We start from the raw sequence: 42,599 nt of genomic DNA on the forward strand, positions 1-42,599 counted from the left end.
ACGGAGACGTGGCCGAGTGGTCGAAGGCGCTCCCCTGCTAAGGGAGTAGGCCCGGAAGGGTCTCGAGGGTTCGAATCCCTTCGTCTCCGCCATACACCTCGACATTTTCCACATACTTGATCAGGTGTTGCGCGGCCCGAGATGGGGCGCGACGTTGCGCTTGGCTTTCCCCTCCGACAGTTTCGCCGCCACCCGCCTTTTTGCAAACCGTGCGCCCNTGCTTTCGCGAGGAAACGAGGTGGGNTAGAGGGGGTGTAATACTCAGGAGCGGATCATGGAATTAAAGAACAAGCGTATCATCGTCACTGGTGGCAGTGATGGTATCGGGCGGCATATTTGCCTTAAACTCGCGGCATTAGGGACGCGTCTGGCCATTCTGGGGCGCGATGCTGACCGGCTGGCTGCGGTAGAGGCTGAATGTATCGCCGCTGGAGCCAGCGAAGCGATCGGCATTGCGTGTGATATCCAGAACCCGGATGCGATCAGCGGGGCGGTGGAGCAGGTGACAGCTGCATTTGGCGGGCTGGATATTCTGATNAACAATGCGGGCATCTGGCACAAAACCGGTCCGCTGGATGAGATCCCGCCGCAGCTTTTGCAGGCGACCGTGCAGACCAACCTGACGGGTTTGATGCAGATCACGCAAGCCGCCATTCCGGCGCTGCGGGCGAATGACGAGGNGATCATTCTGAATGTCGTCTCCAAGTCCGGCGTCGTCGCGCAGGCCGGGCAATCTGTNTATACCGCCACGAAATACGGNGTGCGGGGCTTTACCGAGGTGNTGAAAGCGGACGAGGAAAACACGGGCGTGCGCGTGGGCGGAGTTTACCAGTCGGGGACAAACACGGGGATGTTCTCGAAGGCGGGGGAGGATGTGCCCAACCATATCTTTACCGAGCCCGACGATCTGGCGGATGTGGTGGTCTTTGTGCTCTCGCGGCCGCCAAAACTGTGGATCCACGATATCCGCATCGAATTGTGAGTTTGGGGCGCACCTGNCGCGCCGGCTGACAAGACGGGTGCCAGTCCAAACATCGCGTCACGTGAAACATGGGGGGCGGGGGTAAAGCCCCGCCCCGCCCTCAAGGCATCAGGTGGTTTTCTTGTCGTTGACGATGTTCATCGACGCCACGCCGCTTTCGCCGAGGTCGACCGCGGCAAAGGGNCCACCGTGGTGCATNTGGCCGGGGTCTTTCAGATCGACCGGNGGTGCTTCGGCAAGGATCTTCTCGGCGAACTGCTCTGCGTTNTCNTTCGGGCGATAGCCGAGNAAGGACGCTTTGGCATTGTCCACCGGCGCGCGGTCGTTGTTGGANACGCCGTAGACCACGCTGAAGCCGACCGATGGCGTATCGATGGCGCGGGTGACCANNTGGATCAGATCGTCATAGGACAGCCACGATCCCAAGGCGCGGGTGTTGTTGACCTGCGCGCAGCTGAGGATGCGCAGGCACACGGCCTCTAGCCCGCGTTTGTCCCAATACATGGACGCAAGGTCTTCGCTAAAGCATTTGGCGAGGCCATAGAATGTATCGGGCTTGTGGGGCGCGTCGATGCCGATGAAGTCGNATTTCTTGTGCATGCCCACGGCGTGGATGGAGGACGCATAGACGACCCGTTGAAGCCCGTGCTGATAGGCGGCTTCCCACACGTTGTAGGATCCGACGAAATTCGGCCCCAGCAGTTCCTCGAAGGGTTTTTCGTCGACGATGGCGCCGAAGTGGACAACCATATCGGCACNNTCCAGCANNGGCGCGATCTGGTCATAGACGGCGACATCGGCCTTGGCGTAGCTTTCGCCTTCGTAGAGCTTGCCGATGTCATCGACGATGTCGGTGCTGACCAGTTCTTGGCACATNTTGGACAGGGGTTCACGCAGGTAGGACCCAAGCCGCCCTGCGGCCCCCGTCAGNACCAGTTTCTTCATCATGTCGTTTTCCTTCCACTATCGTTTTGCGAGGCCAAGCAANGCTGCGCGCCCGCACAAAGGGNTGTTGCCTGGCATGGGTATGTCATCGGGGCAGGGGGATCAAATCACCGCCTTTTCAATCAGCGATTGGTTTTCCTCGATCCGGCGGTAGGCGTAGGGGCTTAGGTCCAACGTGCGGTATGCGCCATAGGCGATCCATTCAGCGATGCCACGGCCAAGGGCGGGTGCCTGTTGCAGCCCGTGACCGGAAAACCCGTTCAGGCACAGNAAATTCTCGACCACACTGTGCGGCCCGACAATCGCGTTCTGGTCCAGCGTGTTGTAATCGTAGTGCCCGACCCATTCGTTGATCACCTTGACCTGATCGAACTGCGGGACGCGGGTGGCGATGGCGGGCCACACCTTGTCCTCCCAAAGGCTGTGNTCAAAGGCAAAATCGTCATAGGCGACCGCAGGATCTTCGCGCGGGGGGCAGCCCGCCATGTAGTATTTCCCTTCGGTCCTGAAATGCACCCCNGACGGGTCGATTGTCAGCGGCAGGTCGCGGTCCAGCGGTTTGGCGGCATCGAACACAAAGGTATAGCGTTTGCGCGGCTCGACCGGNAGGGTGATGCCGNCCATGCCCGCNGTCGCGGCCGCCCGCGGGCCAGAGGCGTTNACNACCGTCCCGCAGGCCACCGTNGCGCCGGATTTCAGCGTGACATGGGTGACGGATGTGCCATCGGCGGCTTTGGTCATCGCGGTCACTTCGTCGTGCAGGTATTCCACNCCGTTGCGGCGNGCCATGCGCTTGAACCAGTCAAACATGGTNCCGCCGTCGAAATAGCCTTCATCCACNCGGTTGTGGTTGGCGGCAATGATGTCATCAAGCTGATAGAACGGGTAAGCGGCNGCGACNTCGGCGGCGGTCATGTGNTGCGTGCCCGCCCCCAGTGCCACCTGTATCTGCTGGTTCTGTTGCAGCGTCTGCGCAAACTCGGGCGTGTCCGCGAGGTAGAGATAGCCAAAATTTTGCAACGCCAGATGCGGCACCTCTGGATCATCGCCCATAAACCGGCGGAAGTTCTTGATAAACTCGGCCCCGAACTGCGACACCTTCACGTTGATGGCCGAGCTGAACTGCTGGCGGATGCAACTGTTGGTATGGCTTGTGGCGGCGTATTCATAGGTGGGGTCGCGTTCGACCACCAGAACCTTGCCGTCAAAACCGGCCATCTGGGTCAGCCACCATGCGACCGACGATCCAAAGATCGCGCCACCGATAATGACAACGTCATAGGTGCTGTGATTGGGCTGCGGCATCGCGATACTCCTTCCACATTTGGGCCACATAGGGCCAGACAGAGGGGATGCCGTGCAGCGGTGTACAGCAAGGCAGCCCTGCCACGACTAAACGCGCAACACCGNCCCCCGTCCATAGCTTGTGAACGCGGGGGGCNATTTCCGCGCCCGCTTGCCGNNCGATAGATTACCCATTGGCCAACGCGATGCGCCTGGGTTACACAAANNNGTCCANTGACAACGCTTTGCTGGACAAATGTAGTGAGTGCCGTAGGTTTCGGTGTAACGCTGGAAACCCGTTCAGGTGGAGAAAAGGCCCGTGCAAATGGACCGACAAGAAATCGAAAACTTGATTGCCCGTGTCGCGTTGAAAGACCGCGCGGCGTTTGACCAGCTCTATGATCGTGTTTCTGCGAAACTTTTCGGGGTTTGTCTGCGTGTGTTGAACAAACGCGCCGCAGCAGAGGACGCCATGCAAGACAGTTTCGTCAAAATCTGGAACAATGCCGATAAGTATAATGCCAATGGCCTGAGCCCGATGACGTGGCTGATCACCATTGCGCGGAATACCTCTATCGACCGTCTGCGGGCCCGGAAAAAAGGCCATCAGGACGTGAATACGCCCGGTTTTGAACTTGTCTCCCCCGGTCCCACGCCCGAACAATACGCCGTTGCCTCGTCAGAGGCGTCGCGCCTGTCGGGCTGTCTTGATACGCTGGAAGAAGACCGTGGCAAAGCCATTCGGGGTGCCTATCTGGATGGCGAGACCTATTCCGATCTGGCTGAACGCTTCGGCGTGCCGCTGAATACGATGCGAACCTGGCTGCGCCGNGGCCTGATCGCCCTGCGGGAGTGTATGAGCCAATGACCCAAACGCCTGAAACACCCCATGATGATGATCTTCTGGCCGCCGAAATGGNGCTGGGCCTGTCGTCTGACGACGATATGATCGCCGCGCGTCATCGCATTGCGACTGAACGTGATTTCGCGGACCGCGTTGTGTTCTGGCAGGAACGCCTGACCGCAATGACCGACGGCATCGACCCGGTCTCGCCGCCCGCGCGCGTGAAGAAAAAGCTGATGGCGCAGGTCTTCCCNAAGCAGCGGGTTTCGATCCTGCAACGTTTGTGGCTCTGGCAGGGGGTGGCGATGGCATCGCTGCTGTTTGCGGGCTACCTNGGCGTGCAACTGCTTGAGATCAACACACGTCCGGGCGATCAACCGACCGTTCTGGCCGCACAGCTGGTCAGCGACACCAGCCCGTTGCAAGTGNTGGCCGTGGTCGAACCGATCAAGCACGAGATCGCGCTGCGCCGCGTTTCGGGCNCNGCGAACGAGGGGCGTGTGCTAGAACTTTGGGCGATCCTGCCCGATCAGGCTCCGGTTTCCTTGGGCGTTCTTCCCGACAGCGAGACGACGCGGATTCTTGTTCCGGCAGAGCTGCGCAGCCAGGCGGCACAGATCACGCTGGCGATTTCGGATGAGCCCGTCGGCGGCTCGCCCACGGGGGCACCTACGGGCGATGTNCTGGCCGCAGGGGCNATGTCTGAACTGTAATCCGGGTTTTATCGGGNTCGCTGACTNTTNANNCAAANNCTTCGNCCGCTTTCATGTGGGCGNAGTCTTTGTTTCTTAANGGTATTTGAGAAAGTTNAATAAAAACTNNGGTTTTTTGCGTTTTCGGTGAAACTTCTCGTTTTCTACTTCCGTGTATTTCCACAACTCAGGCCGACACTGGTTGCAAGCCCATGTCGCTGAGGGACCGTGCCGTGTTTTTGGCGCGGTTTGGTAACGAGTTTGTTGGCGTGGAACCATGCATTCCGCCAACGGGTTTATCCAGTATCGGCACCTCGCGTGCCTTGTAACGAGTACCGCCGGATGTCAGCGCCACGCGCGACGTCCGGCGGCCCTTTCAACAGACATCCAATCTATCCGCAGTACCGCAACCTTAAGGGGGCATTATGAAACGCCGGAATTTCCTGAAATGCACAACGATGACGATGGCGGCNTTGCCGTTTGGCGTNGGCGCGGCNGCGCAGGCCGGNACCGTGGCACAGGGCGACTTTGANGTCAGNCGCACCCCTGCCGAATGGCGCGCGCAACTGGGCGATGACGCATATGCCGTCCTGCGCGAGGGGGATACCGAACGCGCATTTACCAGCCCGCTGAACGATGAGGTCCGCAAAGGCNTNTTNCANTGCAAGGGTTGTGATCAGGCGCTGTATAGCTCCGAGACCAAGTTCAAAAGCGGCACCGGCTGGCCAAGCTTCTTCGCCCCGCTGGACGATGCTGTCGAAACGATGCCGGACAAGGGGTTCTTTACCACGCGGACCGAGGTGCATTGCGACCGCTGCGGCGGCCATCTGGGCCATGTGTTTGATGATGGACCTGCACCCACGGGCAAACGCCACTGCATCAATGGTTTGGCGATGACCTTTACGCCCGCCGCCGCCTGATGCAGCGGGTTGAAAGAGTTGCGATTTACACGGGCCGCCTGCTTTTGGCGGCCCTTTTCGTCGCGGGATTTGTACAAAAGCTGGTCGACCCTGCAGCGGCNCAGGGNTTGCTNTCNGATCGCGGNTTGCCCGTGTTNCTCGTNTGGCCCGCGATGCTGTTCAACGGGGTGGCGGCGATCAGCCTGATCTTCGGTCTCTGGCTCGCCCCNATGAGCGCAGCACTCGCGCTTTATTGCATGGCAACGAGCATTTTCCACTTCATNCCTGANGACCCGTGGCAGATGTCGATCTTTGTCAAGAACTGGGCGATTGCGGGCGGATTACTGGTACTCGCAGGGCACGCCGCGCGACATCGCGGGGCCTCAGGTGCCGCGGGGTTTGGCCCGTAGCGTCGGATCGGCCTGCGTCGGGTCTTNGGGCCACGGGTGGCGCGGATAGCGGGCGCGCATGTCCTTGCGCACATCGGCATAGGAGCCAGCCCAAAACCCCGGCAGATCGGTGGTCACCTGCACGGGGCGCTGCGCGGGGGACAGCAGCGTGATCTGCAAGGGCTGCCCTGCGATCATGGGGTGACGGGTGGTGCCAAAGACCTCTTGCAGACGCAGNGCGATCTGGGGCTGCGTTTCGCTATANTCAATCGCGATCTTGCGCCCCAGCGGCGTGGTGAAATGCGCAGGCGCGGCACGATCAAGCGTTTGCTGGTCGTCCCAGCTCAGCCGCGCGGTCAGGGCAGGCAGCAGGTCAAACGCCTTCCAGTCGGCGGTGTTGCGGACACCTGCCAGATGACCNGGCAACCAATCCTCCAANGTCTCAAGCAGGTGATCCTCGCTGAAATCGGGGAAANCATCGCCCATCAGCCGNGCCCGNGCNAGAAACAGCGCNGCCGCTTTGCCGGGCATCAGTCCCAGCTGCCGCACCCCGTCGAGCATGGCCNGCGCTATGTCTTCGGCGGGGGCGTCGGACCACGCCCTGTCGTCCAGCACNAATGNNCCAAAACGTTCNTGCTGCCGCGCCAGCACGCGGCCCTCGCGGCGGGACCAGACGCAGAGTTTATGCCATCCGATTTGATCCGCGAAGCTGCCCCGCAGATCGCTGTCGGACAGGCGCGTGGCTTGGCGAATGCGTGCTTCTCGCGGGTCGCCGTCAAGATCGGTCGCCACCAGCAAGCGTTCCCCCGCCAGCGGATCGCTCTCGGACAGGATCGCGCCTTTGCCGCCCGACATAACGTATCGCGGCGCGTCGCCCTTGCGCCGCAGCGCCACCCTATCGGGGTAGGCAAGGGCCGCCAGCACCCCCAGCGTATCGGGGCCGTCACCGGTTTGCCCTCTGGCCAGCCGTTTGGCGTCTTGCTTGATGCGTGAAAGGGCCGCGTGGTTGACCTCGGCCGGGACGCGCTTGCCCGCGACCGCATCCAGACGCAGCGCCAGATCGACAGAGCCGCCGCGCAAGGGGTCACGCTCCGACAGGATCGCGGCCAGCGTCGGGGCGCTGCGCCCGCCTTTGGCAACCATATGCGCCAGACGGGGATGCAGCGGCATCTTCGCCAAGGTGCGGCCATGCTCTGTGATCCGACCCGTCGCATCCAGCGCCCCCAGCATGTGCAGTACGGCCTGTGCTTCGGCCAGACGGCCTGCATGAGGCGGAGTCACGAACTTCAGGTCATCGGCCTGCGCCCCCCAGACTGCCAGCTCTAACGCGAAGGCGCATAGATCGCCGGCCTCGATCTCGGCGGGGGGGTAGGCGGCCAGCGCGCCTTCCTCGCCACGGGTCCANAGTTTGAACGCGGCCCCTTCCGACACACGCCCCGCACGGCCCGCGCGCTGCGTCGCTTCNGCGCGNGTTACGCGGTCGGTGATCAGCCGCGACATGCCNGAGGANGGATCGAACTGCGCCCGTCGCGCGCGGCCCCCGTCCACCACGATCTGCACCCCTTCGATGGTCAGCGAGGTTTCCGCGATAGANGTCGCGAGCACGACCTTGCGGCCNGTTTTGGCCGGGGCAATCGCAGCGCGCTGCGCTTTGAAGTCCATCGCGCCGAACAGCGGGGCGAGCGTGCAATCGGCGGGCAGCCGTCCCGCCAGCGCGCTTTCAACCCGTCGGATTTCTCCTTCGCCGGGCAGGAACACCAGCGCCGATCCGGGGGCGGTATCCAGCGCGTGTAACACCAGATCAGCGACTGCCTGCTCGAACCGTTGCTTGCCTACGGGCCGGTCCAGCCAATGGGGCGTCACCGGAAAGCTGCGCCCTTCGGAGGTGACCACCGGAGCCTGCATCAGGGCAGCGACGGGGCCGGCGTCCAGCGTGGCGGACATGGCGACGATCAACAGGTCATCGCGCAGCGCTTCGGCCACCTCTAGGCAAAGCGCGAGGCCCAGATCCGCGTTCAGGGATCTTTCGTGGAATTCGTCAAAGATCACCGCGCCGACACCGGGCAGGTCGGGGTCGTCTTGCAGCATGCGGGTCAGAATGCCCTCGGTCACGACCTCGATACGGGTGGATTTACTGACGGCGCTGGCACCGCGGACGCGAAAGCCCACGGTTTGCCCCGGTTCTTCGCCCAAGGTCGCAGCCATGCGTTCGGCAGCTGCACGCGCGGCAAGGCGGCGCGGTTCCAGCATCAGGATGCGGCCGTTGGTCAGCCCCGCGTCCAGCATCGCCAGCGGCACGCGCGTGGTCTTGCCTGCACCGGGGGGCGCTTGCAGCACAACACGGCCCTGACCGCGCAGCGCGTCGATCACCTGCGGCATCACGTCGTCAATGGGAAGGGTAAAAGCCATACGCGTGGTTATGGGCGAAACCCGGCGCGGGGCCAAGACCCGGCCTGCGGTCTGGACATTTGCGACGCCGGGATCGAAACATGGGCCAAAGGGCGTGAGGGGCAGAACCTATGAACATCGACGATCTGGCAAAGGGTATCGCAGCAGGGGAGCGCCGCGCGCTGGCGCGGGGGATCACCTTGATCGAATCCGGTCGCGAGGATCACCGTGCGCAGGCGACAGAGCTGCTTGCCGCGCTGCCCAAGGGGCGCGAGGCGCTGCGGATCGGGTTGTCGGGGACGCCGGGGGTGGGGAAATCCACCTTTATCGAAAGCTTTGGCATGATGCTGATCGGGCGCGGGCTCAAGGTCGCGGTGCTGGCGATTGATCCGTCCTCTTCGCGTTCGGGCGGGTCGATCTTGGGGGATAAGACGCGGATGGACCTCTTGTCGCGCGAACGCGATGCTTTCATCCGCCCGTCGCCTAGCCAGACACATCTGGGTGGCGTGGCCCGCCGCACCCGCGAGGCGGTGACCCTGTGCGAGGCCGCAGGTTTTGACGTGGTGCTGATCGAAACGGTCGGCGTCGGTCAGTCAGAAACGGTGGTGGCAGAGATGTCCGATGTTTTCATGCTGTTGCTGGCGCCTGCGGGCGGGGACGAGCTGCAAGGCGTCAAGCGCGGCATTATGGAAATGGCGGATATCATCGTGATCAACAAAGCCGATGGGGATCTGAAGCCCGCCGCGTCGCGGACCTGTGCCGATTACGCCGGTGCCCTGCGGTTGCTGCGCAAACGGCCGCAAGACCCCAAGGGGTTTCCCAAGGCGATGATGGTCTCAGCGCTGGAGGAAAACGGGCTGGACGAGGCATGGGCCGAGGTAGAGGCGCTGACCGAATGGCGCCGCGCCGAAGGGTTCTGGCAACATGCCCGTGCCGCACAAGCCCGCTATTGGTTTGAACAGGCGGTGAAGCAGGCGTTGCTTGCGCAGTTGGAAAAGCCCAAGGCCAAGGCCGCGTTGACCGAGCTTAGCGATCGTGTGGCACAGGGGCTGGCGGACCCCACCAAAGCCGCGCAGGATTTCGTCACCCAGCTGGACCGTTAACTGCCGCCGTTAGTTGCCGCCGCCCGCCTTGGGGTGGGCGCGGTTATAGACATCCATCAGACGCGCGGTATCGACAGCCGTATAGGCCTGCGTGGTCGAGAGCGAGGCATGGCCCAAAAGCTCTTGGATCGCACGCAGATCGCCCCCCGCATCCAGTAGATGCGTGGCAAAGCTGTGGCGCAGCGCGTGGGGTGTGGCGCTGGCAGGCAGGCCAAGCTGCATGCGTGCATCCGCCATCACCTGCGATATTGCCCGCGCCGCCAAAGGCCCGCCGCGCACTGCGCGAAACAGCGGCGCATCCCGTTCCTTCCCAAAGGGGCAGACGCGCAGATAGGCATCCACGGCATCGCGCGCCGCAGGGAGCACGGGCACCACCCGTTCCTTACCGCCCTTACCGATGATACGCAGCACCTCGGGCAGGGGCGCGTCGGCCCCCTTGAGGCCAAGCGCTTCGGATATCCGCAGCCCGCACCCCCACAGCAGGGTCAGGACCGCCACATCCCGCGCGGCTACCCAAGCGTGACGCGACTGCATTTCCACGCTGTCGATCATCGCCTGAGCGGCATCAATCGCCAAGGGGCGGGGCAGCTTTTTGGGAAACTTCGGCGATCTGGTCGACAGCACGGCGGTAGGCTCGAACCCCTCGCGCTCTGCCAGCCAGCGATAGAACGCCTTGACCGCCGACAGCTTGCGCGCCATCGACCGTGGCCCGACATCCCCGCTGCGGGTCTGCGCCATCCAGGCGCGCATGTCCGAGATGGTGATCTGTGACAGCGCGCCCAAGCCTTGGCTGTCGCCCTTATGCAGCGTCATGAACGCAAGGAAATCGACCAGATCCCCCTGATAGGCGGTNANCGTGTTCTCGGCAGCCCCTTTCAGGGCGCGTTGATGNTCCAGCCAGCTTTGCAGGGCGTCCCGCGCGGCGGGGCTGATCAAAAGCGCGTTTGCCCCGCTCAAGACAGCCAGCGGCGCATCGTCCGCTCGAACACGCCAGCGAAGAAGCCCAGCAGATCGGTGCCNTGTTGCGGGCTGAACATATGCGGGTCTTCGGAGCCAAGGATCAGCAGGCCCGGCAACCGGCCCGCGCCAAAATTCAGTTTCAGGCAGGCTTCCGACCGGATCCAATCCGCCGCGCCGCCGTAGATATGTTCTGGGCTGTGCTGCACACCGCGCAGGGTCACCTGACGCACCGTGCCGCCGCGCCCGTGCGACAGGTAGTCGTCAATAAANCCCGGNTCGGCGACGTTCAGCACATCGCCCAAGCGCTTGATCGCGGGATCNTCGTCATTCTCGGCAGNTTCCAGCACCAGCCGCACNGCGTCGACCCGCAGGATATCGGCAACCTCGCCCCCGAGATCCTTGAGGAAGGGTTCGAAGTCTACAGGGTCAAGCATGCGCAGNATCGCGCGGTGGATCTGGTTGGTCCCCGCAAGGTTTTCATANGCCGCGGCGATCACGTTGCGGTGCGTGTCCTCAAGCCGGTCNAGACGGGTTTCCAGCCGGTCCATGGCGATGCCGCGCAGATCGACAATATTGCCCCCCATCGCGCGTTCATTCGCGGCGATCAGGGCCTGCATCACGTCGTTGTCGTCAAGGATGACGTCGGGCTGTGAAATAATCGCTTCCCGAAGGGAATCTTCGATCTTGTGGTTACTGCTCATGCGGGTCTCTTTTTATATTTGGCACTGACATAGCATGCGCGTCAGGCTAAATCTGCTTTTTTCTTTTGGCGTNTNGCTGGTTTTTCGGCGTCAAACCGCCCGNTCGCCNCGCANNGACGNGGCAGAGGCAGGGCGAAGCTGCTGCGGTTTTCTGCGAGGNCANGGGCCANCTACGGGCACATGCAGATCGTGGTGGGCACGCGCAGCCTGTGACGCGCGTGCCCCTTTGTCGTCGCCNTAAGGCGGGATCAGAGGATGTTCTGACCTGTCTTTGCCCAATCGGCCATGAAGGTCTCGAGCCCCTTNTCGGTCAGCGGGTGCGCGGCCAGCTTCTTGATCACTTCTGGCGGGGCGGTCATGACATCGGCACCGATACGCGCGGCATCCAGCACGTGGTTCACGGTACGGATCGACGCGGCGAGGATTTCAGTCTCGAACCCGTAGTTGTCATAGATCGTGCGGATGTCCTGGATCAGGTCCATACCGTCAAGGTTGATGTCATCCAGACGCCCGATGAATGGCGAGATGAANGTGGCACCGGCCTTNGCNGCGATCAATGCCTGGTTCGCCGAGAAGCAGAGCGTGACGTTGACCATCTTGCCNTCGTCCGACAGCACTTTACANGCTTTCAGACCGTCCCATGTCAGGGGCAGCTTCACGGTGATGTTTTCCGCGATCTCGGCCAGTTTGCGGCCTTCGGCGATCATGTCGTCCGCTTTGGTCGCGACAACTTCGGCAGAGACAGGGCCGTCGACCAGATCACAGATCTCTTTCGTGACTTCCAGAATGTTGCGGCCNGATTTCAGGATCAGCGACGGGTTTGTTGTTACCCCGTCTACCATGCCCAGATCGTTCAGCTCGGCGATGGCATCGATTTCGGCGGTATCTACGAAGAATTTCATGTTACGTCCTTCAGGTTGGAATAGGCAGCAGGAATGGCTATGTCTGTCGCCTAGGGCTTTAGCGCATCATCCGCCAAGCTGGAACCCTAATTCCCGTAACCCCGTTCCGGAGCGATTGGTGAAACCGCCAGAATTTTTTCATGCAAATGAGCTGGTGGCCGTGATGACCACCCAGCCGCTGGGCCGTGCGCTGGATTACAAAGCGCCCGAAGGCGGCTGCCATATGGGGGCCTTCGTCGAAGTGCCTTTGGGTCCGCGCAAGGTGATCGGTGTTGTCTGGGGCGCTGGGCAGGGGGATTACGATCTGTCCAAGATACGGTCGGTGATCCGCGTGCTCGATGCGGCCCCCATGCGCGAGGAACTGCGCAGTTTTCTGACCCGTGCCGCCGCCTATACGCTGACGCCGATGCCCGCGATGCTGCGGCTGGCGACGCGTGCGCCGGGGTTGGGCGACCCGCCGTCGATGCGCAAGATTTACCGGCGCGGGGAGGGGGAGCCTGACCGGATGACCGACGCGCGCCGTCGCGTGTTGGAAACTCTGGCGGAGTATGGCGACCTTTCGTTCACGCTCAAGGAACTGGCCGAGATGTCGGGGGTGACGGCGTCGGTGATCAAGGGGTTGGTGGCCCAGGGCGCCGTGCTGGAACAGGACAGCCCGCGCGATCTGCCGTTCATGCGTATGGACCCGAGTTTGCCCAGCAAAGAGCTGACGGAGGATCAGGCCTCGGCCTCGGCGCTGCTGGCGGCGGGGGTGGCCTCGGGCACATATGGCACGACCTTGCTGCGCGGCGTGACCGGATCGGGCAAGACCGAAGTCTATCTGGAGGCCGTGGCCGCTGCGCTGAAATCCGGCAGGCAGGCTTTGGTGCTGCTGCCGGAAATCGCGCTGACCGAACAGTTCTTGCACCGTGTGCAGGCGCGGTTTGGCGCGAAGCCTGCGGAATGGCATTCGGGTGCCACCATGACAGAGCGGCGTCGTATCTGGAAAATGGTCGGGCAGGGGCAGGCTCAGGTGGTGATCGGTGCGCGGTCGGCGCTGTTTCTGCCGTTCCAGAACCTTGGTCTGATCGTCGTCGACGAGGAACATGACACCTCCTACAAGCAGGAAGAAGGCGTGCTGTATAACGCTCGTGATATGGCCGTGCTGCGGGCGTCCATCTGCGGGGCGCAGGTGGTTCTGGCCTCTGCAACACCGTCGTTGGAAAGCTGGGCCAACGCCGAGGCGGGCAAATATACGCGGGTCGAGCTGACATCGCGCTTTGGGCCGGCGGTGATGCCGACGATGGGCGCGATCGACATGCGCAGCGAAGGCCTGCCGAGCGATAAATGGGTGTCGCCCACGTTGAAGGTCGAGGTCGACAAGCGGCTGGAACGGGGCGAACAGGCGATGCTGTTCATCAACCGCCGCGGCTATGCGCCGGTGACCCTGTGCCGCGCCTGCGGGCATCAGATCGGCTGCGATCACTGCGATGCGCGGATGGTCGAACACCGCTACCTCAAACGGCTGGTCTGCCACCAATGCGGCGAAAGCAAGCCCATGCCCGAGGTCTGCCCGTCGTGCGAGGTCGAAGGCAAGCTGGCTGCCGTGGGGCCGGGGGTGGAACGTCTGGGCGAAGAAGCCGCCGCCCTTTGGCCCGAGGCGCGGGTCGCGACGCTAAGCTCGGACATGTACGGTTCGGCCCGCGCGCTCAAGGCCGAGATCGCAGGGATCGCTGACGGGGCGGCGGATATCATCATCGGCACGCAGCTGGTCGCCAAAGGACACAACTTTCCCAACCTCACGCTAGTGGGGGTCATCGACGCGGATCTGGGGCTGATGGGATCGGACCTGCGCGCGGCAGAGCGAACCTATCAGCTGATGCGGCAGGTGGCGGGGCGCGCCGGACGGGCAGAGGCTCCGGGCACCGCGCTGTTGCAGACCTTTCAGCCGGATCACCCGGTGATCCGCGCCATTCTGGCAGGGGATGAGGAGGGGTTCTGGAAAGCCGAAGCCGGAGAGCGCCGCCACGCCGGCGTGCCGCCCTATGGCCGGATGGCGGGCATCATCCTGAGCGGCCCCGATGTGGCCGCGCTGTTTGATGCGGGCAACCAGCTGGCGCGACAGGATGCGCCCCTGCGGGCCGTCGGCGCGCAGGTCTATGGGCCCGCGCCCGCGCCAATCGCACGGGTGCGCGGACGCCATCGGGTGCGGCTGCTGGTCAAGGCCGAAAAGGCCGCCCCCTTGCAAGAGGCATTGGCGAAATGGGTCGCACAGCTGCGGTTGAAGAATGATGTGCGCATCGCCGTCGATATCGACCCGCAGAGTTTTTATTAGCGGTGCGAAGTGCTTGCCCCTGCGGGGCAAGGGCCTTCGGCGAGGATTTTGGGCCATTTGGAAGCTGCGGTTGCACGGAGCATGCGCGTGAGGCGGGTGATTTGATCTCGTCAAGGGGCGGGAACGGGGGTAAGGAATTGCCCATGACCCAATATGTGACCCTTGAAGATGCCAAGCATCAACCGTTCTGGCGCCGCCCTGTGGCGCTGCTGTTCCTGATGGCGCTGGCGATGCCCATTGCCTTCAACACATGGTCGGCGCTGCTGAATAACTTTGTGATCGAGGTCGCAGGGTTCGACGGATCGGACATCGGGTTGCTGCATACGGTGCGCGAGATACCGGGTTTTCTGGCGGTCGGCGTGATCGCGATTATACTGTTCGTGCGCGAACAGGTGCTAGGTTTGGTGTCGCTGGTGCTGCTGTGGGTGGCGACGGCGCTGACCGCGTGGTTCCCATCGATGGGCGGTATCCTGACGATCACCATGCTCAGCTCTATCGGGTTTCACTATTACGAGACGGTGAACCAGTCGCTGCAGCTGCAGTGGCTCAAGATCGAGGACGCGCCCCGCATGATTGGCTGGCTGATGGCGGCGGGGTCATTGGCGACGCTGGTCGCCTATCTGGCGATCATGGCGCTGTGGGATACCTTGTCGCTGTCCTATAACATCGTCTATCTGATTGGCGGCGGGGTGACGGCGGTGATCGCGCTGGTCGCGTTGCTGGCCTATCCGCAGTTCGAGGCCCCGACACCGCAGGTCAAGAAGATGGTGCTGCGCAAGCGGTACTGGTTGTATTATGCGCTGCAATTCATGTCAGGCGCGCGGCGACAGATCTTTGTCGTTTTTGCGGGCTTCATGATGGTCGAACGCTTTGGCTTTGATGTGCATGAAATCACCCTGCTCTATCTGATCAACCTGATCGCCAATATGGTCTTTGCCCCGCTGATGGGCCGTGCAGTCGGCTTCTTTGGAGAGCGCCGCACGTTGAGCTTTGAATACATCGGGTTGATCATCGTGTTTCTGGCCTATGGCGGCGTCTACTATCTTGGCTGGGGCGTGGTGGTGGCCGCGACGCTTTATGTGCTGGATCACATGTTCTTTGCGCTGGCGCTTGCGCTCAAGACCTATTTCCAGAAGATCGCCGACCCTGCCGACATTGCGCCGACGGCGGCGGTGGCCTTTACCATCAACCATATCGCAGCGGTGTTCCTGCCTGTGGGGCTGGGGCTGCTGTGGCTGATCTCGCCCGCGGCGGTCTTTTTCCTTGCGGCAGGGATGGCGCTGGTGTCGCTGTTGCTGTCACTGATGATCCCGCGCCATCCCGTGCCGGGCCACGAGACGATCTTTTCCAATCCGCTGCCGGCCCCGGCCGAGTAGCACCCCCTGACATAGCCGGACGTCGCGCGGCGATATCGGCGATCCTGACGGAGTTTCCCATGCCAACATTCACAGCTTTGACGACCCTTGAAGGACGCAAGCCCGCCTATGCTTTGGGCGAGGCGATGGAGCGGCTGGTGCCCGAACCCACCGGTGTCGGCGTTTTCGAGATGGAAGACGGCTCGGGCCTGTGGGAAGTCGGCGGCTATTTCGAGGAAAGCCCGGATGAGACGGCGCTGGCGGTGCTGGCGGCCTCTATGGGGGCGAAGGAATTTGTCGTGTCAGAGCTGCCGGAAACCGATTGGGTCGCCCATGTGCGCCGCGAGCTGTCGCCGGTCGAAGCGGGGCGGTTCTTTGTTTACGGCAGCCATGACGCGGACAAGGTGCCCGAAGACTGTGAGCCGCTGTTGATCGAGGCGGCAATGGCCTTTGGCACCGGGCACCACGGCACCACCTTGGGCTGCTTGCGCGCACTGGACCGTTTGGCGAACGGCGGCATGGTCGGGCAGAACGTGGCAGACATCGGCTGCGGTACAGCGGTGCTGGCGATGGCGGCGGCGCGTATCTGGCCGAACCCCGTATTGGCCAGCGACATCGACGAGGTTGCCGTCGACGTGGCCCGCGCCAATGCGGCCGCGAATAATCTGGCCGACCGTTTGATCTGCGTCGAGGCAGCGGGGTTTGACCATCCCGAACTGGCATCGCGCGCGCCCTTCGATCTGGTATTCGCCAACATCCTGAAAGGGCCGTTGGTCGCACTTGCCCCCGATATGGCCGAGGCGCTGGCCCCCGAGGGCTATGCGATTCTATCTGGCATTTTAAACGAACAGGCGGATGACGTGATCGAGGTTTATGCGCAATCCGGCATCAATCTTGTCAACCGAGAGGTGATTGGTGACTGGACCACGTTGACTGTCCAGAAAATGCCATAATCTTCGTCACTTTTCGCCATGAACAAGGTCGAAATGCAGAGAATTTGACACATTCTTGCTTTATTATGATCTTGCGAGAGGTGGGGGCCTTTAGCGACTAGAGGCTGCCATGGTTGATGCTCGTCAACAATTTGGGACACGCGTAAAGAGTTTAGAGAGTAAGAACGTCAAGCTCGCGCGGGGCTATTACACCACCATCCGTGCCGACGGGCTGGTTGTCGCGCGGCCGGCGCGGCGCGGCCTGCGGGTGCCGACCAAATTACTGGTCGCGTTGGTGGTCCTGTTCGTCTGCTTCAAAGGGTTCGTTCTGGCGGCGATCGGCCCCACGGCCTATGACAGCAGGCTGGACAGTTTGGCGCAGGGCACCGTTATCGAACAGGCGGGGGCTTGGGTTTTGCAGGTCGATCCGGTGACGCAAACGCTTGCCCGTAAGCTGGGGCCCGTCTTTCGCGGATAGGGACGCTGCGGGACGGTGGCCTGCACCGTCATATTTCACTGTCGTAGAATAAATGAAGCCACGCAGATCATTCAGATGTGCGTGGCTTGTGCTTTGGGTTGGCAGCCCCTTGGGCGCTATGAAACATCGACCCTTAGCGGATGAAGTGGTTCATTGCGACGCGTTCGATGTCGCCACGGACCAGACCAATATCGTCGAGTTCACGGTCGGACAGCGCGGACAGGGCGTTGCGTGTGACACGTGCGTCGTTCCATTTGGTGATGCTGCCGACAACGTCGCCAAGTTGGGCGAAAAAGCGGTTAACAGCGGCGGCGGTGCCGTAGGTGGTTGGGGTATTATAGTAAACAGCCATTGGAGCCATCCTTGAATAAAGAAAAGCCGGATAATCCGGCGGTGCGCTGTGCAATTAGGCAGAATGAAAACACTTCACAACACACACCGGCGCATGTGTGTTCTGCGTTTGCTGCATAGCAGCATTTGGCGGTTTAGCGCCTATTCATAAGGGGTTTGCCGCCATTGACGCCGGGGTCGTTTTCAGTGGCTTGAGCGTCGCAACCCGCCCCGAAATCCACCTTCCAGGTTGAATTGTGACTTTTGTGTGGCGCGGCGCAAAAACCTTGGTGGATGTTCGCGTTTCGTGCTACTGCCTTGGAAAAAGAAAATTCTTGAGGATAATGGGCATATGATACGGGTAATCGGCATTGATCCGGGCTTGCGCAATATGGGCTGGGGCGTCATCGACGTGGCCGGCAGCCGCATCACCCATGTGGCGAACGGCATTTGTCAGTCCGAGGGGGCCGATCTTGCCACGCGTCTTTTGTCGCTCCATGCGCAGTTGACGAGCATCATGGTGACCTATCGACCCGATGCCGCGGCGGTGGAGCAGACGTTTGTGAACAAGGATGGTGCCGGGACGCTCAAGCTGGGGCAGGCGCGGGGGATCGCGATGCTGGTGCCTGCGCAGGCGGGGCTGGCGGTGGGTGAATATGCACCCAATACGGTCAAGAAAACGGTTGTTGGCGTAGGCCATGCGGATAAGGGGCAGGTGCTTCATATGGTACGCATGCAATTGCCGGGGGCAGAGATTGCTGGACCCGATGCCGCGGATGCCTTGGCGATCGCGATCTGTCACGCGCATCACGGGGGGGCTTCGACCTTGGCGCAGGCCGTCGCAAGGGCAAGCGCATGATTGGCAAGATCACAGGACGCATTGATTATCGCGCGCCGGACCATCTGCTGATTGACGTGCGTGGCGTTGGTTATCTGGTCTATTGCTCTGACCGGACGATGGCGGCGCTGCCCGGGGTGGGCGAGGTGGTGGCGCTTTTCACCGATCTGGTGGTGCGCGAAGACCTGATGCAGCTTTTCGGCTTTCAGACATTGGCGGAGAAAGAATGGCACCGGCTGCTGACCTCTGTTCAGGGGGTGGGGGCCAAGGCATCGCTGGCCATTCTGGGCGCGCTTGGGCCAGATGGTGTCAGCCGCGCCATCGCACTTGGCGACTGGAACGCGGTCAAAGTGGCCAAGGGCGTCGGCCCCAAGATCGCGCAGCGCGTGGTGCTGGACCTCAAGGATAAGGCTCCGGGGGTGATGGCGATGACCGGTTCGCTGGCCGAGGCGCATGGCGAGGTCGAGGCAGCGGCAGAGGTGATCGAAACCGCCGCCCCCAAACGCCGCCCCGTGGCCCCGCCGAACCAGTCCGCGCAGGCAGAGGCGCTGTCGGCGCTTGGCAACCTCGGCTATGGTCCGGGCGATGCGGCAGGGGCCGTGGCGCAAGCCGCCGGAGAGATGCCCGAGGCCGAGACGCCGCAGTTGATCCGCGCAGCGTTGAAACTGCTTGCCCCCAAAGGATAGGATGCGCATAGCCGCGTGGCCGTCCGTATGAACCTTGCTTGGATATTTGATGATCGACAGTGACCCAACTTTGCGGCCGGACCCGCAGCCCGGTGATATAGACCGCGCCCTGCGCCCGCAGATGCTGGATGAATTCGTCGGTCAGGCCGAGGCGCGGGCCAACCTCAAGGTGTTCATCCAATCCGCCAAGCAGCGGGGCGAGGCGATGGACCACACGCTGTTCCACGGCCCGCCCGGATTGGGGAAGACCACGCTGGCGCAGATCATGGCACGCGAGCTGGGGGTCGGGTTCCGCATGACCTCTGGCCCTGTGCTGGCAAAGGCGGGCGATCTGGCGGCGATCCTGACCAACCTCGAAGCCCGCGACGTGTTGTTTATCGATGAAATCCACCGTCTGAACCCAGCCGTGGAAGAGGTGCTGTATCCCGCGTTAGAGGACTTTGAACTGGATCTGGTGATCGGCGAAGGCCCCGCCGCGCGCACCGTGCGGATCGAGTTGCAGCCCTTTACGCTGGTCGGGGCGACGACGCACATGGGGCTGCTGACCACGCCGCTGCGCGACCGTTTCGGCATTCCGACGCGCTTGCAGTTCTATACCGAGGATGAGTTGTTCATCATCGTCGATCGCAATGCCCGCAAGCTGGGGGCCCCCGCCGATGAGGGGGGCGCACGCGAGATCGCCAAGCGCGCCCGTGGCACCCCGCGTATCGCGGGCCGTCTGCTGCGGCGCGTTGTGGATTTCGCCGTGGTCGAAGGCGACGGCCGCGTGACCCGCGCGCTGGCGGATATGGCTCTGACCCGTCTTGGCGTCGACAAGCTGGGGCTGGACGGGGCCGACCGCCGCTATCTGCGTCTGATCGCCGAGAATTATCAGGGCGGGCCGGTCGGGATCGAAACCATGTCGGCGGCGCTGTCTGAATCCCGTGACGCGCTGGAAGAGGTGATCGAGCCCTACCTGCTGCAACAAGGGCTGATCCAGCGCACGCCGCGGGGACGGATGCTGGCGCAGAAAGCCTGGACGCATCTGGGGATGGCACCGCCCAAACCCCAAAGCGATTTGTTTGGCTGAGGGCGGGGAAGCCTTCGGCGAGGATTTAAGACCATTTGGAAGTTGAGATGACACCACAAGAGATCGAAGCGCTGTTTACCCGAAGCGACGACAGCTATGCCTTTGCCCGTTGGGGCCGCCCGTTGGCTCCTGTGGTCTTTGGCGTGGATGATGCGACGCTGACCGTGGTCAAAAGCGCGATCGAGGCGGTCTGTCAGTTGGCGGGGCACAGCATGTCGGAGACCGACCCCGAGCTTGGCAGCAATCTGATGATATTCTTTTTCAAGGATTGGGCAGAGCTGTTGGAGGTGCCCGATCTGGACCGTCTGGTGCCTGATCTTGGCCCGTTGGTGGAAAAGCTGGATGCGGCGGGGGCCAATCAGTATCGTCTGTTCCGCTTTGACGAGACAGGTGCCATCAAGGCATGTTTCGTCTTCCTGCGCATGGACCAGCAGCTGAGCGCGATGCCCGCGCAAGCCCTGGCATTGGGGCAGATCGTGCAGTCTTTCTTGCTGTGGTCTGATACTGCGTTCCGCGAGGTGTCGCCACTAGCACTGCACGAGGGGGCGACGATCCTGAAGCCTGAGGTGGCGGCACTGTTGCGTGCCGCCTATGACCCCGTGATGCCCGTGGCAGCGCAAGACCCGTCTCATGCACTGCGCTTGTTCGCGCGGGTGGGGGCGGCGCAATGACCCACCATCTGCCGATCCGCGTTTACTATGAAGACACCGATATGGCGGGGATCGTCTATTACGCGAATTACCTGCGCTATATCGAACGGGCGCGCAGTGACTGGGTGCGCGAGATGGGAATTGACCAGCTGGCCATGAAGGCCGAGGGCGTGGTTTTTGCCGTGCGGCGGGTAGAGGCGGATTACATTCAGCCTGCGGTCTTCGACGATATGCTTGATGTAGAGACATGGGCCACGTCGATCACGCCGGCCCGCATGGTGATGCAGCAAGAGGTCAAACGCGGCGATACGGTTCTGTTTCGGGCAGTGGTTACGATTGTTTGTATCGCGGCTTCAGGCAAACCCTGCCGATTGCCAGCGAAACTTCGCTCAATCCCCGTCTAGCAAGCGGATTGGCCCCATAATCCTAGCAATAGATATTGCACTCGGCTAAGCTTGTGCCAAATAGCGCCTTGGAAAACAGGGCCGTTGAGGCAGATGAAGCCCCTTTTGGGCGCAACAAAAAGAGCAGAACCGATGGAAGCAGAAACGCTGGCGGCGGCAAGCGAGATTGATTTCTCGCTCTTGGGTCTATTTCTCCGCGCAACGATTACCGTAAAACTCGTGATGATCATGCTGATCGTCGCGTCCTTCTGGTCGTGGTCGATCATCATTCAGAAGATGATCCAGTACCGCCATGCCAAAGCCGAGGCAGAGCGGTTTGACCAGGCATTCTGGTCGGGCGAGCCGTTGGACGGGTTGTATGACACGATCGGGCCGGATCCGGATGGGGCCGCAGAAAAGATTTTCGCCGCCGGTATGACGGAATGGCGCCGGTCGCATCGCGAGGATGGCGGGCTGATCCCCGGTGCCACCGCGCGGATCGACCGCAGCATGGATGTGGCGATTGCCAAAGAGGCAGAGCGTCTGCAAAAGGGCTTGCCCGTGCTGGCGACCACCGGGTCCACCGCGCCATTTATCGGTCTGTTCGGGACCGTGTTCGGGATCATGAACTCTTTCATCGAGATCGCGGCCCAGCAAAACACCAGCCTCGTCGTCGTCGCCCCCGGTATTGCCGAGGCGCTTTTGGCCACGGGCATCGGCCTTCTGGCGGCTATTCCCGCGGTTATCTTCTATAACAAGCTGAGCGCGGATTCTGATCGTATTCTGGGCGGCTACGAAGCCTTTGCTGATGAATTCGCCACCATCCTCAGCCGTCAGCTGGATAGCTGAGCCATGGCAGGTGGGGTGATGAAAAAGCAGGGCGGGGGTGGCCGTGGCCGCCGTCGCGGCCGTGCGCAGCCGATGGCAGAGATCAACATCACGCCGTTCGTTGACGTGATGCTGGTGCTCTTGATCATCTTTATGGTCGCGGCACCTTTGCTGACCGTTGGCGTGCCGGTCGAGCTGCCCAAAACAGCGGCCACAGCCCTGCCGTCCGAGCAGGAGGAGCCGTTGACCGTGACCGTTCTGGCGGATGGGTCCGTGCAGATCCAGAAGACAGAGACCGGGCGTGATGATCTGGTTGCCAAGCTGCGTGCCATTTCGGCAGAGCGTGCGAGCGACCGCGTGTTCCTGCGTGCGGATGGGGCTGTGCCCTATGCCTCGATCATGGAAGTCATGGGGGCGCTGAACGCAGGTGGCTTTAGCAACATTGGTCTGGTGACTGAAACCGGTGGGCCGAAGTTGGACGGCACAGGCGCGTCAGGCGGGTAACCATGCACAAGGGGCATTACATCTCTGGCGCGGGTCACTTGGGGCTCATCGGCTGGCTATTGCTGGGGAATATCTTTACCTCGCACAGCGACCCTGTAGAGATGCAGGAGGTGTCGGTCATCTCTGCCGCGCAATATGACGAGATGGTCGCCGCAGCGCAATCCGCGCAGGCGGAGGCCGCAGCGCAGCCCGAGCCTGCCCCTGAACCGGAACCCGCCCCCGAACCGGAACCGACCCCTGCCCCTGAACCGGAACCCGCCCCCGAACCGGAACCGACCCCTGAGCCTGCGCCGGAGCCCGAGCCCGCCCCGGAGCCGGAGCCTGTGCCNGAGCCTGAACCCATCGCACCGCCCCCCTCGGAGGACGTGAGCGATCAGGCCCCCGAGCTGCCCGAGCCGCCNGCCGATGTCGCCGTTCTGACGCCAGAGGAAGCACCCGTCGCCGTGCCGCGCCCTGTAGAGCGNGTGGCCCCCGAACCCGTAGAGGCNCCGGATCCCGAGGCGCGCACCGATGATGTGCTGCGCGAGGCCGCGACACCGGATGCGCCGGCAGAGAAGNTCGTGGAAGAGGCACAGGAAGCCACCGCCCCCGAAGAGGCGACGACGCAGATTGTGACCGAAGCAACGGAAGCGCCCAAAGCGTCGCCGACCCAATCCGCACGCCCTCCGGCCCGCCGNCCCACACCTCCTGCGCCGCAGGTGGCAGAGGCACCCGTGGAGACGCCGAAACCCGAAACGCCAAAACCCGCCACACCGAAGCCGGAAACACCCAAGCCAGAGGCCCCCAAGCCGACGCCCGAACCGACAACGGANAAGGACGCCGTGGCAGCCGCNCTCGCCGAAGCCATGGGAGAGACCGACGCGCCTGCAACGCCGGCNGCACCCTCNGGCCCGCCATTGTCGGCTGGCGAGAAAGAATCGCTGCGCGTGGCNGTATCGTCGTGCTGGAACGTGGGGTCCCTTTCCTCCGAGGCATTGCGCACTACTGTAGTGGTGAGTGTCGCAATGAACCAAGATGGCACGCCACAGACCAATTCGATCAAGATGACCAGCAGTTCGGGCGGATCACAGGGGGCTGCCAATCAGGCGTTCGAGGCCGCACGGCGGGCAATTATCCGCTGCGGCGCGCGCGGGTATCAGCTTCCTGTAGAAAAATTCGGTCAATGGCAGAATATTGAGATGACCTTTAATCCTGAAAGGATGCGCATCAAATGATTGTACGAATTCTGAGCCTCTGTCTCGCGCTTATCGGCGGTGTTGCCTCGGTCGCGCAGGCGCAGGATGGACCATTGCGGATCGAGATTACCGAAGGTGTGATTGAACCCTTGCCCTTTGCTGTGCCCAGCTTTCAGCCCGAAAGCGGGGACGCGGGGCAGATGGCCGTTGATCTGGCGCGGGTCGTGTCCGAAGATCTTGTCGGNTCTGGNCTGTTCCGNGAAGTACCGGCNAGCGCCTATATCTCGACCGTAAGCGATTTTAACGCGCCGATCCAATATGCTGACTGGAAGGCGATCAACGCGCAGGCGCTGATCACCGGTGCCGTCAGTGTCTCGGGCAATACGTTGAACGTGAAGTTCCGCCTGTATGACGTGTTTTCGGGCGCTGAACTGGGGTCGGGCTTGCAGTTTTCGGGCACGGTCGATGGCTGGCGTCGCATGGCGCATAAGGTGGCGGATGCCGTCTATTCGCGTATCACGGGCGAAGGGGGCTATTTCGACAGCCGCGTCGTCTATGTCTCCGAGACGGGGCCCAAGGATGACCGCGCGAAACGGCTGGCTGTGATGGATTATGANGGGGCCAATGTGCGCTATCTGACCGACAGCTCGTCCATCGTGCTGGCACCGCGGTTCTCGCCCTCGGGGGATCGTATTCTCTACACCAGCTACGAAAGCGGCTTCCCGCGGATCTATGTGCTCGACATCGGGTCGGTGCAGCGTCGCGTGCTGGAAAGCGCCGAAGGCACCATGAGCTTNGCNCCGCGGTTCTCTCCGTCCGGCAATACGGTTGTCTATTCGCTGACCCAAGGNGGGAACACGGATATCTACACGATGGATATCAACACCGGCCAGTCGACACGGCTGACCAATACGCCTGCGATCGAAACCGCGCCCAGCTATTCGCCGGATGGTAGCCGGATCGTTTTCGAAAGCGACCGTTCGGGATCGCAGCAGCTNTATATCATGCCAGCNACNGGCGGCGAGGCGACACGGATCTCGTTTGGNGANGGGCGCTATGGCACGCCGGTCTGGTCGCCGCGCGGCGATCTGGTGGCCTTTACCAAGCAGAACAAGGGCCGGTTCCACATCGGCNTGATGCGGCTGGACGGGTCGGAAGAACGTCTGCTGACCGCGTCGTTCCTGGATGAAGGCCCCACATGGGCCCCCAACGGCCGCGTCATCATGTTCGCGCGGGAAACCCAAGGGGCAGGCGGGGCGTCGTCGCTTTATTCCGTCGATATCTCGGGCCGGAACCTCAAGCCTGTGCGCACCCAAGAGGGCGGATCGGATCCGTCTTGGTCGCCGCTTCAGAAGTAAANAANAGCCATAGTGCCTTGGTGTTTCCCAATACCAAGGCACTATGGTAACACCGTCACAACAGACACATTAAAATGCTATCGTCAAAAAGGCACAGTCCATGAACCGCATTCTCACCGCAACTCTATTGATCGCAGCCCTGGCCGTATCGGCNTGTACCAACCCTGACCGCTTTGGCGCGGACGGCATGAATAACGGTGCCGCGAATGGCGCNGGCCTGAACGGGGGCATTATCCCCGGCAGCGCGAACGACCCGGCTTCTACGGCATATTTCCAGCAAGCCGTNGGNGANCGCGTGCTGTTCNTGGTNGACCAATCCAACCTGACCCCCGAAGGTCAAGCGACGCTGGACGGTCAGGCAGCCTGGNTGAACACCAACACCGATTACCAAGCNGTGATCGAAGGTCACGCGGACGAGCAGGGCACACGGGAATACAACCTTGCGCTTGGCGCACGCCGTGCCAATGCCGCGCGCGAATATTTGATCTCGCGCGGGATCGCCGCCAGCCGTCTTCGCGTTGTAAGCTATGGTAAGGAACGCCCGATCGAAGTCTGTTCGAGCGAGGCATGCTATGCCAAGAACCGTCGGGCCGTGACCGTACTTGCGGGCGGTCTGACCAGCTAAGTCGTCTACGNTAGGTTAGGATTTTAATATGCGGTTTGCTTTGATTGTAGCGCTTGGACTGGCCTTNGGGCCGGTCGCNGCGCAGGCGCAGGATGCGCAGACTTTGGCGGATGTGCGTCAGGAACTGACGGTNCTGAACGTCGAGGTGCAAAAGCTGCGCCGGGAACTGTCCACCACGGGCGGCGCGAGCGTTGCCGTGACCGGTGGNTCGGTGCTTGAGCGCGTCAATGCAATGGAAAGCGAACTGCAGCGCCTGACCTCTAAAACCGAAGAGCTGGAAAACCGGATCAACCGCGTGGTCACCGACGGGACCAACCGGATCGGTGATCTGGAATTCCGGCTCGTGGAGCTTGAAGGCGGCGATGTGGGCAGCCTCGGCCAGACTTCTACCCTTGGCGGGGGCGAGATGCCCGCGACCATGGCACCCGCCACGCCCGTGCCCGCACCAGCGGACCCGTTGGCCAATACNTCTACCCCCACCAATACCGCAGAACTTGCGGTGGGTGAAAAAACAGACTTCGAGCGGGCGAAGGCGGCGCTCGCTGACGGTGACTTTCGCAGCGCCGCAGACCAGTTTGCGACCTTCAATCAGACCTATCCGGGCGGACCGCTAGGCCCCGAAGCCGACCTGCGGCGCGGCGACGCGCTNGACGGTCTGGGCGANACCCGCGAAGCGGCACGCGCCTATCTGGCAAGCTTTAGCGCCGATCCCGCGGGGCCTGTCGCGGCAGAAGCACTGTACCAGCTTGGCAGCTCTTTGGGGGCCTTGNGCCAAACCCAAGAAGCCTGCGTCACCTTGGGCGAAGTCGCATCGCGCTTCCCCACAAGCCCCTTCGTTGCGCAAGCCCAATCCGAACGCAGCGTGCTTGCCTGCCAGTGATCCGATGACCGACCCGCTGGCGCAGAGCATCGCCGCCAGCTTTGACCCCGCGCCGCCGCCCGTATTGGGTGTGGCGGTGTCGGGGGGCGGCGACTCTGTCGCACTTTTACATCTTTTGAACGACTATGCCCGCAGCCGCGGGATCGCGCTGCACGCAGCGACCGTCGATCACGGCCTGCGACCCGAGGCCGCCCGCGAAGCCGCGATGGTCGCCGCCCAGTGTCGCGCGCTTGGCGTTCCGCATGACACGTTGATGTGGACGGGCTGGGACCACAGCGGCAATTTGCAAAACGAGGCCCGCAAGGCGCGTTACCGGTTGTTGGCGGATTGGGCACGGGGGCAGGGCATTGGCGCTGTCTGCATCGGGCATACCGCCGACGATCTGGCAGAGACTTTCGTGATGCGTTTGGGGCGCCGGGCAGGGGTCGACGGGCTATCCGCCATGCCTGCGATGTTCGACCGTCACGGCATGCGTTGGCACAGGCCCTTGCTCAACGCCCGCCGCGCCGACCTGCGCGCGCATCTGACGCAACGCGGGGTGACTTGGGTTGATGACCCCAGCAACGAGGATGACAGCTTTGCGCGGGTGCGCATCCGCAAGGCGCTGGCGGTGCTGACCGATCTGGGCGTTGATTCTGCCGCACTTGCTGATGTCTCGCGCCACCTTGCCGATGCCCGTACCGCGCTTGACGCGCAGATGTTTGCCGCCGCACGCGCCCATGCTCACGTTCAATGCGGTGCCGTGGCGATGGATTGGCAGGCGCTATGTGATCTCCCGACAGAGACACGCCGCCGTTTGCTGACCCACACGATCGCCTGGATCAACGGTGCCACCTACGCCCCACGCAGTAGCGCCGTGGCAGAGGTGCTGACAGCGCTTGATGATGCTGGTGCCGCGACCGTGCAGGGGTGCGAGCTGCGTTTGAAGCACGATAAACTGTGGATTTACAGGGAGTTGCAGGCGGTGCGGGCGGTTGATGCGCCCGTCGGCGCACTCTGGGACGGCCGCTGGCGTCTGGAACCTTGCGGCGATACGCCCGCGCCCGAAACGCAAACCATGATCCGTGCCTTGGGCGCTGAGGGGCTGCGCGGCTTTGCTGATTGGCGCGATTTGGGCGTGCCGCGCAGCGTCTTGCTGGCCTCTCCGGCGGTGTGGCAGGGCGCGGAACTGGTCGCTGCCCCCCTTGTCGGTCGGTCGCAAAACTGGCAAGCAGTGCTCGAACGCGGCGAAGATGCCTTTTTCGCCGCACATATGACGCATTGAACATGCGCCGATCGTGTCTATCTTACACGCATTGGGCGCTGTGTTTGGTGCCGTCCCCCGGATGTAGGAGACTTTCCTTTGGGTAATATGCGCAATCTCGCCTTTTGGGTTGTATTGATGCTTTTGGTTTTGGCGCTGTTCAATCTGTTCAGCGGCTCGACTGGCGGGCTGCAAAGCCGTGAAATCAGCTATTCCGAATTTGTGACCGCTGTCGAAGCAGGGGACGTGCGCAACGTCACGCTTGATGGTGAACAGGTTCGTTTCCGTCGTGCCGATGGCAGTGACTATGTCACGATCCGGCCCGAAGACGCCGAGGTCACCAGCCTGCTGATGTCCAAGGACATCCCTGTGCGCGCTGAACCCCAGCAACAATCCGGTTTCCAGACCTTCCTGATGTCGCTGTTGCCCATCCTTCTGCTGATCGGTGTGTGGATCTATTTCATGAACCGCATGCAGGGCGGTGGCAAAGGCGGGGCGATGGGGTTCGGCAAGTCCAAGGCCAAGATGCTGACCGAAAAACACGGTCGTGTGACGTTTGACGACGTGGCGGGCATCGACGAGGCAAAGGAGGAGCTGGAAGAGATCGTCGAATTCCTGCGCAACCCGCAAAAGTTCAGCCGTTTGGGCGGCAAGATCCCCAAAGGCGCGCTGCTTGAGGGCCCTCCCGGTACCGGTAAGACCCTGCTGGCGCGGGCGATTGCCGGCGAAGCGGGTGTGCCGTTCTTCACCATTTCGGGCTCCGACTTCGTCGAGATGTTCGTTGGCGTCGGTGCCAGCCGCGTGCGCGACATGTTCGAACAGGCCAAGAAAAATGCGCCCTGCATCGTGTTCATCGATGAGATCGACGCCGTGGGCCGGTCCCGTGGCGCGGGCTACGGTGGTGGCAATGACGAGCGCGAGCAGACCTTGAACCAGCTGCTGGTCGAGATGGACGGCTTTGAGGCGAACGAAGGCGTGATCATCATCGCCGCGACCAACCGCAAAGACGTGCTGGACCCAGCCTTGCTGCGTCCGGGCCGCTTTGACCGTCAGGTCACCGTGGGCAACCCTGACATCAANGGCCGCGAGAAAATCCTTGGNGTGCATGCGCGCAAGACNCCGCTTGGCCCTGACGTAGACCTGCGCATTATCGCGCGCGGTACGCCCGGTTTCTCGGGTGCGGATCTGGCGAACCTCGTGAACGAGGCCGCTCTGACCGCCGCGCGCGTGGGCCGTCGCTTTGTCGCGATGATGGATTTCGAGGCCGCGAAAGACAAGATCATGATGGGTGCCGAGCGCCGGTCGATGGTGTTGACGCAGGACCAGAAGGAAAAGACCGCCTACCACGAAGCCGGTCACGCCATCGTCGGGATNAAGCTGCCGAAATGNGACCCTGTCTATAAGGCCACGATCATTCCGCGCGGCGGTGCCTTGGGTATGGTGATGAGCCTGCCCGAAATGGACAAACTGCAAATGTTCAAGGACGAAGCCGAGCAAAAGATCGCCATGACGATGGCGGGCAAAGCGGCTGAGATCTTCAAATATGGCGCTGAAACCGTNTCGTCGGGCCCGATGGGCGATATCATGCAGGCCAGCCAGTTGGCNCGTGGCATGGTGATGCGCATGGGCATGTCCGACAAGGTCGGGAACATCGACTATTCGGAAGCGGCGGCTGGTTACCAAGCCAACGGCGGCGCGGGCGGGTTCAGCGTTTCTGCGGCCACGAAAGAGCTGATCGAATCCGAAGTGAAGCGCATCATCGACGANGGCTACGACCGCGCCTATAAAATGATCACCGATCACGAGGAAGAATTCGAACGTNTGGCCCAAGGTCTGCTGGANTACGAGACCCTCACCGGCGAGGAGATCAAGCGCGTCATGGAAGGCAAACCGCCACAAGACCCGGACGGCGANGACACCAGCGGCATGGACAAACCAAGCCTGACCGCGATCCCCAAGGCCAAAGGCAAGAAGACGCCTCCGCCAAGCGGGATGGAGCCAGAGCCAAGCGTCTGACGCCTAGGCATTGATCACCAGAATACGAAAGAAAAGGCCCTGCACCCGCGGGGCCTTTTCTTTTGTCGCGGCTTTGCGCAGGTTACGGACAACGCAGCGCGAAAGGATGCCGGTCATGCCGACGATGAAAGAAACCGANTTTACCGCAACGATCACATGGCTTGGTGTGGTGCCNAAGCTNGCCAAGGGNATCCGCGCCGAACCCCGGAGCGAAGCTTTCGCCAGCTACGCCGGTTTCGAGGATGACGTGCANNCGGGGCTGACCCGCGCGTCCTGTGTGCGGGTCACGAACCTCTATCCCAAGGGCACCGAGATCCGGAACGTGCGCCAGCTGTCGATCCTGTCTGCGGAAGAAATGGCCCTGATCGCGGCCGACATGGGNATGGAGNCACTGGACCCCNTNCANCTTGGCACGTCGATGGTGATCAAGGGCATCCCCGATTTCACCCATGTGCCGCCCAATGCNCGGCTTCAGGCTGCCTCGGGTGCGACGATCACGATTGATACCGAAAACCGCCCCTGCGTATTGCCCGGTCGCGAGATCGAACAAGACAGCCCCGGCCACGGTCCCAAGTTCAAANCCGCCGCCGAGAACCGTCGCGGCGTGACCGCCTGGATCGAACGCGAGGGGCTGTTGCGCGTCGGTGATACGCTGCGCCTGTTCATCCCCGACCAGCCAGCCTGGCAGCACGGCTAGNCCCAATGGGGCGCGGGNTCACAGCGACCCGCCATGCTCAAATCAGCGGCACACCCGCCGGATCGCCGCATCAAGCGCCGGATATGTCGGAATTGCCCCCTCTGCCCATGCCCTCNCAGGCGTATTGAGGACATAAGAAACATAGAACGCCGACGGCGCATCAGGGAGGACATATGACCTTTAAATCCGACATCCAAATCGCACGCGAAGCCAGCAAACGCCCCATTCAGGNGATCGGGCAAAAGCTGGGCATCAGCAGCGATGATCTGCTGCCCTACGGCCATGACAAGGCGAAGGTNTCGCAAAAGTTCATCAACTCGGTGCAGGACCGTCCCGATGGCAAGCTGATCCTCGTCACCGCGATCAACCCCACCCCCGCGGGCGAGGGCAAGACGACCACCACCGTTGGTCTGGGCGATGGTTTGAACCGCATCGGCAAGAATGCCGCCGTCTGTATCCGCGAGGCGTCTCTTGGCCCGAACTTCGGCATGAAGGGCGGGGCCGCGGGGGGCGGCTATGCGCAAATCGTCCCGATGGAAGAGATGAACCTGCATTTTACCGGTGACTTCCACGCCATCACCTCGGCGCACAACCTGCTCAGCGCGATGATCGANAACCACATCTATTGGGGCAACGCGCTNGAGATCGACCTGCGNCGNGTCGTCTGGCGNCGCGTCGTCGACATGAACGACCGCGCCCTGCGCCAGATCACGGCGTCCTTGGGCGGTGTGTCGAACGGTTTCCCCCGCGAGGCCGGGTTCGACATCACCGTCGCGTCCGAAGTCATGGCGATCTTGTGTTTGGCCAAAGACCTGAACGACCTGCAAAAGCGCCTTGGCGACATGATCGTCGCCTATACCCGCGAGCGGAAACCGATCTATGCGCGCGATATCAAAGCGGATGGTGCGATGACCGTGCTGTTGAAAGACGCGATGCAGCCGAACCTTGTACAGACGCTGGAAAACAACCCCGCTTTCGTCCACGGCGGGCCTTTCGCCAATATCGCGCATGGCTGCAACTCTGTCATCGCGACCACCACCGCGCTGAAGCTGGCCGATTACGTCGTGACCGAAGCGGGCTTTGGTGCGGATCTGGGGGCAGAAAAGTTCCTGAACATCAAATGCCGCAAGGCGGGGCTTGCACCGGCCTGCGTGGTCGTTGTGGCCACCGTGCGCGCGATGAAGATGAACGGCGGCGTGGCCAAGGCCGATCTGGGCGCTGAAAACGTCGACGCCGTGCAGGCCGGTTGCCCCAACCTTGGCCGCCACATCGAGAACCTGAAATCCTTTGGCGTGCCCGTCGTCGTCGCGATCAACCATTTCGTCACCGACACCGACGCAGAGGTGCAAGCGGTCAAAGACTATGTCGCCTCGCAAGGGGCCGAGGCCGTGCTGTCCCGCCACTGGGAATTGGGCAGCGCTGGCTCTGCCGAACTTGCCGAGAAAGTGGTCGAGACGATCGATAAGGGTCAGGCGGATTTCGCCACGCTCTACCCCGACGCGATGCCGCTGGCCGATAAGATCAACACCATCGCCACAAANATNTANCGCGCGGATGGGGCGGTGATGGANCAGAAAATCCTCAACCAGTTGAAAGACTGGGAAGAGCAGGGATATGGCGATCTGCCGGTCTGTATGGCCAAAACGCAATACAGCTTTACNACCGATCCCGAAGCCCGCGGCGCGCCNACCGGCTTTACCATCCCCGTGCGCGAGGTGCGCCTGTCTGCCGGCGCGGGCTTTGTCGTGGCCATCTGCGGTGAGATNATGACNATGCCGGGCCTGCCNCGGGTGCCTTCTGCCGAAAATATTCGTCTCAATGACATCGGCGATGTTGAAGGTCTGTTCTAAGCGCGTATGAACAGGGCGCGGAGGGTCGCCCCTTCGCGCCTTCGCCTGCTGNGGNAGGTGATAGCAGCGCCACAACAGACAAAGGACGGTCCCCATGACAGCGACGATCATTGACGGCAAGGCATTTGCAGCACAGGTGCGGGGGCAGGTCGCCCAGCATGTCACGCGGCTGAAGGACGATCACGGGATCACGCCGGGGCTGGCTGTGGTGCTTGTCGGGGCCGATCCTGCCTCCGAGGTTTATGTCAAATCCAAGGGCAAGATGACCAAGGAAGTGGGCATGAAATCGGTCGAACACCGGCTGNCNGACACCACATCAGAGGCGGAGCTTCTGGCCCTGATCGACACGCTGAACAANGATGANACGATCCACGGTATCCTCGTNCAGCTCCCCTTGCCCGATCACCTGAACGAAGACCTTGTGATCNGCGCGATTGATCCGGCCAAGGATGTCGACGGGTTTCATATCTCGAACGTCGGNCTGTTGGGCACGGGGCAGAANTCCATGGTGCCCTGCACGCCGCTTGGCTGTCTGATGATGCTGCGCGACCACCACGGCNCCCTGTCGGGGATGGATGCNGTCGTGATCGGGCGCAGCAATATCGTNGGCAAACCGATGGCCCAGCTTCTGCTNAACGACAGCTGCACCGTGACCATCGCCCATTCGCGGACCAAAGACCTTGCCGNTGTTGTGCGCCGCGCTGATATCGTGATCGCCGCCGTGGGCCGCCCCGAGATGGTGCCGGGCGACTGGATCAAACCGGGGGCCACAATCATCGACGTGGGCATCAANCGTCTCGACGCGCCAGAGCGGGGTGAGGGCAAGACCCGTCTGGTCGGGGATGTGGATTTTGACAGCTGCGCCAAGGTGGCCGGTGCGATCACCCCGGTGCCGGGGGGCGTGGGCCCGATGACGATCGCCTGTCTGCTGGCCAATACGGTTACNGCCTGCTGCCGTGCCCATGAGCTGCCCGAACCCGAAGGGCTGACCGCCTAAGCGGCGGTTGCCGGAACCGGCACCATCGTGCCCTGAAGCAAGGCGATCANCACCTGCTGGTCGCCGGTTTGGGCAAAGACCTCGGCCGTGACCACACAAAGCCGCTTGCCCGGTTTCACCACCTTGCCAATCGCGATCAGCCGGTCTCCGCGGGCGGGGGCCAGCAGGTTGATCTTGATCTCTGCGGTGACGACCTCGGTATCTAAGGGCAGTGTCGTCAGCGCGGCATAGCCCGCNGCGCTGTCCCCGATAGAGAANGTCAGCCCCGCGTGGCCAAACCCCTGCTGCTGGCGCGTGCCGGGCAGGATCGGTGCCTCGATCCGGATGAGCCCCTTTGANACATCACTNAGTTCAGCGCCGAGGGTCTGCATCATCGATTGTGCGGCANAGCTGTCGCGGATGCGGGCGATTTCTTGAGGGGTCATAGGGGCTCTTTCAACATGGATAGCCGGCCCCGTGGCTGCGNNTAGCGCGGCATGGGGATCGCGGTGGGCTGCGGTCCGGTAAGTATGGCGCAGGCCTGCGGACCCATCAATGCCTGTAGCACCGGCGCGTCACTGTACAACCCGCCGGTATAGGTGCCAAAGGCNGGCATGATCAGCCGTCGGTCGTCATAGAGGAAGGCCGGACGCGTCACCGACCGCCCGCGCAGCCGCAGCCGTGCCTTGGGGTGATAATGCCCCGAAACCTCGGCCTGCGTGCCTGCCTGTGCGATATGCCGGAACTGCAAGGGGCCGATCACAAGCTCGGCCAGATGCTCCCCGCCCAGTTCGACGGGGCCGGGGTCGTGGTTGCCCTCTACCCACAGCCACTGCCGCCCCGCCTGCAGCCGCGCCAACGTTAGCCGTGCCGGCTCGGGCAGGGCATGGGCCGCGTGCAGATCGTCGAAACTGTCGCCCAGACACATCACGACGCGCGCCGGCACACGGTCAAGCGCCGCCGCAAGCCGGATCAACGTGTCCATCGTCTCGTAAGGGGGAAGCGCCGTGCCGCCGCGCCGCGCAATCCGTTCGGCTTTGCCAAGATGCAGGTCGGACACGCAGAGCAGCCCGTGATCTGCCCACCACAAGGCACCAGAGCCAAGCGCCGTCAGCCGCGCGCCGCAAAAGTCGAATTCATACCCGATGTTCATGCTGCGTTCATCACCAAGTTTGCCCGCGGGCGCAAGGGGCGCTGGCCGATGGACGCGCCTATGGCGGGGCGCAGGAGTATTTGAAAAAGGGTGAAGCGGAAGACGCCCCCGCCTGATCCCGAGGGGCGTGGGGGCGTCTTCACCCTTTACGGTCATCGGCTCTCCAGCCTGTACCGCGGGGTGATCATGGGGCAAAATACCTAAGCGAANGTTAATTCACCCTTTCAAAAATACTCAGCTGCGCAGCGATTGCCACGNCTAGCGCCGTTTNNGGGGGATGTTATCCGGCGCGGGCGTGATCTNTGCGAGGCCGGAGGCTTCCATCAACCGCGCGGATTCCTCGGCCAGCAGACGNTCTTCTGCNTGCCCNTTGACCGGCACNCGNCCCATTTCCAGAAACAGCGGTGCGGACAGCGGGCTGACACGGTNGAGGATACGGTGGTCTATCCGGCCCTTGATACGATGCAGCATTTCCTCGATCCGGCCAAAGTCGACCAGCCCGCGCAGGGCCTCTTCGCGGGTGATGTCGAGCAAGAGGTGATCGGGTTCGTATTTCTGCAAGGTGTCATACAGGATATCAGAGCTGAAGGTCGCCTGCCGGCCAGACTTACGGGCTTGGGGGGTGTTCCGTTCGATCAGCCCTGCGATGGTGGCGGCGGCGCGGAACGTGCGTTTCATCACCGCATTGCCGGCCAGCCAATGGTCCAACCCGTCATGCAGGGCTGTGGCATCAACGAGCGGGGCGGGGTCGTTGACCGGATCCAGCCCCCAGATCAGGGTGGCATAATCGGTGGCGACGAAGCCCAGGGGGTTCAGGCCCAGTTCCTCCATCCGTTTTGTCAGCAGCAGCCCGAGCGTTTGCTGCGCGTTGCGACCGGCGAAGCCGTAGAAGACCGTTTGGGCGCGGCCCTCATGGGGGAAGCTTTCGATCAGCAGTCGGCCCGGTTGCGGCAGTTGGCTGACTTCGCGTTGCAGGGTCAGCCATTCGGCCGTGTGGCGCGGCAACTCGGGCCAGCTGTCTTGGGTGAACATGCGTTGCACGCGGGCGGAGAGCTGGGCCGAGGTGGCGAATTTGGTGCCCATGAACGTGGCGACGCGTGGTTTCTTGGCGGCGGAGCGGCTGACCTCTACGGTCATTTCCCGCAGCCCTTCGTATTTGACGATCTGGCCGCCGATCAGGAATGTGTCGCCCGCGCTGAGCGAGGCGGCGAAACCTTCCTCGATTTCGCCCAAAGGGGCACCGCCGCGGTTGCGTTTCATGCGGACCTTCAGCGTGTCCGTGTCCTGAATGGTCCCGATGTTCATGCGGATACGCTGGCTGCTGCGAGGGTCGCGCAGGTGCCATTTGCCGTTTGTGCACATCAGACGTTGCCATCTGTCGTAGGCGCGCAGGGCGTAGCCGCCCGTGGCACAGAAATCGAGGCAGGCGTCAAAAGCGGCGCGGCTGAGGCTGGCATAGGCCCCGGCAGAGGTCACCTCGGCATAGAGCGCATCGGCGTCGAAGGGGCCGGCGCAGGCGGTGATCAGGATATGCTGGCATAACACATCGCGGGGGCCGGGGCCGCGGGGGTCGCCGTCAAGATCGCCTGCCAACACGGCGTCGAGGGCGGCGACACATTCGACCACCTCGAACCGGTTGGCAGGCACCAGCAGCGCTTTGGAGGGCGCGTTATAGCGATGGTTGGCCCGCCCGATGCGCTGGACCAGCCGTTTGACATTTTTCGGCGCACCGATCTGGATCACAAGATCGACATCGCCCCAATCGATCCCCAGATCAAGGCTGCCGGTACAGACAATCGCGCGCAGATCACCGCGCACCATCGCGGCTTCGACCCGTTCGCGTTGCTGCCGATCGAGCGACCCGTGGTGGATGCCGATGGGCAGGCTGTCTTCGTTGGCGAGCCAGAGATTGTGAAAGAAAATCTCGGCCTGAGCGCGGGTATTGTGGAAGATCAAGGTGGTTTTATGCTGGCGTATCTGGTCGAGCACCGCCGGAATCGCATAGGCAGCCCCATTGCCGGACCACGGCGGGGCCGCGTCCGTGCGCAGCATCCGGATGTCGGGCGGCGGGCCGGGATCAGCCAGCAGGATCGGACAGGGGTCGGGGTGACGTGCCATGAAATGCGCGATGGCGGCGGGATCTTCGACGGTGGCTGACAGGCCCACCCGTTTCAGCCCCGGGCACAGGCGTTGCAGCCGTGCCAGCGCCAGCATCAGCTGGTCGCCCCGCTTGCTGTCGGCCAGCGCGTGGATCTCGTCGATCACGACACGTTTGAGCCCTTTGAACATGCGCGGTGCATCCTCGTAGGAGGTCAACAGCGCAAGGCTTTCGGGGGTGGTCAGCAGGATATGGGGCGGGTCGGCGCGTTGCCGGCGTTTGCGCGTTTGCGAGGTGTCGCCGGTGCGGTCCTCGATCCGGATGGGGAGGCTCATTTCGGTCACCGGGGTGGTGAGGTTGCGCTTGATATCCGCGGCCAGCGCCTTGAGCGGCGAGATATAGAGCGTGTGCATGCCGTCGTGACCGCCGTCGGCCAGATCGACCAGCGTGGGCAGAAAACCCGACAGCGTCTTGCCGCCCCCCGTCGGCGCGATCAACAGCAGCGCGGGCGCGTCGGCGCGGTCCAGCATGTCTTGCTGGTGGGGGTGGATGGACCAGCCTTTGGTGGCGAACCAGTCGGAGAACTTGGGGGGCAGGGTCTGCATGGGGCGTAAGATAGGCTGTTTGCACGCGGGGGCCAGCCCCCGCACCCCCGGAGTTTATCTGGCAAAATGAAGCGGATGCCCGCGCCGGTGTCGAGCGCGGTGCTACCTTACGATGGTTTCATCCTCGACGAACATATTGGCCCAAGCTCGGTCAATCAGATCAGGGCGCATCTGGTGCGGGATACCTTCGAAATCGCAGATGGAAATCATCTGGTCGATCAGGAAGATCGGCTGATAGTTGGCGAACACATTATTGATCGTAGGGTATTTTGTTTTCAGCAAATGGATCAGCGTCGCCTCGTCCAGTTTGATGTTTCGTTTCTTGGCGACCATGGCAAAGATCTTGAGGAAGTTTTCCTGATTGGGTCCGTCGATCTTGATCTTGAAGAAGATCCGGCGCAGGGCGGCCTGGTCGAAGATCTCATTGGGGTGGAAGTTGGTGGAGAAGACCACCAGCGTGTCGAAGGGAACTTCGAACTTCTCGCCGGATTGCAGGGCGAGGATGTCCTTGTTTTCTTCCAGCGGCACGATCCAGCGGTTGACCAGCGCCTGTGGCGATTCTGCCTGTCGGCCAAGGTCGTCGACGATGAAGATGCCACCGGTGGATTTCAGTTGCAGCGGGGCCTGATAGGTCCGTGCGGTGGGGTTGTAGACCAGATCAAGCATATCGAGCGTCAGTTCGCCCCCGGTGATCACTGTGGGGCGTTCGCATTTGACATAGCGGGTGTCAAAGCGCGTCACGCGGCGCAGGGATTTCGGATCTTGTTTCTCTTCGGAAATGGCGGTGTGTACGATGGGGTCATAGACCGTGATCACCTGACCGGCGTATTCAATCGCACGGGGGACATAGATCCGGTCGCCAAGCGCGTCGCGAATGCCGTTGGAGATGCTTGATTTACCATTGCCGGGGGGGCCGTACATCAGGATGGAGCGACCGGCCGTCACGGCTGGGCCAAGGTTGCCGATCAGCTCGGACGGGAGCACCAGATGGCCCATGGCGGCTTCGAGCTTTGCGCGGGTGATTTGCATGTTGCGTACGGACTGGCGCTTGATCTGTTCGCGGTAGACATCAAGCGGCACGGGCATCGGGCCGAAGTATTCCGATTGCGCCAAGGCATCCAGCGCGCGGGCCTTGCCCAAATCGGTCAGCTGATAGCCCATTTCATTGCCGTTATTCGCGTTGAGCGTGCCCGTCGCTTCGAGAAGGCGTTGTTCGCGCGACAGATCCACCAGTTCTTGCGTGACCTGAAGCGGCAGGCAGATCGCCGCTGCGAGTTCGCTGACCATGGTGACGTTCTTGCGGAACATCGTCTTGATCATGATGTCGCGCATCATCACCACGGGCAGCTTCATCTCTTGGATGGTGCGCGGCGGAGGGGGGGCCATGACGGCGCTGGTTTGCATATTCATGAAGGCTTCTTTCATGGGGACACGGGCGTGCCCCAAGGCGTAGCGGTTGAATATGGCGAAATCAGGCCCCGAAGTAGGCACCGAGCATTAAATATGCGGCAAGCACAGTGCCAAGGGCGAGGCCCATGGGGAATTTCTTGGCTTCGTGCCAGCTGACCCATTGCGGGGCAAGCTTGCGCAGGGGGGAATATTTGGCGGCGCGGTGAATGATATAGGCGGCAACCAGCGTCGCCATGAACAGCGCCATGACGAAGCGCACATCCCCGAGCGCGATAAAGGGTGTGGCGGCGGCGATGAATTTCGCATCCCCCGCGCCCATCAGCCCGCCTGCGTTCATGAAGATGCCCACAACAAGGGCTACCACCATCGCCAGCAGGTGCCAGAGGTAGCTGTCAAAGGGCAGGGCAATCGGGCCGATCAGCACGAACACGGCGGCCAATGCGATCACCGTGACATTGGTGATCCGCATAAAGGCCAGATCGGTGTAGATCGTATAGGCACAAAGGGGCAGCGCGAAGGGCAGGAACCACAGCGCTGCGTAGCTGGTGATCTCCACGCGTTAGCCTGCGTTTTCCAGCGCGCGCAGCGACCGGACGGCGGCCTCGAAGTGCTGCGGGTGGGTGCTGATGGCGTCGCGCAGCAGCCCTTTACCGGTTTCAACGTCGCCCTTCTTGATCGCGGAGAGGGCGAGGGTGTGCAACAGTTGCGCGCGCTCGGTCTGGTCCATCTCGATCGGGGGGAGGCTGTATTCACGTTGCGCGCCACGGGCGAGGATCAGGTTGTTCTTGGCGGTAAACAGCGTTGAATCCTGCTTCACAGCCTCGCCGAAAAGGCGTTCGGCAGCCTGATAGTCGCCGCGCGTCAATTTGGAGTAGCCCCAGTTGTTCATGACCGAACCGGGCTTGGTGGTCAGACCAATGGCGATCTCGTAAAAACTGTCGGCCTTGTCCCATTCCTGCTTGCTGTCAGCGACGATCGCCTCAAGCCGGTAGCGGTTGTAGGTTTCATGGGTGGGCGGGACGGAATCCAGCGTCTTTTCCGCTTTGGCCCAATCGCCTGCGCGGATCAGCGCATCGGCGTAATCGACCTTGTCATCGGGGGTGGCATCTTTGGAAGCGGCAACTTTGCCCCAGACGGATGCGGCCTCTTGGTTGCGTTTGGCGCGGATCAGGGATTTGCCCAAGCTGCGCTGGATGTCGATGCGGTCGGGGTTTTCCTGCGCGGTGCGGGTGAAATAGCTGACCGCCTCGTTCGGGTCGGCCACTGTCAGCATCACATCGTTGAGGTTGCTTTCATCCACGACATTCACGTCCTGGAAGGCGCGGGTGACGGTATCCTCGCCGGATTTCTTGCCGCAGCCTGCTACTGCGACGACGCCTGCAATGCAGGCGGCCAATAGGATAGGGTGGCGCATTTTTGCGTCCTTTTACTGCTCTGCCTCGTTATGATGCTGGCCGAACCAGATAGTCGCCCGAGCCGCGCCGCACCAATTTATAACTGTCTTCTTGATCCGGGATCGTAACAGAGTTTTCCGATTTTGCGAGTGCTAAGCGCAAATTGTCACGGATTGCGTCACTTTCGCCATTATCGAGCGCATATGCCTTGCGAAAGGTCAGCTGGGCTTCGGCGAGTTTGCCGCGTTCCATCAACACAACGCCGAGATTATTCCAGACCTCGGGGTGGGTTTCGTCCTTTTCTACAGCGTCGCGCAGCAGCTTTTCCGCCTGACCCAATCGCCCCAGCCCAAGGTTGGCGCTGCCCAGTCCCGACAGGATTTCGGCGTCCAACTGGGAGGCGAGCGCGGCGCGGTTGAAGGCGCGGATGGCAAGTTCGTATTCGCCCGCGCGCATGAGACGGTGGGCGACCTCTACCCCGTCTTCGGCGTCCTTGCGGGTGTTGACACCGGGGGCAAAGGGGTTGTCAGGGCTGGCGCGCTTGCCCCCAAACGCGGAAAGACCGCCTGCAGAGCAAGCGGCCAATCCGGCGATCAGGGTCATACAAAGCGCGAGCCTGAAGGGTAACGCGCGCTTGGGAATGTGGATCATGCAGAGCCTTACTGACCTAGTTTGGTAATGTTCATCACCGATGGCGCGACCAGAATGATCAGCAGCGGAGGAACGGTCAGCATCATTGTGGCAAGTGTCATCTTGGTTGGCAACTTGTTTGCGGCCTCTTCGGCGCGCATCACGCGTTTGTCGCGCATCTCGGCGGCGTAGACCCGCAGCGCGTCGGCGATGGATGTGCCGAAGGCGGCGGATTGTACCAGCACCGTCACAAAGGACGACACATCTTGCACGCCGCAGCGTTCGCCCATGGCGTTCAGCACGCTGACCTTGTCTTTACCGGCCTTCATCTCATAGGCGACGATTTCGAACTCTTCCGCCAGCGCAGGGTAGGAGGCGCGCAATTCGCGGGCCACGCGGACGATACATTGATCAAGCGACTGGCCGGCTTCGACGCAGACGAGCATCATGTCCAGCGCATCGGGAAAACCGCGTGTGATTTCCTCTTTCCGCTCGGCGACGCGGCGGGTCACCCAATAGCGCGGCAGGAAATATCCGATGCCGCCGGGGCCCACGGTATACAGCATCATCTTGTTGGTGGTCATACCTTCGCCGCCGCCAAGGAAGTTGATGTAGACGGTGCCGATCACCAGCCCGGCAATACCAAGCGCCATCTGGGCAAAGTGAAAGAACCGTACCGCATCGCGCGAGCTATAGCCCGCCTGACGCAACAGCAGCGCCTTGGCGCTTAGCTCTTCCACGTCTTCGGGTTCGAGGAACTTGGCGAATTTTTGCAGCTTCTCGTTGCGGTCCGACTGGCGCAGGCGCTGTTGCTTGCCTGCATCGGCAGCCTCGGTCTGGCTACGTTTGAGCTTGGCCAAAGGGTCTTCGGGCTGGCGCAGGATCATGACAAGCGTTGCGCCCACCATGGTCAGGCCCAATGCGCCCAGAATGGCGATCCAGCCCATGGGACCAAGTGCGGTGTCGAGTGAGTTGAGGAAATTCACAGTGAGGCCCCCTTAGACTTTGATATCGGTCAGCTTGCGCATGACGATGAGGTTAAGCGACAGGAACAGGACAACCGCGATACAGCCGGGGATGAACAGCGGGTGGGTCATGACTTCGTCATAGTAATGCGGGTCACCGAGTTTGATCACGATCAGCGCGAGGATCGGGAAGGCAGACAGGAACTTGCCGGACCATTTTGCTTCGGCGGTGATGGCGCGCACGCGGCGGAACAGGCGGAAGCGGGCGCGGATGACCTTGGCCAACCCCGCAAGGATTTCAGCAAGGTTACCCCCCGATTGCTGCTGGATGGTCACAGCCACCGCGAGGAAGCGCAAATCCTGCATGTCAAGCCGTTCGGCCATATCCTTGAGCGCCTCACCAATGTCGCGGCCATAGGCGGTTTCATCGGCGATCACGCCGAATTCCGACGCCAGCGGGTCCTGGATTTCCTTGGACACGATAGAGATCGCACTGGTGAAAGGGTGGCCCACGCGCAACGATCGCACCATCAGTTCCACCGCGTCAGGCAGTTGCTCTTCGATCATGTCCATGCGCTTTTTCGCTTTGGACGAGATCCAGAAAAATACCGCCCCGACACCGATCCCGACAGAGATCAGAATACGCACGGGCACTTCGGTATTGGTGCCGATGGTCAGCCCCAGAAAGGCGACGACCGAAAGGCCGGCCATGATCATGATCAGCTGTTTCGGCGCAAAGGCGATCGCGGCCTTTTGTGCTTTCTCGGCGAGGAGGGAATAGACCGGAATGGATTTATTATCCATGTGCTGCTGCATTTCCTTGCGCAGCTTGTCCAGAACCTCTTCGCGGCGGGCCCCTTTTTCCAGCATTTCAAGCCGGCGGTTGACCTTGCTGTTGAGGCTGATGGATTTACCGAAAGCGACCAGATACAGCCCTTCGACCAGCACAAGGACACCGACGAAGATCAGGCCATAGATAATGGGTTCTGCACTCATGATTGATAATCCTTACTTGACCACAACGGGTTCATAGATCGACGATGGCAGGTCATAGCCCCACATCTTGAA

42 protein-coding genes and 1 tRNA gene are annotated in these 42,599 nt (G+C 62.0%); 27 read left to right on the top strand and 16 right to left on the bottom strand.

Annotated elements, in window-relative coordinates; all coding sequences use genetic code 11:
- Positions 1–2 precede the first annotated feature (2 nt).
- Positions 3–92 (top strand) — tRNA-Ser (locus CBB63_RS12280).
- 182 nt (positions 93–274) lie between these two features.
- Positions 275–982: an SDR family oxidoreductase gene (locus CBB63_RS12285; protein ID WP_286699352.1), complete on the top strand. Its 708-nt coding sequence runs from the start codon at positions 275–277 to the stop codon at positions 980–982.
- Positions 983–1,090: 108 nt separating this feature from the next.
- On the opposite strand, the gene CBB63_RS12290 is transcribed toward CBB63_RS12285, so the two are convergent.
- On the bottom strand, positions 1,091–1,927 hold the full coding sequence (locus tag CBB63_RS12290) for an NAD-dependent epimerase/dehydratase family protein (protein WP_286699379.1): 837 nt from the start codon (positions 1,925–1,927) through the stop codon (positions 1,091–1,093).
- Between the two features lie 102 nt (positions 1,928–2,029).
- Positions 2,030–3,232 carry an NAD(P)/FAD-dependent oxidoreductase gene (locus CBB63_RS12295; protein WP_286699353.1) on the bottom strand — a complete coding sequence of 401 codons (1,203 nt, stop codon included), beginning with the start codon at positions 3,230–3,232 and terminating at the stop codon, positions 2,030–2,032.
- Positions 3,233–3,536: 304 nt separating this feature from the next.
- On the opposite strand from CBB63_RS12295, the gene CBB63_RS12300 reads away from it, so the two are divergent.
- The 4 genes from CBB63_RS12300 to CBB63_RS12315 all read left to right on the top strand — a co-directional run bounded on the left by CBB63_RS12300 (position 3,537) and on the right by CBB63_RS12315 (position 6,056).
- The gene (locus CBB63_RS12300; RefSeq protein WP_005851609.1) at positions 3,537–4,079 is read left to right on the top strand and encodes a sigma-70 family RNA polymerase sigma factor; all 543 of its coding nucleotides are present in this window, start codon (positions 3,537–3,539) and stop codon (positions 4,077–4,079) included.
- Positions 4,080–4,360: 281 nt separating this feature from the next.
- Positions 4,361–4,768, top strand: coding sequence for an anti-sigma factor (locus CBB63_RS16420; protein WP_502695918.1), 408 nt, complete (start codon positions 4,361–4,363; stop codon positions 4,766–4,768).
- Positions 4,769–5,172: 404 nt separating this feature from the next.
- Complete coding sequence (gene msrB / locus CBB63_RS12310) at positions 5,173–5,667, top strand: peptide-methionine (R)-S-oxide reductase MsrB (RefSeq protein ID WP_286699355.1); 495 nt, start codon at positions 5,173–5,175, stop codon at positions 5,665–5,667.
- Positions 5,667–6,056 (top strand): DoxX family protein, encoded by a 390-nt coding sequence (locus CBB63_RS12315; protein WP_286699356.1) that lies wholly within the window; start codon positions 5,667–5,669, stop codon positions 6,054–6,056. Before msrB ends, CBB63_RS12315 begins: the two co-directional genes overlap by 1 nt.
- On the opposite strand, the gene hrpB is transcribed toward CBB63_RS12315, so the two are convergent.
- Positions 6,030–8,444, bottom strand: coding sequence for an ATP-dependent helicase HrpB (gene hrpB / locus CBB63_RS12320; protein WP_286699357.1), 2,415 nt, complete (start codon positions 8,442–8,444; stop codon positions 6,030–6,032). The genes CBB63_RS12315 and hrpB overlap by 27 nt on opposite strands.
- 110 nt (positions 8,445–8,554) lie before the next feature.
- On the opposite strand from hrpB, the gene meaB reads away from it, so the two are divergent.
- Positions 8,555–9,526, top strand: a complete 972-nt coding sequence (gene meaB, locus CBB63_RS12325; protein ID WP_005851619.1) for a methylmalonyl Co-A mutase-associated GTPase MeaB — start codon at positions 8,555–8,557, stop codon at positions 9,524–9,526.
- 9 nt (positions 9,527–9,535) lie between these two features.
- On the opposite strand, the gene CBB63_RS12330 is transcribed toward meaB, so the two are convergent.
- From CBB63_RS12330 to fsa, 3 genes are all read right to left on the bottom strand, one after another.
- A complete protein-coding gene (locus tag CBB63_RS12330; RefSeq protein ID WP_286699358.1) occupies positions 9,536–10,483 on the bottom strand; it encodes a tyrosine recombinase XerC in 948 nt (315 codons plus the stop codon).
- Entirely contained in the window at positions 10,480–11,187 is a 708-nt protein-coding gene (locus CBB63_RS12335; RefSeq protein WP_286699359.1) for a DUF484 family protein, read from the bottom strand. Before CBB63_RS12335 ends, CBB63_RS12330 begins: the two co-directional genes overlap by 4 nt.
- Positions 11,188–11,435: 248 nt before the next feature.
- On the bottom strand, positions 11,436–12,089 hold the full coding sequence (gene fsa / locus CBB63_RS12340) for a fructose-6-phosphate aldolase (RefSeq protein WP_286699360.1): 654 nt from the start codon (positions 12,087–12,089) through the stop codon (positions 11,436–11,438).
- A 118-nt stretch (positions 12,090–12,207) separates the two neighbouring features.
- Here fsa and CBB63_RS12345 point away from each other — a divergent pair, with 118 nt between their 5' ends.
- The 4 genes from CBB63_RS12345 to CBB63_RS12360 all read left to right on the top strand — a co-directional run bounded on the left by CBB63_RS12345 (position 12,208) and on the right by CBB63_RS12360 (position 17,168).
- Positions 12,208–14,403: a primosomal protein N' gene (locus CBB63_RS12345; RefSeq protein ID WP_286699361.1), complete on the top strand. Its 2,196-nt coding sequence runs from the start codon at positions 12,208–12,210 to the stop codon at positions 14,401–14,403.
- Between the two features lie 143 nt (positions 14,404–14,546).
- Positions 14,547–15,779, top strand: coding sequence for an MFS transporter (locus CBB63_RS12350; protein WP_286699362.1), 1,233 nt, complete (start codon positions 14,547–14,549; stop codon positions 15,777–15,779).
- A 59-nt stretch (positions 15,780–15,838) separates the two neighbouring features.
- The gene (locus CBB63_RS12355) at positions 15,839–16,711 is read left to right on the top strand and encodes a 50S ribosomal protein L11 methyltransferase (RefSeq protein ID WP_009826104.1); all 873 of its coding nucleotides are present in this window, start codon (positions 15,839–15,841) and stop codon (positions 16,709–16,711) included.
- A 109-nt stretch (positions 16,712–16,820) separates the two neighbouring features.
- A complete protein-coding gene (locus CBB63_RS12360; protein WP_286699363.1) occupies positions 16,821–17,168 on the top strand; it encodes a hypothetical protein in 348 nt (115 codons plus the stop codon).
- A gap of 133 nt (positions 17,169–17,301) precedes the next feature.
- On the opposite strand, the gene CBB63_RS12365 is transcribed toward CBB63_RS12360, so the two are convergent.
- Positions 17,302–17,520, bottom strand: a complete 219-nt coding sequence (locus CBB63_RS12365; RefSeq protein WP_286699364.1) for a DUF1127 domain-containing protein — start codon at positions 17,518–17,520, stop codon at positions 17,302–17,304.
- Between the two features lie 333 nt (positions 17,521–17,853).
- Here CBB63_RS12365 and ruvC point away from each other — a divergent pair, with 333 nt between their 5' ends.
- The 16 genes from ruvC (at position 17,854) to folD (ending at position 33,297) form a co-directional block, all read left to right on the top strand.
- A complete protein-coding gene (gene ruvC, locus CBB63_RS12370) occupies positions 17,854–18,357 on the top strand; it encodes a crossover junction endodeoxyribonuclease RuvC (RefSeq protein ID WP_286699380.1) in 504 nt (167 codons plus the stop codon).
- A complete protein-coding gene (gene ruvA, locus CBB63_RS12375; RefSeq protein WP_009826107.1) occupies positions 18,354–19,022 on the top strand; it encodes a Holliday junction branch migration protein RuvA in 669 nt (222 codons plus the stop codon). Before ruvC ends, ruvA begins: the two co-directional genes overlap by 4 nt.
- Positions 19,023–19,071: 49 nt before the next feature.
- A complete protein-coding gene (ruvB, locus tag CBB63_RS12380) occupies positions 19,072–20,091 on the top strand; it encodes a Holliday junction branch migration DNA helicase RuvB (RefSeq protein WP_286699365.1) in 1,020 nt (339 codons plus the stop codon).
- Between the two features lie 47 nt (positions 20,092–20,138).
- The gene (locus tag CBB63_RS12385) at positions 20,139–20,762 is read left to right on the top strand and encodes a hypothetical protein (protein WP_286699366.1); all 624 of its coding nucleotides are present in this window, start codon (positions 20,139–20,141) and stop codon (positions 20,760–20,762) included.
- Entirely contained in the window at positions 20,759–21,145 is a 387-nt protein-coding gene (gene ybgC, locus CBB63_RS12390) for a tol-pal system-associated acyl-CoA thioesterase (RefSeq protein ID WP_005851645.1), read from the top strand. Before CBB63_RS12385 ends, ybgC begins: the two co-directional genes overlap by 4 nt.
- A 132-nt stretch (positions 21,146–21,277) precedes the next feature.
- A complete protein-coding gene (gene tolQ, locus CBB63_RS12395) occupies positions 21,278–21,973 on the top strand; it encodes a protein TolQ (RefSeq protein ID WP_005851646.1) in 696 nt (231 codons plus the stop codon).
- A gap of 3 nt (positions 21,974–21,976) precedes the next feature.
- On the top strand, positions 21,977–22,456 hold the full coding sequence (gene tolR / locus CBB63_RS12400; RefSeq protein ID WP_005851648.1) for a protein TolR: 480 nt from the start codon (positions 21,977–21,979) through the stop codon (positions 22,454–22,456).
- 2 nt (positions 22,457–22,458) lie between these two features.
- A complete protein-coding gene (gene tolA / locus CBB63_RS12405; RefSeq protein WP_286699367.1) occupies positions 22,459–23,670 on the top strand; it encodes a cell envelope integrity protein TolA in 1,212 nt (403 codons plus the stop codon).
- Complete coding sequence (gene tolB / locus CBB63_RS12410) at positions 23,667–24,989, top strand: Tol-Pal system beta propeller repeat protein TolB (protein ID WP_286699368.1); 1,323 nt, start codon at positions 23,667–23,669, stop codon at positions 24,987–24,989. Before tolA ends, tolB begins: the two co-directional genes overlap by 4 nt.
- 100 nt (positions 24,990–25,089) lie before the next feature.
- Positions 25,090–25,614, top strand: coding sequence for a peptidoglycan-associated lipoprotein Pal (gene pal, locus CBB63_RS12415; RefSeq protein WP_286699369.1), 525 nt, complete (start codon positions 25,090–25,092; stop codon positions 25,612–25,614).
- Between the two features lie 28 nt (positions 25,615–25,642).
- On the top strand, positions 25,643–26,494 hold the full coding sequence (gene ybgF / locus CBB63_RS12420; RefSeq protein WP_286699370.1) for a tol-pal system protein YbgF: 852 nt from the start codon (positions 25,643–25,645) through the stop codon (positions 26,492–26,494).
- Positions 26,495–26,498: 4 nt separating this feature from the next.
- The gene (gene tilS, locus CBB63_RS12425; RefSeq protein ID WP_502695919.1) at positions 26,499–27,758 is read left to right on the top strand and encodes a tRNA lysidine(34) synthetase TilS; all 1,260 of its coding nucleotides are present in this window, start codon (positions 26,499–26,501) and stop codon (positions 27,756–27,758) included.
- Positions 27,759–27,836: 78 nt separating this feature from the next.
- The gene (ftsH, locus tag CBB63_RS12430; protein WP_286699372.1) at positions 27,837–29,753 is read left to right on the top strand and encodes an ATP-dependent zinc metalloprotease FtsH; all 1,917 of its coding nucleotides are present in this window, start codon (positions 27,837–27,839) and stop codon (positions 29,751–29,753) included.
- 115 nt (positions 29,754–29,868) lie between these two features.
- Positions 29,869–30,450: an MOSC domain-containing protein gene (locus tag CBB63_RS12435; RefSeq protein WP_286699373.1), complete on the top strand. Its 582-nt coding sequence runs from the start codon at positions 29,869–29,871 to the stop codon at positions 30,448–30,450.
- 173 nt (positions 30,451–30,623) lie between these two features.
- Positions 30,624–32,300, top strand: a complete 1,677-nt coding sequence (locus CBB63_RS12440) for a formate--tetrahydrofolate ligase (RefSeq protein WP_286699374.1) — start codon at positions 30,624–30,626, stop codon at positions 32,298–32,300.
- A gap of 94 nt (positions 32,301–32,394) precedes the next feature.
- Complete coding sequence (gene folD / locus CBB63_RS12445; protein ID WP_286699375.1) at positions 32,395–33,297, top strand: bifunctional methylenetetrahydrofolate dehydrogenase/methenyltetrahydrofolate cyclohydrolase FolD; 903 nt, start codon at positions 32,395–32,397, stop codon at positions 33,295–33,297.
- On the opposite strand, the gene CBB63_RS12450 is transcribed toward folD, so the two are convergent.
- The 9 genes from CBB63_RS12450 to CBB63_RS12490 all read right to left on the bottom strand — a co-directional run bounded on the left by CBB63_RS12450 (position 33,294) and on the right by CBB63_RS12490 (position 42,527).
- Complete coding sequence (locus tag CBB63_RS12450) at positions 33,294–33,722, bottom strand: PaaI family thioesterase (RefSeq protein WP_286699376.1); 429 nt, start codon at positions 33,720–33,722, stop codon at positions 33,294–33,296. The genes folD and CBB63_RS12450 overlap by 4 nt on opposite strands.
- Positions 33,719–34,429, bottom strand: coding sequence for a ligase-associated DNA damage response endonuclease PdeM (gene pdeM, locus CBB63_RS12455; RefSeq protein ID WP_286699377.1), 711 nt, complete (start codon positions 34,427–34,429; stop codon positions 33,719–33,721). The genes CBB63_RS12450 and pdeM overlap by 4 nt, the downstream gene beginning before the upstream one ends.
- Before the next feature lie 258 nt (positions 34,430–34,687).
- Complete coding sequence (locus CBB63_RS12460; RefSeq protein WP_286699378.1) at positions 34,688–37,132, bottom strand: ligase-associated DNA damage response DEXH box helicase; 2,445 nt, start codon at positions 37,130–37,132, stop codon at positions 34,688–34,690.
- 102 nt (positions 37,133–37,234) lie between these two features.
- Complete coding sequence (locus tag CBB63_RS12465; protein WP_005851665.1) at positions 37,235–38,542, bottom strand: DUF8689 domain-containing protein; 1,308 nt, start codon at positions 38,540–38,542, stop codon at positions 37,235–37,237.
- 61 nt (positions 38,543–38,603) lie between these two features.
- On the bottom strand, positions 38,604–39,098 hold the full coding sequence (locus CBB63_RS12470) for a prepilin peptidase (protein ID WP_037965056.1): 495 nt from the start codon (positions 39,096–39,098) through the stop codon (positions 38,604–38,606).
- Positions 39,099–39,101: 3 nt separating this feature from the next.
- Complete coding sequence (locus CBB63_RS12475) at positions 39,102–39,956, bottom strand: tetratricopeptide repeat protein (protein ID WP_005851667.1); 855 nt, start codon at positions 39,954–39,956, stop codon at positions 39,102–39,104.
- 28 nt (positions 39,957–39,984) lie between these two features.
- Positions 39,985–40,539: a tetratricopeptide repeat protein gene (locus tag CBB63_RS12480; protein ID WP_005851668.1), complete on the bottom strand. Its 555-nt coding sequence runs from the start codon at positions 40,537–40,539 to the stop codon at positions 39,985–39,987.
- Positions 40,540–40,595: 56 nt separating this feature from the next.
- Positions 40,596–41,552: a type II secretion system F family protein gene (locus CBB63_RS12485; RefSeq protein WP_373276849.1), complete on the bottom strand. Its 957-nt coding sequence runs from the start codon at positions 41,550–41,552 to the stop codon at positions 40,596–40,598.
- A gap of 12 nt (positions 41,553–41,564) precedes the next feature.
- Complete coding sequence (locus tag CBB63_RS12490; RefSeq protein WP_005851670.1) at positions 41,565–42,527, bottom strand: type II secretion system F family protein; 963 nt, start codon at positions 42,525–42,527, stop codon at positions 41,565–41,567.
- Between the last annotated feature and the right edge of the window lie 72 nt (positions 42,528–42,599).

The organism is Sulfitobacter sp. TMED3, from assembly GCF_002167505.1.
Lineage (GTDB): Bacteria > Pseudomonadota > Alphaproteobacteria > Rhodobacterales > Rhodobacteraceae > Sulfitobacter > Sulfitobacter pontiacus.

Excerpts from the sequence above, each read along its gene's own strand:
- CBB63_RS12480 (WP_005851668.1), bottom strand. The coding sequence starts at position 40,539 with ATGACCCTGATCGCCGGATTGGCCGCTTGCTCTGCAGGCGGTCTTTCC.
- tolQ (WP_005851646.1), top strand. The coding sequence starts at position 21,278 with ATGGAAGCAGAAACGCTGGCGGCGGCAAGCGAGATTGATTTCTCGCTC.
- CBB63_RS12360 (WP_286699363.1), top strand. The coding sequence starts at position 16,821 with ATGGTTGATGCTCGTCAACAATTTGGGACACGCGTAAAGAGTTTAGAG.
- ruvB (WP_286699365.1), top strand. The coding sequence starts at position 19,072 with ATGATCGACAGTGACCCAACTTTGCGGCCGGACCCGCAGCCCGGTGAT.
- CBB63_RS12350 (WP_286699362.1), top strand. The coding sequence starts at position 14,547 with ATGACCCAATATGTGACCCTTGAAGATGCCAAGCATCAACCGTTCTGG.
- ybgC (WP_005851645.1), top strand. The coding sequence starts at position 20,759 with ATGACCCACCATCTGCCGATCCGCGTTTACTATGAAGACACCGATATG.
- CBB63_RS12490 (WP_005851670.1), bottom strand. The coding sequence starts at position 42,527 with ATGAGTGCAGAACCCATTATCTATGGCCTGATCTTCGTCGGTGTCCTT.
- CBB63_RS12385 (WP_286699366.1), top strand. The coding sequence starts at position 20,139 with ATGACACCACAAGAGATCGAAGCGCTGTTTACCCGAAGCGACGACAGC.
- meaB (WP_005851619.1), top strand. The coding sequence starts at position 8,555 with ATGAACATCGACGATCTGGCAAAGGGTATCGCAGCAGGGGAGCGCCGC.
- CBB63_RS12355 (WP_009826104.1), top strand. The coding sequence starts at position 15,839 with ATGCCAACATTCACAGCTTTGACGACCCTTGAAGGACGCAAGCCCGCC.
- CBB63_RS12475 (WP_005851667.1), bottom strand. The coding sequence starts at position 39,956 with ATGCGCCACCCTATCCTATTGGCCGCCTGCATTGCAGGCGTCGTCGCA.
- tilS (WP_502695919.1), top strand. The coding sequence starts at position 26,499 with ATGACCGACCCGCTGGCGCAGAGCATCGCCGCCAGCTTTGACCCCGCG.
- CBB63_RS12365 (WP_286699364.1), bottom strand. The coding sequence starts at position 17,520 with ATGGCTGTTTACTATAATACCCCAACCACCTACGGCACCGCCGCCGCT.
- CBB63_RS12465 (WP_005851665.1), bottom strand. The coding sequence starts at position 38,542 with ATGAATATGCAAACCAGCGCCGTCATGGCCCCCCCTCCGCCGCGCACC.
- ruvA (WP_009826107.1), top strand. The coding sequence starts at position 18,354 with ATGATTGGCAAGATCACAGGACGCATTGATTATCGCGCGCCGGACCAT.
- tolR (WP_005851648.1), top strand. The coding sequence starts at position 21,977 with ATGGCAGGTGGGGTGATGAAAAAGCAGGGCGGGGGTGGCCGTGGCCGC.